The 57,671-nt window shown below is 42.5% G+C and carries 32 protein-coding genes (2 of these 32 cut by a window edge); 19 read left to right on the forward strand and 13 right to left on the reverse strand.

The features are described from left to right. Both NVS78_RS12785 and NVS78_RS12790 read right to left on the reverse strand, forming a co-directional pair. A protein-coding gene (locus NVS78_RS12785; RefSeq protein ID WP_286359522.1) for a GGGtGRT protein crosses the window boundary here: on the reverse strand, positions 1 to 884 show its 5' portion. It extends 112 nt beyond the left edge of the window; only the first 884 of its 996 coding nucleotides appear in the window; the start codon lies at positions 882 to 884; its stop codon lies off the left edge, out of view. A gap of 104 nt (positions 885 to 988) precedes the next feature. After that, positions 989 to 1,681: an iron-sulfur cluster assembly scaffold protein gene (locus NVS78_RS12790; protein WP_286359523.1), complete on the reverse strand. Its 693-nt coding sequence runs from the start codon at positions 1,679 to 1,681 to the stop codon at positions 989 to 991. A gap of 394 nt (positions 1,682 to 2,075) precedes the next feature. Here NVS78_RS12790 and NVS78_RS12795 point away from each other — a divergent pair, with 394 nt between their 5' ends. The 19 genes from NVS78_RS12795 (at position 2,076) to NVS78_RS12885 (ending at position 39,425) form a co-directional block, all read left to right on the forward strand. Continuing rightward, positions 2,076 to 2,624, forward strand: a complete 549-nt coding sequence (locus NVS78_RS12795; protein WP_286359524.1) for an RNA polymerase sigma-70 factor — start codon at positions 2,076 to 2,078, stop codon at positions 2,622 to 2,624. Between the two features lie 75 nt (positions 2,625 to 2,699). Next, the gene (locus NVS78_RS12800; protein ID WP_286359525.1) at positions 2,700 to 3,887 is read left to right on the forward strand and encodes a FecR domain-containing protein; all 1,188 of its coding nucleotides are present in this window, start codon (positions 2,700 to 2,702) and stop codon (positions 3,885 to 3,887) included. 80 nt (positions 3,888 to 3,967) lie between these two features. Next, a complete protein-coding gene (locus NVS78_RS12805; RefSeq protein WP_286359526.1) occupies positions 3,968 to 7,213 on the forward strand; it encodes a SusC/RagA family TonB-linked outer membrane protein in 3,246 nt (1,081 codons plus the stop codon). A 12-nt stretch (positions 7,214 to 7,225) separates the two neighbouring features. Beyond that, the gene (locus NVS78_RS12810) at positions 7,226 to 8,731 is read left to right on the forward strand and encodes a RagB/SusD family nutrient uptake outer membrane protein (protein WP_286359527.1); all 1,506 of its coding nucleotides are present in this window, start codon (positions 7,226 to 7,228) and stop codon (positions 8,729 to 8,731) included. A 137-nt stretch (positions 8,732 to 8,868) separates the two neighbouring features. Further along, positions 8,869 to 12,267, forward strand: coding sequence for a SusC/RagA family TonB-linked outer membrane protein (locus tag NVS78_RS12815; protein WP_286359528.1), 3,399 nt, complete (start codon positions 8,869 to 8,871; stop codon positions 12,265 to 12,267). Positions 12,268 to 12,304: 37 nt separating this feature from the next. Next, entirely contained in the window at positions 12,305 to 13,432 is a 1,128-nt protein-coding gene (locus NVS78_RS12820) for a metallophosphoesterase (RefSeq protein WP_286359529.1), read from the forward strand. Positions 13,433 to 13,696: 264 nt separating this feature from the next. After that, positions 13,697 to 14,281: an RNA polymerase sigma-70 factor gene (locus NVS78_RS12825; protein WP_286359530.1), complete on the forward strand. Its 585-nt coding sequence runs from the start codon at positions 13,697 to 13,699 to the stop codon at positions 14,279 to 14,281. Between the two features lie 142 nt (positions 14,282 to 14,423). Next, positions 14,424 to 15,605: a FecR family protein gene (locus NVS78_RS12830; RefSeq protein WP_286359531.1), complete on the forward strand. Its 1,182-nt coding sequence runs from the start codon at positions 14,424 to 14,426 to the stop codon at positions 15,603 to 15,605. A 280-nt stretch (positions 15,606 to 15,885) separates the two neighbouring features. Further along, positions 15,886 to 19,308 (forward strand): SusC/RagA family TonB-linked outer membrane protein, encoded by a 3,423-nt coding sequence (locus tag NVS78_RS12835; protein WP_286359532.1) that lies wholly within the window; start codon positions 15,886 to 15,888, stop codon positions 19,306 to 19,308. Positions 19,309 to 19,322: 14 nt separating this feature from the next. Next, positions 19,323 to 20,831, forward strand: coding sequence for a RagB/SusD family nutrient uptake outer membrane protein (locus NVS78_RS12840; RefSeq protein ID WP_286359533.1), 1,509 nt, complete (start codon positions 19,323 to 19,325; stop codon positions 20,829 to 20,831). Positions 20,832 to 20,840: 9 nt separating this feature from the next. Beyond that, a complete protein-coding gene (locus NVS78_RS12845; RefSeq protein ID WP_286359534.1) occupies positions 20,841 to 21,602 on the forward strand; it encodes a DUF4843 domain-containing protein in 762 nt (253 codons plus the stop codon). Between the two features lie 18 nt (positions 21,603 to 21,620). Beyond that, the gene (locus NVS78_RS12850; protein WP_286359535.1) at positions 21,621 to 23,246 is read left to right on the forward strand and encodes a PKD-like family lipoprotein; all 1,626 of its coding nucleotides are present in this window, start codon (positions 21,621 to 21,623) and stop codon (positions 23,244 to 23,246) included. 113 nt (positions 23,247 to 23,359) lie between these two features. Next, positions 23,360 to 25,696 carry a S9 family peptidase gene (locus NVS78_RS12855; protein WP_286359536.1) on the forward strand — a complete coding sequence of 779 codons (2,337 nt, stop codon included), beginning with the start codon at positions 23,360 to 23,362 and terminating at the stop codon, positions 25,694 to 25,696. Positions 25,697 to 25,701: 5 nt separating this feature from the next. Beyond that, on the forward strand, positions 25,702 to 28,023 hold the full coding sequence (locus NVS78_RS12860) for a S9 family peptidase (protein WP_286359537.1): 2,322 nt from the start codon (positions 25,702 to 25,704) through the stop codon (positions 28,021 to 28,023). A 94-nt stretch (positions 28,024 to 28,117) separates the two neighbouring features. After that, positions 28,118 to 30,442, forward strand: coding sequence for a S9 family peptidase (locus NVS78_RS12865; protein ID WP_286359555.1), 2,325 nt, complete (start codon positions 28,118 to 28,120; stop codon positions 30,440 to 30,442). Positions 30,443 to 30,724: 282 nt separating this feature from the next. Continuing rightward, a complete protein-coding gene (locus tag NVS78_RS12870; RefSeq protein WP_286359538.1) occupies positions 30,725 to 33,355 on the forward strand; it encodes a zinc-dependent metalloprotease in 2,631 nt (876 codons plus the stop codon). Positions 33,356 to 33,429: 74 nt separating this feature from the next. Further along, the gene (locus tag NVS78_RS12875; RefSeq protein WP_286359539.1) at positions 33,430 to 36,057 is read left to right on the forward strand and encodes a zinc-dependent metalloprotease; all 2,628 of its coding nucleotides are present in this window, start codon (positions 33,430 to 33,432) and stop codon (positions 36,055 to 36,057) included. A gap of 92 nt (positions 36,058 to 36,149) precedes the next feature. Beyond that, entirely contained in the window at positions 36,150 to 38,870 is a 2,721-nt protein-coding gene (locus NVS78_RS12880; protein ID WP_286359540.1) for a S9 family peptidase, read from the forward strand. Positions 38,871 to 39,080: 210 nt separating this feature from the next. Beyond that, the gene (locus NVS78_RS12885) at positions 39,081 to 39,425 is read left to right on the forward strand and encodes an immunoglobulin domain-containing protein (protein WP_286359541.1); all 345 of its coding nucleotides are present in this window, start codon (positions 39,081 to 39,083) and stop codon (positions 39,423 to 39,425) included. A gap of 138 nt (positions 39,426 to 39,563) precedes the next feature. Here NVS78_RS12885 and NVS78_RS12890 read toward each other — a convergent pair whose 3' ends face one another. The 11 genes from NVS78_RS12890 to hutH all read right to left on the reverse strand — a co-directional run. Continuing rightward, a complete protein-coding gene (locus NVS78_RS12890; RefSeq protein ID WP_286359542.1) occupies positions 39,564 to 41,219 on the reverse strand; it encodes a PKD-like family lipoprotein in 1,656 nt (551 codons plus the stop codon). A 19-nt stretch (positions 41,220 to 41,238) separates the two neighbouring features. Continuing rightward, complete coding sequence (locus NVS78_RS12895) at positions 41,239 to 41,934, reverse strand: DUF4843 domain-containing protein (RefSeq protein ID WP_286359543.1); 696 nt, start codon at positions 41,932 to 41,934, stop codon at positions 41,239 to 41,241. 19 nt (positions 41,935 to 41,953) lie between these two features. Continuing rightward, positions 41,954 to 43,441, reverse strand: coding sequence for a RagB/SusD family nutrient uptake outer membrane protein (locus NVS78_RS12900; RefSeq protein ID WP_286359544.1), 1,488 nt, complete (start codon positions 43,439 to 43,441; stop codon positions 41,954 to 41,956). A 13-nt stretch (positions 43,442 to 43,454) separates the two neighbouring features. Then, positions 43,455 to 46,898, reverse strand: coding sequence for a SusC/RagA family TonB-linked outer membrane protein (locus NVS78_RS12905; RefSeq protein ID WP_286359545.1), 3,444 nt, complete (start codon positions 46,896 to 46,898; stop codon positions 43,455 to 43,457). Positions 46,899 to 46,975: 77 nt separating this feature from the next. Then, a complete protein-coding gene (locus tag NVS78_RS12910; protein WP_286359546.1) occupies positions 46,976 to 48,163 on the reverse strand; it encodes a FecR family protein in 1,188 nt (395 codons plus the stop codon). A gap of 200 nt (positions 48,164 to 48,363) precedes the next feature. Next, entirely contained in the window at positions 48,364 to 50,664 is a 2,301-nt protein-coding gene (locus NVS78_RS12915) for a Gldg family protein (protein ID WP_286359547.1), read from the reverse strand. A gap of 17 nt (positions 50,665 to 50,681) precedes the next feature. After that, positions 50,682 to 51,614: an ABC transporter ATP-binding protein gene (locus NVS78_RS12920; protein ID WP_286359548.1), complete on the reverse strand. Its 933-nt coding sequence runs from the start codon at positions 51,612 to 51,614 to the stop codon at positions 50,682 to 50,684. A gap of 53 nt (positions 51,615 to 51,667) precedes the next feature. Further along, on the reverse strand, positions 51,668 to 53,968 hold the full coding sequence (locus NVS78_RS12925) for a Gldg family protein (protein WP_286359549.1): 2,301 nt from the start codon (positions 53,966 to 53,968) through the stop codon (positions 51,668 to 51,670). A gap of 20 nt (positions 53,969 to 53,988) precedes the next feature. Continuing rightward, complete coding sequence (locus tag NVS78_RS12930) at positions 53,989 to 54,915, reverse strand: ABC transporter ATP-binding protein (protein WP_286359550.1); 927 nt, start codon at positions 54,913 to 54,915, stop codon at positions 53,989 to 53,991. A gap of 211 nt (positions 54,916 to 55,126) precedes the next feature. After that, positions 55,127 to 55,681 carry an RNA polymerase sigma factor gene (locus NVS78_RS12935; RefSeq protein WP_286359551.1) on the reverse strand — a complete coding sequence of 185 codons (555 nt, stop codon included), beginning with the start codon at positions 55,679 to 55,681 and terminating at the stop codon, positions 55,127 to 55,129. Between the two features lie 497 nt (positions 55,682 to 56,178). Next, a protein-coding gene (gene hutH / locus NVS78_RS12940) for a histidine ammonia-lyase (protein WP_286359552.1) crosses the window boundary here: on the reverse strand, positions 56,179 to 57,671 show its 3' portion. The gene runs 7 nt beyond the window's last position; 1,493 of the gene's 1,500 nt are visible here — the last part of the coding sequence; its start codon lies beyond the right edge, outside the window — the gene reads right to left on this strand; its stop codon occupies positions 56,179 to 56,181.

Genomic DNA, 57,671 nt, shown 5'->3' on the forward strand with positions numbered 1-57,671 from the left:
CCGGCAAATTGGGCATCTCCGTGCATACGGCCAAGCGTATCGGTAAAACCGTAACTGGCAGGGCCTGCTGCCATATTATCGGGATGGAGGGTACGTCCGGTGCCGCCTCCGGAGGCTACTGAAAAATATTTTTTCCCGGTTTCCATACACTCTTTTTTGTAGGTTCCGGCTACCGGGTGTTGGAATCGTGTCGGATTGGTCGAGTTGCCTGTAATGGAAACGTCCACTTCCTCGTGACGCATAATGGCTACTCCTTCTCGGACGTCGTCTGCCCCGTAACACCTTACCTGGGCTCGTTCACCTTTGGAATAGGCTTTTTCTTTCACGATTTTCAATGTTCCGGAATAGTAATCGAATTCCGTTTGAACATAGGTGAATCCATTGATACGGGAGATGATCATAGCGGCGTCTTTTCCCAAGCCATTGAGGATGACTTTCAACGGTTGCTTACGCACCTTATTGGCCGATTTTGCAATCCCGATGGCTCCTTCTGCGGCAGCAAAAGATTCGTGTCCGGCCAAGAAAGCAAAACATTTTGTCTCTTCCCGAAGTAGCATGGCGGCCAGATTTCCGTGTCCTAATCCTACTTTTCTGTCGGCGGCGACGGAACCGGGAATACAGAAGGCCTGCAGGCCTTCTCCGATGGCTTCCGCCGCTTCTGCCGCCTTTGTGCAACCTTTCTCAATGGCAATGGCTGCTCCTACCACATAGGCCCACGCTGCATTTTCGAAAGCGATAGGTTGAATTTCTTTACACATTTTGTAAGGATCGATTCCTCTCGCATCGCATATCGCTTTCGCTTCTTCGATGTTTTTTATGTTATAATGGTTTAAAACCGCGTTAATCTGATTAATCCGGCGGTCGTAACTTTCAAATAAAGCCATGTAATTTTTGTATTTAGTGATTCAGTGATTTTATGATTCGGTGATTCAGCGTTTTTTTAATCACTTAATCTCCTAATCACTATAATCGGTTAATCATTGATTTGTTATTCGTGTCTCGGATCGATGTATTTAGCGGCTTCGGCGAAACGACCGTACGATCCTTTTGCTTTATCGAGCGCCTCTTGAGGCTCGATGCCTTTTTTCAACATATCGGTGAATTTTCCGAGGTGGATGAATTCGTAACCGATGACCTCACCTTCTTCGTCTAACCCCATTCGGGTAACATAGCCTTCTGCCATTTCTAAATAACGGGTTCCTTTGGCTCGCGTACCGAACATGGTTCCTACCTGGCTGCGAAGTCCTTTCCCTAAATCTTCCAAGCTGGCGCCGATGGGAAGACCTCCTTCGGAGAAAGCGCTTTGACTGCGTCCATAGACGATTTGCAGGAAAAGTTCCCGCATGGCCGTATTGATTGCATCACAAACTAAATCCGTGTTTAAGGCTTCCAACAAAGTTTTTCCCGGAAGAATCTCCGAAGCCATGGCAGCAGAATGAGTCATGCCGGAGCAACCGATAGTCTCTACCAATGCTTCTTCGATAATTCCTTCCTTTATGTTCAGAGTCAGCTTACAAGCTCCTTGCTGCGGGGCACACCAACCGATTCCGTGTGTTAAACCGGAAATGTCTTTGATCTCTTTTGAACGTACCCATTTTCCTTCTTCCGGAATGGGAGCCGGACCATGATCCGGTCCTTTTTTTACAACACACATGTGTTGCACCTCTTGTGAATAAATCATCTTTCGTTTGATTAAGATATAATTATTATATTCCTGTTGTTAAGATTTGCGGGCAAAAATAGTACAATTGTTTATATTAAAAAACATTTGATACAACATATAATTATGCATACGTTTGCGATATAACTTTCTGAAAATATGATAGATATAGGGGAAGAACAGGAGCCCGTCATGTTTCAAAAAACGAACGTTTTTTGAGAGAGAAACATACGTAGGTCATGACCTGTTGTTCAATAATGTAATATTTTGATTGCTAATCATGTAAATATCGTGTGTTAATATTGTATAATGAAAAATTTTGTTTAGTTTTGTATCTTTATAAACGTTCGTTTTAAGAGCCTGATGTTGTGTCGGTTGTCAGGGTATTGTATATGATGAATTAAGAAAATGTTTCATGTATCCGTCTGTATATAAGATAAAAATAGAAGATAAGGCCGTATTTAAAAGCCTATTCAACGATTTTTTCGTGACCTTGTGTCTTTTTGCGGAAAGATACGTGGAAGAGCCTGAAATGGCCGCTGATATTGTGCAAGAAAGTTTTGTCAAATTATGGCAGAATCGGGAAAACTTTAATTATTTACATCAGGTAAAATCTTTTTTATACGTGTCTGTCCGTAATTTGGCCCTTAATGAATTAAAACATAAACGCGTAGAGAAGGCGTATCGGGATTGGACGGAAGAGGGATTCCGGCCTTGGGGAGAAGAAGTTATAGAGGAGGAGAGTTATCGGTTGCTGATGCAAGCGATTCGAAAATTGCCGGCGCAATGTCGACGGGTGATAATGTTAGCCATGGAAGGAAAGGCGAATAAAGAGATCGCCGAAGAGTTAGGCGTATCGGACGGTACGGTACACTCTTTGAAAAAGACGGCTTATAAACGTTTACGGGGAGAATTAAAACATTATTTCTACCTTTTTATTTTATTGATGCACAGTATGCAATAAGGAAATTGCAAAAAAATAAAAATTTTTACTACCCCATTTTTCACTTTCAGTTGTTATAGGTAAAAACTGAAAAAGATGTTACGTCGGGAATTTGATATCGCTTCTTTCATAGCTCAATTATTAGCCGGAACGATGAGCGAGGAGGAACATGCTTTGTTGGAAGCATGGATGGAGGAGGATATTGCTCATCGGCAATTAGTTGAAAGATTATCTTCTCCCGGGAGTTTAGCTCGTAGAAACGAACGGGCCGAACGATATCGAAAATGGGAACGGTGGGGTGATGTAGAGAAGCGGATAGGCGATCGGCGGTTTGTATGGGTGAGGAGGGGGATGGTCTATGCGGCTTTGTTTGTCATTGCATTGGTAACCTCCTATTGGGTTTTCTTTTGGCCAGAACAGCAAGATGAAAAGGTCGAACAAACAGGACTTATTCATCCGGGAGAAGCTAAAGCCGTATTGGTTTTGGCCGACGGGACGAGTGTTGCTTTGGAAACCTGTTCTTCTTTTGTCCTTCGGGAGTCTGACGGGACTGTTATTTGTAAAGATTCGTCCGTGTTGAGCTATCGCGGAGAGAGGGAAGGGAAAACGCCCGAGGGGGAGGTGCTGCATAACACGATAAAAACCCCTCTTGGGGGAGAGTATTTTTTGGTATTGAGTGACGGTAGCCGCGTGCATCTCAATGCCATGAGTTCCTTACGTTTTCCGGTTCGGTTTACGCGGGAGCGACGGGAAGTAGAATTGACCGGTGAGGCCTATTTCGAGGTAGAAAAGGATGATATCCCTTTTGTTGTAATGGCCGGAGAGACGTCGACGGAAGTATTGGGAACGGAATTCAATGTTTCCGCTTACCCGGAGGATGAAGAGATAAAAACGACGCTGGTACGCGGGAGCGTCCGTTTTACGGCAGCATCTCGGAAAGAATCCTATCTGTTAAAACCTTCGGAGCAGGTCCGTTTTAATAAGTTGTCGGGAGAGGCGAGAGTGAAAGAGGTAGATGTGGCTGATTTTATAGCTTGGAGAGAGGGATTATTCCGTTTTAAAGATTGGCGATTGGAAGAGATCATGGAACAGTTGGCCAGGTGGTACGATATGAAGGTTGAATTCCAAGACGAAACCTTAAAAGATATTCGGTTCGGGTGTTGTTTTAATCGTTATCGAGAGATTACCCCGATATTGGAGTTGCTCGAGAAAACCTGTAAAGTGAGGGTGAGTGTGGAAGGAAATATCGTCGTATTGGAAGCAGCAAATGCTAAAACTAAATAAAAAGCTACGGGATGCGGGAACATCGCGTAGCCCCAGCTCTTGTAAAACAAGAACTTATGTTAAACTTAACACACAAAGTTATGGAAAAAAAAGGAGTTTCTTTCACGTGGAAAGAATTAAAAAAGGTTTTTTTTCTGATGAGATTAGCCTTTTGCATGGTTATTTTAGGTCTGACAGAACTGTCTGCAGGAAACCTTTCTTCTGCCGATCCGGTAAATGAGGGAGCACCGGAACTCTGGGTGGTAAAGGGAACGGTCATCGATAGTGTGACCAAAGAGCCGATGCCGGGAGTTTCTGTCCGTCTAAAGGGAACACAAGTCGGTACGGCTACGGCTGTCGATGGTAAATTTGAACTTAAGATCCCGAAATCCGAGGAGATGGTTATCGTGATCTCTTTTATCGGGATGAAAACGAAAGAGATCAAGATCACTAAACCGGAGACGACGTTGAAGATTTTGTTGCAAGAGGACGTGGCAAGAATAAAGGATGTGATCGTGACCGGTTATTCGACTGTCCGGAAGGAGGCTTACACGGGTTCGGCTACCGTGATGACCGCGAGAAAGATTGAAGAACGGCCGGTAGCCTCTTTTCAGGATGTATTGCGGGGAAATTCGCCGGGGACGCTGGTTACCTCTACCGGACAACCGGGAGTGTCCGGAACGGTCCGTTTAAGGGGAATCAGTTCAATGAATGCTTCTAATGCCCCGCTTTATGTCGTGGACGGAATTGTTTGGGATGCTGCCAATATGTCGGGGAGTGCCGAATTTCCTACCAATCCGTTGAATACTCTAAATCCTTCGGACATTGCCAGTATGACGGTATTGAAAGATGCGGCATCGGCCTCTCTGTACGGTTCGCGCGGAGCCAACGGGGTGATTGTAATTACCACGAAACAAGGACAGATGGGAAAGAGACCGCAATATACGGTCGATATGCAATTCGGTTTTTCCAAGATATTTGAAGCTTCGAAACCGGATTTGGTGAACGGAAAAGAGTTTACGGAACTTTGGTTGGAGGGAGAGATGCACCGGATGGTATATGCTGCTTGTGCCAAAACAGACGATTTTTTTGCAATTATCAAGGATTTATACAAAGACAAAGAGGGGTATAAGTTTGACGGGAAAAATTACAACGAATGGTACGCGGATGCCAAGACCGAATTTTGTGATGCCTTTAAAATCAAAAAGGGTGCGAATGGTGACGAGTATTATACCGATCTGTTTGGAGCGGATGCCGATAAAGTGCCCGATGTGAATTGGTATGACGAGGTGACCCGTACGGCTCCTTTCCAGAAGATCAATGTCTCGGCCCGGGGAGGATCACGTGTCGGAAAATTTTATGCATCGTTGGAATATTTCAATCAACAGGGTGTTTTGAAATCGAGTGAATTAAAACGTTACTCACTCCGTATGAATTTGACTTCCGACGATCCGGATAATTTCTTTAACTGGGGGCTGAATACTCAATTGACCTATTCCGCCCAATCGGGACCTCGCCGGGATGCATCGGGATATGCCATGTTGCATTACACGGCTTTGTCACTTGCTCCGGTTGTGCCTGTTTATTTGGAGGACGGATCTTTTAATTTCAATTTTCCCAAGAATGTCAACTCGAATATGAATCCTTTGGCTATTGCGAAATACAACAGCTATGATCGTCCGCAGACAAAAGTGTTGACTTCCGGTTTTTTACAATTCAATCTTACGAAGTGGTTAAAGCTGAAAAGTACTTTCGGTCTTGATTATATACATGCCCGTCGTCGGCAGTATTATGATAAGGATTTCGGAGACGGGGCAAAAAGTAATGGTTATCTGTACGAACGGGATGCCCGTCGCCGAAAGATTTCCAATACTAATTTGGCTTACCTTGAAAAGACCTTTAACGACGTACACGAGGTGTTAGTCTATGGGGGAGTCGAGTGGGAGGATATGAAATATGAATATATCAGGGCAGAAGCAACTAATTTCCTTTCGGATGATTTTCCATACCTGAGTGCGGCTGCCGTTCCGGGTGCGGTTGCCGGAGACGGAGACCGTTATTCCATGCTTTCCTGGTTATTGAAAGGAGATTACAGTTATGATAATAAATATTTCTTTTCTGCTTCTTTCCGAAGTGACCGTTCTTCCCGTTTCCACAAGGATTACCGGGTGGGTAATTTTTGGTCCGTATCGGGGGCCTGGCGTATTAAGGAAGAGACGTTCTTGCAAGATGCAAATTGGTTGAATAACCTGAAAATCAAAGCCAGTTACGGAATAAACGGAACTTTGCCGAGCTCGTATTATAGCTGGCGTTCCCGTTACTCTTTCGGTTATAATTACAACGGACATTTAGGATTGAAACCGACGGCGATCGCTTCTAAAGATTTGTCATGGGAAGAGAACAAAATCTTTAATATCGGTTTGGAGATCGGTTTTTTCAACCGGATCGATTTGAGTATAGAGTATTATAACCGGAGGACTGAGAATTTATTGCAAGATTTGCCTATCTCTTACGTGACGGGGCATAAAGAACGATTGGTGAATTCTTCCGCCGGACTGAAGAACAGGGGATGGGAGATGGAGTTGCACGCGTCGATTATTCAGGATCGTCAGATCAATTGGGATTTTAACATTAATGTGGCCACGTTGAGAAACGAGTTTTTCGGTTTGGATAACGATGATATCGGCACTCAAATCAAACGTAACGGGGAGAGTTATTATTCCTGGTATCTGAGAGAGTGGGCCGGTATCGATCCGCAAACCGGAGAGCAACAATGGTATAAAAAGGACGATCGGGGAAATAAAGTAGTCACCAAGGATTATGACGAAGCGGAACGGGATATCCGGGGAACGGCACTGCCGAAGGTGAACGGAGGGTTTTCCAGTACCGTTTCGTATCGGGGCTTGGAGTTGAGTTTCCTGTTTACCTATGCTATGGGACATAAAGTATTGGACTATACCGGTCGTTCGGCTACTAAAAATGACGGAGCCCGGGATATCCGTGCGATAGAAAAAGATCAGTTGGACCGTTGGACCCCTGATCATCCTACCGGAAAAAATCCGTTACGGATCAATTCCAAAAAATGGAGTCGCTGGACCTCTACCCGTTATTTGTATAAAGGAGATTATTTGAAATTGAAAAATATCAAATTGCAATACGATCTGCCCAAACCTTGGATGGATAAATTGACCTTGAGAAATGCCAAAGTGTTTATACAGGCGGAGAACCTGTTTGCACTTTCCGAATTGAAAGGGTATGATCCCGAAATGACCTTAAACGGTTATCGCAATCCGGATGACTATCCTTCGGCTATGACGTTTACGGCAGGTTTACAGATTAACTTCTAAAATGATACGGTTATGAAAAAGATATATATATTAGGCATATTGGTGGTCATGTTATCCGGTTGTGATCACTTTTTAGATCGGACGCCCTACGATAATATGGATGAAGATATCGTGTTCGAGAATTTGGAGCATGTACAGGGAGCTTTGTATGGGGTTTATGATGCGATATCGGATGAAACTTATTACGGACGTCAGGTGTATGCTTATGAGGCGGCGAAAGGCCCTGATTTTTATGTAAACAGCGGAACGGGAAACCGCTTCGAACGGGAGAACGGTTATCAGGAGTCTTCTTCCTCAGGCGGTTATGCTGTTGATACTTGGGAGCAACTTTATGGAGTAGTGAAGGCTACAACCAATATTATCGGGCGTATCGATCGTGTTCCCGGCAACGAGAAAGAGAAAAAGCGGATAAAAGGAGAGGCTCATGCCTTACGCGGATTGACCTATTTCGATTTGATGCGAATGTTCGCTTATCCTCCGGTTTTCTCCTGTCCGGGAGGGGCCAAGTACGAGGATAGGTATAAAATGGGTGTGCCTTTGGTATTGACTATCGAGGAGCTGAGCAGTGTAATTGCCAAACCTATCGGTCGCACGGACGCAGCTACTTGTTACGAGAGGATCCTCGATGAATTGAATCAGGCAAAAGTTTGTTTGGAGGGAATGCCGGTAAAACAAGGAGAGATCTCCTATTATGCCGTATGTGCTTTACTTTCCCGGGTATACCTTTATTTAGGCAAATGGGAAGAGGCTATCACGGAAGGAGAGTTGGCTTTAGGGGGGAAGAGTAAGATGATGGATTATAATGAATACAAGACGAATTATTACAAACCTTTCTGTAAGGAGAATATATGGGAATTGGCTTACACGACAACGGACAATTTGAGTACGGCGGCTTTGAATTATATTGTACGCTACCCGACGATCGATAATCCCGACGATCCGAAAGACGGAAAAATTTCGGCAAAACAGGGATACGCTGCTTATAGCATCAATTCGTTTTGGATGAATATCGTAAAAAAGGATGCGAAGGACGTGCGGAGTTATATGATTTGCGATAACAGAAAAGGTAAGGGGTGTCGAAGGTATATAGGAGATCCTACCCATTATCAACATAATATTCCTATGGTTTGTTTGGCCGAGGTCTATCTGAATCTGGCCGAAGCTTACGCGGAGAGTAGCCGTCCCGACGGGTTGAAGACTGCTTTGGATTACATGAATAAGGTACATGAGGCTCGGACGGACGAAACATTTGAAGGAGGATTGTTGACCAAGCAGGAGTTAATCGATGCCGTGTTATTGGAACGTCGGAAAGAATTGGTTTTATTGGGACATACCTATTGGGACCATTTCCGCCGAGCCATTCCTTTTAAGCGGGAAAGGAAAGGATGTGTGACGGCTGCAAACGAAAATATTGATTATACTCTGCCTCAGGTAGTATATCCGATACCGGAGAACGAGATGGATGCGAATCCTACTATCCGGGGGGAGCAAAATCCTGGTTACGCACCTTATCAATAAGTATTGGGTGAATAGATTTGCTTGTTTGTAGAGAGATTGTCCGGAATCGATTTTCGGACAATCTTGTTTGCGTTAGGAGTACCGTTTGATTTGTGTTGGTGGAAACTGTCGGATTAAGTTTGAATGAAAATGTACATATGAGAAGATTTATTAAATATCTATTGCTTTGGGCGTGTCTGATCGAGGGGAAAACTCTTCAGGCACAAGAACAACGGGTTAATTTGAATCTGAAGAATGTCATGTTACGGGATTTAATCTGGGAGTTGCAACGTAAAACCGATTTGATTTTTATTTATAGCACGTCTGATGTGGAATCGGTACGACTGTCCCGGGTAAAAGAGAGAAACAAGGGGGTTCGGGCGATTCTGGATAAATACCTCGGGGGTACCGGGTTGTGTTATGATGTCCGTCACGAGGTTTTTGTACTTCGACGATGCGACAAACAGCCTGAGGAGATGAAAATGAGAACAATACGAGGGTGTGTACGAGACGTGGAGGGGGAGGTGTTGCCGGGAGCTACCATACGTTTGAAAGGAAGTTCGGTAGGGGTGGCCACAGATATAAATGGTCGGTATGCTTTGCGAATACCGGAGAGAGGTAGATCGATACTTGTTTATTCCTTTATCGGAATGGAGAGTTATGAAGTAGAGATTATGGGAGAGAGGACCGTTGACGTGGTGTTGCGTCCGGATTGTAAACGTTTGAGGGAGGTGATCATTACGGGATACGGTCAATATGCGCGAACCGGTTACACTGGATCGGCAACGGTCATCGGATTGGAAAATATCGGGGAACGATCCGTCAGCTCTTTTCAAGATGTCATTCGTGGACACTCTTCCGGTACATTGGTAGGTGGATCGGGACAACCCGGGGTGGCTTATTCTGTTTTAATCCGGGGAGTGGGGTCCATGCATGCCTCCAAAGATCCCCTGTATGTCGTGGACGGGATGGTTTGGGATTTGATTAATCTTTCCGGAGACGACGAATATCCGATCAACCCTTTGAACACGATTAACCCGCAGGATATTGCCAATATCACGGTTTTGAAAGATGCGGCTTCTGCTTCCATGTATGGTTCCCGGGGCGCAAACGGCGTTATTGTGATTACGACGAAGCGGGGGAGCGGGGACGGGAATACCCGTTATACTCTGGATACCCAGTTGGGATTCGCCTCGTTGTTCTCCGGTTCAAAGCCCGATCTTGTAAATGCCGAAGAGTTTACCGACTTGTGGGTAGAGGGTGAGATGCATCGTTTGGTATACCAGCAAATTTCTAAAAATAATTTTTTTGAAGAGATAAAGCGGTTGTACACGGATAAAGAAAACTACTTGCTCGAGGGAAAGAACTATTATGATTGGTATCATACCGCACAACAAAGATTTAATGAGGTTTTTAAGATAAAGAGGGGAGACGGAGGATATTATGAGGACTTATTTGGAGTGGATATGAGAAAAGTGCCGGATGTCAATTGGTATGAGAGGGTAACCCGTCCGGCTCCGTTTCAAAAAATCAATTTCTCAATGGATGGGGGAAATACTGCCGGGAACTACTATATCTCTTTAGAATATTTGAATCAGCAGGGAGTTATTCGGGGAAGTCAATTGAAACGGTATTCTATACGGGTGAACTTTGCTTCGGAATCTGCGGGTGAATCGTTTCATTGGGGAATAAAGACCATGCTTTCTCATTCCGATCAGAAAGGACCGCGGCAAGATGCCATGGGGTATGCCATGCCTCAGTATACGGCTCTCTCTTTGGCTCCGGTCGTTCCGGTCCGTTTGGAGGACGGATCTTTGAACCTGGAATTTCCGTACGGACAGAATAGTAATATGAATCCGTTGGCTGTTAATGAATATAACATTTATGCCCGTCCGCAAACGATCGTTTGTACTTCGGGATGGATACGTTATTGGTTGTTAAAGTCTCTTTTTTTTCGGGGTTCTGTCTCTTTGTCGGCTTTAATGGCACGTCGTCGTCAATATTACGATAAGGATTTCGGAGATGGACAAAAAGACGGAGGTGCTCTTTATGAACGAGATGCCCGTCGCCGAAAAATCGTGGGCACGGGAATGCTTTATTATCGTCCTGTTCTGGGAAAAGGACACGAGTGGAGTGTTTATACCGGATTCGAGTTGGAAGATGTGAAGGAGGAGTACATATCGGCCCGGGGTGTGCGTTTTCTTTCGGATGACTTCCCTTATTTATCGGCATCCGCTAAGGTATCGAGGGTAGGAGGTGCTGGAGAAGGTTATGCCATGTTTTCTTGGTTGTTCAATTCAAATTACACGTATAAGCAGAAATATTATTTGTCGGTTTCTTTGCGGGGGGATCGTTCTTCTTGTTTTCATCCCGACTATCGTTTCGGACTTTTTGGTTCCGTCTCGGCAGCTTGGAGGATTTCCCGGGAGCGATTCATGCAACGGCAGGATAAGATCCAAGAGTTAAAATTGAAGATTAGTTACGGGAGTAACGGTTGTTTGCCTCGGAAACTTTACGGTTGGCGTCCTCTTTATTCTTTTGGTTACGAGTATAACGGTAAACCGGGATTGCATGCTGAAACCATTGCCAATAAACATTTGACTTGGGAGAATAACCGAATCTTGAATATAGGAGTGGAAGCCGTTCTTCTTAACCGGATGCACCTGAATATAGAGTATTATTATCGGGTGACTGCAAATTTATTGCAGGATGTCCCTCTTTCTTACGTGAGTGGTTATTCCAGTCGTTTGGAGAACACGGGAGCAGGGTTGCGTAATGTCGGAATAGAGTTAAACGTGGAATCGGATCTCCTGAAAAAGGGATGTTGGGACTGGGGGATCGACTTTAACCTGGCGACCTTGAAAAATCGATTCTTCGGGTTGAAAGGAGACTATCTCGGTTTACAGATACAGCGGAACGGAGAGAGCATCTATTCGTGGTATTTAAAGAAGTGGGCCGGAGTTGACCGAGAGACGGGTGAACAGCAATGGGTGCATGTGGGAAAAAATGGAGCAAGGGAGTTAACGACGAAATACTCTAAAGGCTCTCGAGAAGTAAAGGGTAGTGCTTTACCTAAGGTTAGCGGGGGCGTGACAAATGTATTGCGGTATAGGAATTGGGAATGGAGGTGTTTGTTTACTTATGCCTGCGGGTATAAGGTGTTGGATTATACCGGCTCTTATTGTACGAAGAATGACGGTGCCCGAAATTACAGAAATATGGAACGGGATCAATTGGATCGTTGGACACCGGATAATCCCGCCGGAAAAAATCCGATTCGTATTAATAATGGTTGGGATCGCTATCATTCGACACGGTACTTGCATGACGGGGATTATTTGAAGTTGAAGAGCATGAAGATGCAATATAACTTGCCTGAAAGTTGGATTCAAAGATTTGGAATAGAACATGCTCGTTTGTTTTTTCAGGCAGAGAATCTTTTTGTATGGACCGAATTGAAAGGGTTCGATCCGGAAATCACCTTAACCGGTTTTCGAAGGCCGGAGGTTTATCCTTCAGCCACTACTTATACAATGGGGGTACACGTGGAGTTTTAGGAACGTTTTTTTAGATTTTAATAAAAAAGTTATGAAAATGAATAAGATAATATGGGGTTTGCTGTATATCATGATATGGTTCCCTATCGATCGGGTATTTGCACAAGAAATGCAAACGAAAGACACGCTTTTTTTTGTCGACGGGCCGTATATTTTGCATGAGAAAGACGGAGGGGTGAGGTTGTTGGAGGTGGATGAGACCGGAAAATTGACAAATCGTTTGTTTTTTCCGGATGATCATTTCTCTTTTCAAGTTCGTTCGGAAGATGGGGCACATCGTTTCTCCGTTCGATTACACCGATTTAGCCGGGAGGAGTATCGAATTCCCGAAGTTGCGGATCAGATTTTTGTAATTTCCGATCCTCACGGAAATATGGATTGTTTTGTTTCCATACTACAGGCCGGAAAAGTTATTGACGAGGCCTATCGGTGGGTTTTCGGCCGAAATCGCGTGGTTATTATCGGGGATGTTTTCGATAGGGGAGAAGATGTGCTACCGATTTTTTGGTTGATTTATAAATTGGAGCAGGAGGCCCGGGAGGCGGGAGGAGCTGTCACCTTTTTATTGGGAAATCACGAAGAGATGGTATTGCGGGGAGATTTGCGTTATACCCGGGAAAAATATTTGAATATGGCAAAGCGTTTAGGGCTTTCTTATCAAGAACTCTGGCATGGAAATAGCGAGTTGGGGCGTTGGCTGCAGACTAAAAATACGGTTGCTATTGTCGGAGATGATGTTTTTGTACATGCCGGTTTTAGCCGTGAATTTGCCGCTTTGAAGGAAAGTTTAGAGGAGGTGAACCGAACCGTAAGTGCTTCTTTGTTTTTATCAAAACCGGAACGTAAAGCCGTATCCGGATTGTCAGCCTTTCTATTTTCGGGAAAAGGACCTTTATGGTACCGGGGGATGGTGCTGAATAAGAAAAAATACGATCCGATGACACTGAAGGAGGTAAAATCCGTTATGCAAAAGTTGAAGGTAGAAAAGGTGTGGGTCGGACATACGATCTTTAAAGATATATCCCGGTTTTACGGGAAGCGGGTGATTGCGGTAAATGTAAATAACGTAAGGAACCGGAATGCCCGTCGGGGACGCGGGGTAATGATGAAAAAGGGGAAGTTGTATCGCGTTTATGATTCCGGCAAGTGGAAGGAGATGAGGTGATGGACCGGAAAGATCCGATGTGATTATCATCGTTTACGAATTCCTTTTTTGATAAACAAAAAGGAATCTATGTTTAATCGCGAATGTACAGTTATTTTGGCAAATGTGAAAAAGAGGACCTTTTTAGCTTACTTGGGGTTCTCTTTTTGTATTTATTGAGCTATTTTTGTATTGTTTTTATTAGTATTTTTTCTTAATTTTTCTATTTTGTTCATATCGTTTTCACGTGAGAAATTGGTTACTTTATCACCATTTTTGTTGTGTATGAAAGACGTGTACGAGATGACTGATAGGAATTTGAAAAAGGTAAACGGATATGCATATAATGTGGAGACTGTATTTAAAGAATATTATAGTCCCTTATGTTATTTTGCATCTCAGTATATCCAGGATGACAGTATTACGGAGGACATAGTGCAGGATGTTTTTATCAGTTTGTTGGAGAAGAAAGTTACTTTTCAGACAGAACTTCATTTGAAAAACTTCCTGTATTTATCTGTGCGGAATGCTTGTTTAAATGCTTTGAGGAATAAGGTTTCCAGGGAAAAGTATATAGAGTTTATCACCCGGGAGGAGTCTTCTGAGAATTTTGAAGATAACCTGATTCTTACCGAGGTTCATAAGGAGTTGGCCGAAGCGGTGGAGAAGCTGCCGCCCGAGTGCCGTAAAGTGTTCGATCTTTCTTATTTTCAGGGAAAGGACAATGAAACCGTGGCGGAAGAGTTAGGACTAAGCGTGAATACGGTGAAGGCTCAAAAAGCGCGCGGGAAAAAAATTTTGAGAGAGGGGTTAAAAGACATTTTTCCTTTCGTGGTGTTTTTTTTGAATATTTTGGAAAAATATGGATGATGTAATTATTAACTTGTATACAAGGATTTTATGATGTATTTGTTTTTAGGATAATTGTTCCTGAAACGGAGACAAAAATTTTTTTCGAAAAAAACGAAGATTCATTTAATCCTTTTGAATACCCTTCGTGTAATAAATGATGATGAAAAGAGAAAACCGTACATATCAGTATGACATTGCCGCCATAATAGTTTCCTATTTGCGGAATGAAATCAGTGAGGCCGACCGACGGAAATTAGACGCGTGGGTGGCTTCTTCGGTTCGTCATAAGGAGCTCTTTTCACGGATTTGTGACGAGGCGATGCAGTTGGGGGAGATTCGGAAAATTCTGTCTCGTGATGCCGACAGCGCATGGGCAGTGTTAAAAATAAAGGCCGAAAGGCGCCGTAAACAGCGCTTATTCAGGATATACAAGGTTGCAGCTTCTGTCGTGGTCTTGTTCGGTGTGTCGATGGTTCTGTGGTTGAAATCTTCGAATAAGCCTGCGGAAGAAGAGAAACTGGCCGTTCGCGAAGAAATCGTGCCGGGACGTCCGATGGCGAGGTTGACGGTTGCTTCAGGAATTACGTATCAATTGGATACTTTGGGAGATTTGATGCTGGCAAGTTCTGCGGCAGAGAATAACGGACGTGAGGTGGTGTTCAAGGATTTAGATGAAGCACAGCAAGATTCGTTACCCCAATATGGAAAAATGGAGATTCCTCGCGGAGGAGAATATAGAATGGTTTTAAGCGACGGTACCAAAGTTTATTTGAATTCGGCGACGGAGTTGCGTTTCCCGGAAAGTTTTGCGGGATGTAAGGAACGGGTGGTGTATCTTTCGGGAGAGGCTTTTTTTGAGGTAGCTAAAGATGCCGACCGGCCTTTTGTTGTTGTGTGTTCTGCTTACGATGTCCGGGTTTTGGGAACCTCTTTCAATGTTTCCGCTTACGAGGACGATGAAGATTCGAGGACAACATTGGCTTCTGGAAAGGTCGAAATAAATACGCGTAATAACAAGCAAATCGTGTTGAAGCCGGGGGAGCAGGCCATAGTGACGGATAAAGGCGTGGATGTAAAAGGAATAGATGTGGAGCTTTACACCACGTGGATGTACGAGAGTTTCCGCTTTAAAGGCGGTAGTATAGAGGAGATCATGAAAAAATTGGCTCGATGGTATGTGGTGGATGTGTTTTATGCCAATCAAACGGTAAAAGATTTTCATTTTACCGGTTTTTTGCCTCGTTATGCAAAAATCGAAGATGTGTTGGAATTGTTAAGTTTGACGACAAAAAATATAGCGTTTGAAGTGAAAGGTAAAAGTGTATGGGTTAGGGAAAAATAAAAGAAAGGGTATAAGAAAAGGGCCAGAGCTGCAACCCTGACCCTTAAATGTGTACTAAAAATAAACCAAAAGGGACTACAAATATACTCTTTTTTTTCCCATAAACAAATATTAAGCAAATTTTCTCACGATAATTTTGAAAAAAAATTATGCGGGAGAAGGTAGGTTTGTGGTGTATTGAATTTTTATAAAACATCAATTACTTGACTCAGAGATCACTATGGTGGCTTTCTGACTCGGGTGATATGTACTAAAAATGACCTAAATAAATTAAAAATCAATGAGAAGTAAAATGAAAAACTGGTTGTTTGGTCATAGTCGATTTTCGTTAGGTTCGAAGCTGACGTTAATGCTATTGCTAATCACGCACATTGCTTTTTCAAGCGAAAAAGCTTTCAGTCAACAGAACATTACAGTTCAGTTTGAAAAACAGTCCTTGAGTGAGGTGTTGAATGTACTGAAAACGAAGACTACGTATGAGTTTTTGTACAATGACGAAGAGGTGAAGAATATCACGAACATTACCCGTTCCTTTACGGATGCAACGATTTCTGAAATATTGAAGTCCTGTTTATCCGGAACGAAGTATGATTTTAAGATCGTGAATAACATCATCATCATCACTCCGGACGATCAAAAGAAAGAAGAGGTAAAGGCTGTTACGGTAAAAGGTAAGGTTTTCGATGAAAAGGGCGAACCTCTACCCGGTGTTGCGGTTATTTTGAAAAAGACAACTTTGGGTGTTGTTTCGGACATTGATGGTAAATTTGAAATTAAGTTTCCCAAAAGGGATACGATGATTCTGGTCTTCTCTTTCCTTGGAATGAAATCCCATGAAGTGGATGTTAACAAGATCAAGGATCTGAGCAAAGATGTTATCGTAAGATTGCAACCGGATGTAACGGAAGTGGACGAGGTTGTGGTTACCGGTTACGGACAAATCAAAAAACAAAGTTTTACCGGTAGTGCGCAAACGATTGAGGGAAAGGAGTTGCTGAAGGCTTCTAAAAGTAATGTGATAAAAGCCTTGCAGGCTTTTGATCCTTCTTTTAGAATACAGACGAATAATCAATGGGGATCCGACCCGAATGCTTTGCCTGAAATGTATATCCGGGGACGTTCCGGTATCGGTGTGAAAGAGTTGAATAAAGATCCGCTATCTAAATCGGCCTTGCAGAATAACCCGAACCTGCCGACCTTTATTTTGGATGGTTTTGAGGTAGATGTACAGAAGGTATACGACTTGGATATGAACCGGGTTGCCAATATTACGATTTTGAAAGATGCTGCTGCAACGGCTATGTACGGTTCTCGTGCTGCTAACGGTGTGATCGTTATCGAGTTGATCGCTCCGAAACCGGGAGAAGTGACGGTTTCTTATACCGGAAAAGCCACGGTAACCATGCCTGATTTGTCCGATTATAATTTGGCAAATGCAAAGGAGAAGTTAGATATCGAGGTGCTTTCCGGCTTATACGATCCGGCTAATTACAATGGTTTGGACGATGCCATGAAGGCATACAATAAACGTTACGAAAGGCTTGTAGAGGGTGTGGATACCGATTGGATGTCTATGCCATTGCGTAATGTCGTCGAACACCAACACAGTTTATATGTTGAAGGAGGTAACAACGATTTGCGTTACGGTTTGGATGCCCAATTCAACAACAGAGGCGGTGTAATGAAAGACTCTTATCGTAGAACGATGGGTGTGGGATTCTCCGTGGATTATCGTTTGAACAAGAAGTTCCAGGTAAAGAATACAATCTCTTATACCTACACGAAATCGCAAGAGTCTCCTTACGGATCCTTTAGCGATTATACGGAGTTGTTGCCCTACGATCGTCCATACGACAAGAACGGTAAATTGGTAGAGAAGTTGGATTTTTCCGTGGATGCTTCCAATTCAGGTTTGAACAACCCGTTGTATGAAGCTACTTTGAATAATTTCGAGTATAGCAAATACGACGAGTTTATTGATAACCTCAGTATGAACTGGTATGTTAACGATTTCTTGTCTGTCAAAGGACAATTCAGTATTACCAAACAGTATACGAAAGGAGAACGTTTTTACGATCCTCTTTCCAGCAAAGTATCTGCTAAGGATTCTGACGATAGCGACGGTCTTTTGGGAGATTTGTACTGGAATAAAGGAGAAAATACGAACTGGAATGCCAATGTATTCGTTTATTACAACCGTTTGATCGGTGCCCACAGTGTGAACTTTTCTTTGGGTATGAATGCCCGCTCTACGAAAACGACCACGACCTCCATTCACTACAGAGGTTTCCCGTCCGGAGAGTTGCATTCACCGAACTATGCTGCCGAAGTATACGATAAACCTTCCAAGAGCGAGAACCAGACCCGTTTGGTCGGTTTTATCGGAAGTTTGAACTATACTTATAATGATATTTACCTGTTGGATGCTTCCGTACGTTTTGACGGTTCTTCCGAATTCGGACGTAATCAACCTTGGGGTTCTTTCTGGTCCGGCGGTTTGGGTTTGAATATTCATAATTTCGAGTTCATGAAAGACAACGGTATTTTCGATCAGTTGAAAATCCGCGGATCTTACGGACAAACCGGTAAGGTGAATTTCTCTCCGTACAGTGCAATAACTACTTACGAAGCTCAAACGGACGAGTGGTACAAGACCGGATACGGTGTGAAATTGAAAGCTTTAGGAAACAAAGATTTGACCTGGGAAACCACGAATGAATTGAATGTCGGTTTGGATATGACCGTGTTTAACCGATTCACGTTGAATTTCGACTTCTACAATAAGAAAACGGTTGACTTGATCAATGATGTAACGCTTCCGACTTCATCCGGTTTCTCTTACTATGTAGACAATGTGGGAGAGAACCAAAACCGCGGATTTGAAATTCAACTTCGTGCGGATATCATTAAGAAGCGGGATTTGAACATCGCTCTTTGGGGAAATTTAGCCCACAATAAAAATAAGATTTTGAAAATCTCCGAGTCGTTGAAAATGTACAATGATCAGGTAAATGATTATTATAAAGATGCTGAGGATGATCAGGTTAGCGCTTCCTGGATTAGTAAAGATCCCAAGTATTCCAAGCCGATTATGAAATACGAAGAGGGCGGTTCTTTGACCTCTCTATTTGCGATGCAATCTTTGGGTATCGACCCGAGTAACGGAAAGGAGCTTTTCCTGAATCGCGACGGATCCGTTACTCATACCTGGAGTGCAACCCAACAGGTGATCGTTGGAAATACCGAACCGGATGCTCAGGGTTCTTTCGGTTTGAATGCCATTTATAAGAACTTCACCTTGTTTGTTAACTTTATGTATCAATGGGGTGGACAGGCTTATAACCAAACTTTGGTCGACCGGGTTGAGAATGCAAAAGTGGAAAACAGAAACGTGGACAAACGGGTATTGACCGATCGTTGGCAAAATCCGGGAGACGTGACTCCTTTGAAAGATATTAAGAATCGTGACGTGACGACTTTGCCCACCTCTCGTTTCGTGCAGGATGATAATTTCCTCACCTTGTCTTCCATCTCTTTGACGTATGATTTCAACGAATCATTTGTAAAACGTCTTAGAATGAGCCGGATGAGTTTTGAGGTAAGTATGGAGGATATCGTAAGATGGTCCAGTATTCGTCAAGAACGGGGGCTTAGCTATCCGTTTGCACGGGGCGTAAGCTTCTCGTTAATGGTCAACTTTTAATTAATTAGAAAACTATGAAAAGATATAAGTTAATATTACTTTCTGTTTGCGTGTTGCCGTTTGTGTTGGCTTCGTGCAACAAGTGGCTGGATGTCTCTCCGGAGGATCAGATCACGGAGGAAGAACTTTGGAGTAAGGGAGAGGGATTCCGGAATGCCTTGAACGGTGTTTATAAATCGATGGCCGCTTATAACCTTTACGGTCGTAATCTGACCTGGGGATTGGTAGATGCTTTGGGACAATGCTATAATTTGAGTTATGCATCAGATAATGCTACCAAGGATATGAAGAAGGCCGTGGAATACGAGTTCGAAGACGAATATTTGAAACCGGTTATCGAGACGATCTGGGAAGAGGCTTATAATACGGTAGCCAATTGCAACAACATATTGAATAATGTGCCTCAGGCTGATCCTGAAATTTTTGCAGCCGGAGAACGGGAAAAGAATATGATATGGGGAGAAGCCTTGGCTTTACGCGCCTTTATCCAGTTCGATATGTTGCGTTTGTACGCGGCAGCTCCGGTAACGAATCCGACCACGAAATATATTCCTTACGTGGATACTTATCCCTCTTTGATTTCTAACAAGAAAAGCGTAAACGAATGTTTGGATTTGATTATCAGAGATCTGAAGGATGCAAAAGCGTTTTTGTGGAAGAGCGATTCTGCTTACACGTTATCTACTTCCAATCGTTTTGAGGTTGCCGGAAGTTTGACCAATCGATTTATTTCGACCCGGGGATACCGGATGAACTATTATGCCGCTTGTGCCGCCTTGGCCCGGGTATACCTGTATGCAGGTCAGACGACCGACGCGTATAACGAAGCTACTGCTTTGATCGAAATGGAGAAGAAAAATAACTATTTCTCTTTCAAAAATTCGGCCAGCAATGGAGATTTGAAATTCTATAGCGACATCATCATGGGATTGTATGCTCCCAAGTTAGGAGATTGGGATCGGGCGGCCAATGAGGTGATGAGCGGAAGCAGTATGTATTATTTGAGACTGACGAACATTAAAAAAATCTTTGCTCCGGATTTAAAGGGTTCTTATGAAGATATGACGAGTGACGATTATCGCTTTAAGTATCAAATTGAGAACTATTTGGGATACGAGTATTTCCGTCCTTTGAAATACAAAGAACAAACGGCGACCACGACCCAGACAAAGGTTGCTAACTATTTGATTCCGATGTTGCGTATGAGCGAAGTATATTATATCGCCGCAGAGGCTATTTGTGGAACTAATTTGGACGAGGCGAAGGAGTATTTGTTTAAGGTGAAATCCGGAAGAGGAATCAGATCTGCTGCCGTGACGGAACAAAAACAGGCTATTAAGGATAAGGATACCTTTATTGAAGCTTTGCGTAACGATATGCGTAGAGATTTGTGGGGAGAGGGACAATTGTTCTTTATGTTTAAGAGATTGAACGAAGCTATTCCCTCGGATTACGAGACCTTCGGTCCTTCGGATGAGTATTTTGTACTTCCGGTACCCGATAGTGAAATTACTATTAAATAAAATCGAATTATGAAGACAAATATTATATTACTTCTTTTATTGTCCCTATTTTCTCTGTCGGCTTGCGACGAGCAAGGTTTATGGGAAAATTCGAATGATGTGACTTATATCTATTTTTCTAAAGATGCGACGAAAGACAGCACGGCGACTTCTTTTAAATTGTTTGCCGGAGAGAACCGGATTACGATTCCCGTGGAGGTAACGGTTGCCGGTAAATGGCCGGATCAGGATATCGAGTACACCGTATCTGCAGATTTGAACGAAACCACCTTGTATCCAGAGAATTATGTTATTCCGGAAAAATTCGTTTACCGTGCCGACCATAAGGTTGATACGATCTTTATCGAATTTATCAACCATCCCGATTTGGCCACGAAAAATTTGAGATTGGTTTTGAAAATCGATCCGAAAGGGGATGTTTTGGAAGGACCGATTATCAATCAAAGAGCGATTATTTCTATCACGGACAGGATTTTCCAACCGGAATGGTGGACTGTATGGGATTTTATCGGTACGAACGGACAACCCCTCTTTAATATAGCGGAAGCTTATTATATCGGAGAATATTCGGATACGAAATACCTGATGTTCCTGGATATACTGGACGGTGAACCCTTTGACGGAAAAGACCGGAACAAATTGAGAGGTTATTGTTTGCAATTGAAGTACAAGATCGAGGAGTTCAACAATGATCCGGCTAATCAAGCTGCCGGGTTGACACCGTTGAAGGATGAGAAAGGTAGAGTAATAACTGTTCCTATCAAGGGATAATTAAAACGAGAAAATAAGATGAGACATAATTTTTTATGGATTGTAATGCTGCTGTTGGCAGTGAGTTGTTTGGACGATAAAAACAACTACAATTACAAGGATATAAATACGGTTGGAGATTCTAAGATTACAGGATTAAGAACTGTTTATACTTGTTTCCCCGGCGAAGAGGTGCATTTGGTTCCCGAAGTGAAACTTTCCAAAGACACGTTGAACCCGGATGTGAGCTACTCCTGGTATGTCAACGGCGCTTTGACCGAACATACGGAGCCCACGTATACATTCAAATCGGATGTTATCGCCACACATAAAATAGTTTTTTGTGTGACCGATAATCAGACCGGTGTTCAGTTTGTGGCAGGAACTCAGGTTTCCGTTGACTCTCGCTGGTTAAAAGGGTGGATGATCTTGTCCAAGGGTGCCGGAGACGCTTCTCAGGTGTCCATGGTGTTGATGAGAAGAAGCGAGGTCGCTTTACCGGAAAATCAAACCAAAGATACGGTTTTGTATGATGGTCAGGATATCAATATTGTAAAGGATCTGGGAACGGGACCGAAGAAATTGAGAGAATCTTTTATGATTTACGATTATGGTTTTGACGGAGCCATGGATGAAATTGTTGTGTTACAAGATAACAAATGCGCTGAATTACACGGGAGCGACTTGCATAAAGTAATTAATACGGAAGAAGAATTCTCGGGAGCCGTTCCCTCCAATTTCCGTCCTTTGGATGCTATTATGACAACCGGATTAAAATGCGTATTGGATCAAGACGGTTATGTTTACACGAGTACGGGAGCCGTAATCACCGATTTCCATGCCGGAAGATATCCGTCGGAGCCGGCCTTCAACGGAAGAAAATTTAAAGCACTTTATCAATCCAACCGGAATAACGCTAAGTTTTTCTTAGCTCTGGACCAGAATAATACCTTGGTCGGAATCGTAGACGATGCTACTGCCAGATACGGTAGTCAGGATGTTCAAATGGGTGGTAAAGCGGGTGCGTTAGCCGAGATTCGTTTCCCCGAATCGAGTTACGATAAGACTTTGTTCCAGAATATTCCGGAAGAGGTATTGTTTACGACATGGACGGATGGAGAGTACGAAGATCCTTCGTTCGTATCTTTGCTGAAAGGACAGAACGATTATTACATGCATACTTATTCTTTTGAATATAAGAGTAATCCTTCTTCGGAAGAGCCGAATTTGGATGTTACCTCAACCAACGGAAGAACACATAAAATTTCTTCTGCCATGATGGATAATTTCACGGATGCGGCTGCTCTTTACTACTATAAGTGTTTGATCGTGGCTAACGGTAATAAGTTATACAGTTGTTCTTTGACCGATGAGAACGATCCCGGTAAAGAGTTTATGACTTTCGGCGGTAATATCGTTGCCATCGATGCCAAGGATATGGGACGAGATGCGGATAGCCCGAGATATGATTTCGGCGGTGCTCATGTCGGAGTGGCATTGGATAACGGAGAGTTCTATATTTACGAGCTGAAGTACGACGAGGATGCGGCGAAGGTGACCGAGATGCGGGAGTTGTATCATTATGCCGGATTTGGTAGTATCGTAGATGTCATATATAAGTACGGAGAAAGTACTATGGTAACTTTCCCGTATCAGCCGAATTAACTACAAATTGAATTTTAATAAATATGGAAGGGAGCTTAGGCTCCCTTCTATGTTCTAACAGGTGGTGAAGAAAGCAGAAGAAAGTGTGTTAATTGTATGTAAATAAATATTGTATGAAAAAGTATTTGATTTTATTTCTGTCTCTTTTTGTTTTCGGAAGCGGGAATGCTCAGCAGAAAGCAAATTATAAATTGGCGGAAAAGTTTACTCGAATGGGATTAAGCGGGGTCGTGTCGCAGAATAGCATGCGGATCGTTCCCCGGTATATCCATAACGGAGAAAAATTTTGGTTTGAATTCAGAACGGACGAGGGAAAAAAATTTTATTTCGTAGATCCGGAAAAAGGAGAAAAGCGTTTGCTTTTCAATAACACGGATATAGCCCAGGGTGTGAGCAAATACACTCGTAGGGCCTATAACGAGAAGAATCTGGTGCTGTCGGATATCGATTTCTCAAAGGATTTGTCGAAGATGACTTTTTCGATGGATGATGGAGAGTACGAATATGATATGAAGACGAAGGTCGTGAAACAATTGCCGAAGCCGGAGCAGAAGGAAGAGCCTATCAGGTATTCCTGGATGTCGTTGTCTCCGGATAGCACTTATATTTTATACGCGAAAAATCACAACCTCTATGTCAGAGGGAGTATATATAAAGGTCAGGATACGACCGAAATACAATTGACAACGGACGGGGAACAATATTTCTCCTATGCCCGGGATAACCAAAGTATGGACTCCACGGAGACGGAAATGGAGGGACGTTGGTTTAAGTTCGCCAATAAAGCTTACGTTTTACGCCGGGATCAACGGAAGGTGGAAGAGATGGCCGTGATCGACGTATTGGCTCAACCGAGACCCAGGGCAATAAGTTATAAATACGATATGGCCGGGGCGAAAGAGTTATCTAAATGGGAATTGTCCGTTATCGATGTCGAAAAACGCAAAGTATTGAAAATCGATGCGAGTAAATGGCAGGATCAGGATATGGAAGTGTTATACACGACCAAGAAGGGAGATAAAATTTTCTTTGAGCGTTACAAGAGAAAGCGGGATGAGGTGGAGCTTTGTGTTGCCGATACGGAGACCGGAGAAGTGAAAGTATTGATCCACGAGGAGGACAGGCCCTATATCGATTACCATATGCGGAATATCGTTTTCTTAAATGAAGGGAAGGATATTCTTTACCGATCGGAACGTACCGGATGGGCCCATTACTATCATTACGACGGGGAGGGAAACCTGAAAAATACGATTACTTCCGGAGATTGGGTGGCCGGACAGATTGCGGCCATAGATACTGCCGGTCGGACCGTCTATCTATACGCACACGGGTATGATAAAAAGATAAATCCGTACTACTATCAGGTAGTGAAAGCTCATATCGATCGGGAAGGAGTTGTTTTGTTATCTCCCGAAGACGGTCAGCATAAAGCTACCTTTTCCGAATCCAGAAAGTATTTTGTAGATACTTATTCCCGGGTGGATTTGGAGCCTAAGTTCGTGTTGAAAGACAATAAGGGACGAGTGATTATTTCGGAGTTGGCTAAGCCTGATTTCCGTCGGGCCTACGAGATGGGGTGGAAAGCTCCGGAACGTTTCACCGTGAAAGCGGCAGACGGTTTGACGGATCTTCATGGGATCATGTGGAAGCCGGCCGATTTTGATCCGAACAAGAAATATCCGATCATCTCTTCCGTTTATCCAGGCCCCTTCTTCGAATATGTCTCTACCGGATTCAGTTTGGACGACAGCTACAATATGAAGTTAGCGCAGCTTGGATTTATCGTGGTGTCTATGGGACATCGCGGAGGAAGCCCGATGCGGGGTAAGTTTTACCACCGTTACGGATACGGTAACTTAAGGGATTATCCTTTGGCAGACGATAAATACGCTATCGAACAATTAGCCGATCGTTATTCGTTTATAGATATCACAAAAGTCGGTATATTCGGGCATTCCGGTGGCGGTTTCATGTCCACGGCTGCCATCTGTACCTATCCTGATTTTTACAAAGCAGCGGTTTCTTCTTCGGGAAATCACGATAATAATATCTATAATAACGGTTGGGTCGAGATTCATCATGGAGTGAGGGAGACGAAAAAGGTGATCAAAGACAGCATCAACGGAGACCGGGAAGTGTCGGAATTCAGCGTGAAGGTTGCTACGAATATGGAGCTTGCGAAAAATCTGAAGGGACATCTTTTGTTGGTCACGGGAGATATGGATAAAAACGTTAATCCGGCTCATACCTTACGGATGGCTCATGCACTGATAGAAGCGGGGAAAAATTTTGATATGTTGGTATTGCCCGGAAAAGGTCACGGATACGGAAATGACGACTATTTCTTTGAACGTAAACTGTGGTATCACTTTGCCAAATACCTATTAGGCGATACGACGGCCGATCATTTTGGAACTATAGATCAATATAAAGAAACAGAAAATTGAAAGCGATGATAAAGAATATAGTGTTAGGGATGCTGCTATTGGCAGGTTTTAGTCTTTCTGCCCAACAGAAAGCGAATTATAAATTGGCCGATCGTTTTACTTTTAAAAATTTCCGGTATGCCGACCGGAACAGTTTATCTATTTACCCGGAATTTATCAACGACGGGGATTGCTTTTGGTTTTCCTTTACGACGGAAGAGGGTAAAAAGTATTATTACGTGGATCCGGCTAAACGGGAAAAAAGGTTGTTATTCGACACGGGGAAGTTATTGGGACAATTGAGTGAGGAGACCCGTAAGGCATACGATACAAAGGATTTTACTCTTCAGGGGGTCGAGTTCGATAAGAAAAGGTCCTCTTTCACTTTCGTTTTTGAAAAAAACAGGTATCGTTACGATATGAAAACGGGGCTCGTTCAAAAGGTGGATACCGTGATCAGCAAGGGATGGGGGGAATCTTGGAAAAAGTATTCTCCGGATAGTTCTTATATCGTTTATGCCAAAAATCATAATCTGTTCCTAATGGGGAATAAGGAGAAAGGAAAAGATACGACCGTTGTACAATTGACGACGGATGGGGAGAAATATTATACTTACGCGAAAGAGGAGGCGGATACGTTTCCGACGGCCCCTGTTGCCGTATGGTTGAAAGATTCAAAGAGAATCTTCGCCGTTCGCGAGGATATGAGAAATATGAAAGAGATGGGTGTCGTGGATGTATTGGCAGAGCCTCGTCCCAAACTGAAAACCTATAAATATTCCATGCCGGGGGATCAGGAAGCCGGCCGTACGGAAATGGTGATTATCGATGTAGAGACGAAAGAGATCAAAAATATCGATATACAAAAATGGAACGGAGAATATTTTTCAGTTTTACATACTTCGAGGAACGGCGATAAAATCTTTTTCGAACGTCGTCCCCGGACATTTGACGAACAGGAAGTTGGCGTTGTGGATACGAAAACGGGAGAAGTGAAAGTGTTGATTCATGAGGTCGATAAGCCTTTTATGGACTATAAGATGGCTAATATCATGTTTTTGAATGACGGGAAAGATATTATTTATCGTTCGGAGCGTACCGGTTGGGGACATTATTATCTTTATGACGGGGAGGGTAATTTTAAACATGCCATTACCTCGGGAGCTTGGGTGGCCGGTCCGGTATCGGATATAGATACAGTCGGACGTACGCTCTATTTTTATGGTTTGGGGATAGATAAAAATATCGATCCTTATTACTATACCTTGTGTAAAGCGGATATCGACAAACCGGGTAGCGTAAAGCAACTGACTTTTGAAAATGCCACCCATATGGTTCATTTCCCCAAATCCTATAACTATTTTGTGGATATTTACAACCGGGTAGATATGGTTCCCCGGATTGTACTAAAAAATAAGAAAGGTAAAGAGTTAATGGAGTTAGCCAGACCGGATATCCGGAGAGCGGTGGAGATGGGATGGAAAGCCCCCGAAAGATTTAAGGTAAAAGCCGCCGATGGCGTGACCGATTTGTACGGTGTAATGTGGAAACCTTTCGATTTTGATTCCACGAAACAATATCCGATTATCTCTTCGGTTTATCCCGGACCGTTTTACGAGTATGTTCCGACGCAGTTCGCATTGCTGCATGACGATAATACCCGATTGGCTCAACTCGGTTTTATCGTGATTGCCGTGGGACATCGCGGGGGAACTCCTATGCGGGGTAAGTTCTATCATACTTATAGCCACGGTCGTTTACGGGATTATCCCTTAGCGGACGACAAATATGCCATCGAACAGTTGGCGGACCGTTATTCTTTCATTGACGGTACGAAGGTCGGTATATACGGTCATTCGGGAGGTGGTTTTATGTCCACGGCAGCTATTTGTACCTATCCTGATTTTTATAGTGCTGCCGTGTCTTCTGCCGGAAATCACGACAATAACATCTATAATTCCTGGTGGGGAGAGGTTCATCATGGGGTAAAAGAGGAGAAAAAAGTAATTAAAGACAGTATTAACGGCGATCGGACGGAAAGCACCTTTAAATTTAGTGTCCCCACGAATATGCAATTGGCCAAGAATTACAAAGGCGGCTTGTTGCTGATTCACGGTTGGGTGGACGATAATGTGCATCCGGCACATACCTTGCGGATGGCGGATGCCTTGATTCGTGCGAATAAAAACTTTGATATGATCATTTTACCTGCAGAAAATCACGGTTTTGGAGGTGCTGCCAATACCTTCTATGAGCGGAAAATGTGGTTTCATTTTGCCAAACATCTGTTGGGTGACGAAACGGGTGATTTTTATTACGAGATAGAGCAATATAAAGATCGAAACTAAAAGATTCGAAGAGAATGTAGTTAAGAGATTCTGTGATTACTTCATTCGATCACAGAATCTCTTAATCGTTAAATCATAAATAATGTTATATGTGATGCGGAGTATTTTAATATGTATTTTATTATCAGGGATCGTATTTTGCAGTACGGCACAACAAAAGGCGAACTACGAGTTGGCGGAACGTTTCCGGAGTCTTACTCGGGTGCCTATCGTGAAAAACTCGTTGGAGATACGTCCCCGTTATATCAATAATACCGACCGTTTCTGGTATGATTTCCGGACGGAGGAAGGGAATAGGTATTATTTGGTCGATCCGTCGAAAAAAAGTAAACGTTTGCTCTTTGACAACGCGGAGTTGTTGATGAAAATCAGTGAGATTACCCGTAAGGCTTATAGCGATAAAGAGTTGGATATAAATTTTGAATTTGCTCCCGACGGGAAGACCATTTATTTCAACTTTGACCGGAATAATTTTGCCTATAACACGGAAACCAAAGTACTGAAAACGGAAGAGAAAGCGAGAGGTTATTACTCTTCCTCTCCTTATTGGATGTACTATTGTGCGGATAGTTCTTATATGCTTTTTGCTAAAAGACATAATCTCTACGTGGTCGGGAATGCTGAAAAAGGAAAGGATACGACGGAGGTACAGTTGACAAAGGATGGAGAACGTTATTATACTTTTAACCGGGAGGATGAAGGAGAAATCGACGATCGTTTCGGTTGTTCCGCCAAATGGTTTAAGCAGGGGCATAAGTTTTATGCCATAAGGGAGGATTCCCGTTTAGTAAAGGAACTGTGGTTGGTCGATGCGTTAGCGGAGCCTCGTCCGAAATTGAAAACCTACAAAGCTGAGTTAGCGGGAGACGAACATGTGATCCAATATGAACTTCTGATCGGGGATGCAGATAAAGGGGAAGTGAAGAAAATAGATATAAGCCGGTGGAAAGATCAGTATATTGACGTGTTGTATACCAGTAATGATGGGAAAAGACTTTATTTCCAACGTTACAAGAGAACCTGGGATGAATGTGAAATCTGCTGTGTGGACACGGAAAACGGAGAGGTGAAAGTTTTAATTCATGAGGTTGATAAGCCTTATTTGGATTATCAGATGAGAAGTATCTCTTTTCTGAATGACGGGAAGGAGATTTTATTCCGTTCGGAACGTAGCGGGTGGGGACACTATTATTTGTATGACGAAAACGGAAACCTGAAGAATCAGGTGACTTCCGGGGCCTGGGTCGCCGGACCGATTATGAAAATCGATACGGTAAAGAGACAAATCTATTTTATCGGTTTGGGTAAAGAGGCAAACGTGGATCCTTATTACTACGTGTTGTACCGGGCCGATATAGATAAAACGAACGCGATAACCTTGCTGACTCCCGAGAACGCGACGCATGATATCAGTCTGTCTCCTTCGTGCAACTATTTTACCGATAGTTATTCGAGGGTAGACATGGAGCCTGTAAATGTGGTTCGCGACCGGAAAGGGAGAGTTATTATGGAGTTGGAAAAACCGGATTTACGCCGTCTTTATGAATTGGGATGGAAAAAACCGGAACGCTTTAAAGTGAAAGCGGCTGACGGGGTTACCGATTTATACGGGACGATGTGGAAACCGGCGGATTTTGATTCGACCAAGTGCTACCCGATTATCTCTTCCGTGTACCCGGGACCTTTTTTCGAGTATGTCCAGACTCGTTTTACCTTAAATGACGATTTGAATACCCGTTTGGCACAAGTCGGTTTTATCGTAATCTCTGTCGGACATCGGGGGGGAACGCCTATGCGGGGTAAATTTTATCATACCTACGGCTATGGCAATCAACGGGATTACCCTTTGGCAGATGATAAATACGTTATCGAACAGTTAGCAGACCGTCATGCTTATATCAACGGGAAGAAAGTCGGAATATTCGGCCATTCCGGGGGCGGTTTTATGTCTACGGCGGCTTTATTGACTTATCCCGACTTTTACAGTGCGGCTGTATCTTCTGCGGGAAATCACGATAATAATATTTATAATAAGGGATTCGTGGAGATCCATTATGGCGTGAAAGAGAACAAGAAAATCGTTAAGGATAGCGTTAACGGAGACCGGGAGGAGATTACATTTACGACTAAAAGTAAGAGCAATGCGGAGTTGGCCAAAAATTACAAAGGGGGGTTGTTGATCGTTACCGGAGATATGGATAAGACGGTTCATCCGTCACATACGTTACGGGTCGTGGATGCTTTGATAAAGGCGGGGAAAAATTTCGATATGTTGGTATTGCCGGGTAATACGCACGGTTTTAGCGGAGAAGCGGAAGATTTCTTCGAACGGAAATTGTGGTTTCATTTTGCAAAGCATCTTTTAGAAGATGATTCCGCTGATTACGAAGGCGATATCAATTATTTTATGAAGCGTTAATGTTTGTGGGGAGGGATATAGCTATGGGGTTAACCGGGAATAACGCCCGGTTAACCGCTGTCCCGGAACTCCATTTTGTTATAAGTTTAACGGAACGGGGCACTTTTGTTAAACTTATGTTATATATGTTATAATGCAAGTTTGTCTAAATTAAAATTATTTCATTTGTATAATGAGTTGTGATGCCGGATGTGCACGTGGGAAAGGGGTCTGACAAGGACATGCGGCATAACAGATCGAACAATTAATGTGTACTATATTTTAAACCAAAATTGATTTATTATGAGACTGAAAACTATCGTTTTTGTTGTTATCGGTCTTTTCTTGTTGCAAAGCAGTGTGACTTTTGCAGGAGAAAGGAAGAAAAAGAAATCGAAGGAAGAGAAAGTTGAAGTAAAGAAAGAGTCTGCCTATGACAAATTATTTAAAGGCCAGAAGTGCGAGACTGTAAAGGGAATGATTACCATTCACAAAATGGACGGGAAAGTTTATTTCGAATTTCCATTGAATTTATTGAATAAGGATATGTTATTGGGATCAACGATTACCCGGATTACCAATAATGGTTTTGGTAGCGTCGGTGAAAAACCGTATGATCCTTTGCACATTACCTTTGTAAAAAGAGATTCTTCCATGAATCTTTGTGCCGTTAATACCAATTATACGACCAAAGATGAAAACATTGGCAAGCGGATTGAGGAGAGTACGATTCCCGCCGTTATGCAGACCTTTAAGATTATGGCTTACAATGCGGACAGTACGGCTGTCGTATTCGATGTGACGGATTATTTCCTTTCTAACGAAGATAACATCGGACCGTTCTCTCCGTATGCTCCTATTTTATACCGTCGTCGTTTGGAGAAAGAGTTTAAAAAACAGGATTCTCAGATTACCGGTATTAAAGCCTATGCTGATAATGTTAGCGTGGAGTCTTCATTGAGTTATGTTGTCAGCGTAAGCGATCAACGTTACTATTATATTTATAAAGCTCCTTTCAATGCGGTAATGACCCGGAGTATTATCTTGTTGCCGGAAGAGCCGATGCGTCCCCGTTACGCCGATCCTCGTATCGGAATCTTCGTGGGAGGTCGTTCTGAATTTACGAGTGACGGTTCCGGTATACAGCCTCGTTATTTTGCTAACCGTTGGAGATTGGAGCCTTCTGACGTGGAAGCGTATAAGAGGGGAGAATTGGTAGAGCCGGTAAAACCGATCGTGTTCTACGTGGATAATACTTTCCCGGAAGCTTGGCGTAAATACATCAAAGAAGGTGTAGAGCAATGGCAGGCTGCTTTTGAAGCTATCGGCTTTAAAAATGCGATTGTCGCTAAGGATTTCCCCACGGATGATCCTGAATTCGATCCGGATAATTTGAAATATTCTTGTGTGCGCTATTCTCCCTCTTGGACGGCTAACGCTATGGGACCCTCTTGGACGGACCCTCGTACCGGAGAGATTCTGAATGCTTCCGTATACCTGTATCATAACTTGATCGAGTTAGTACAGAACTGGCGTTTCATCCAAGGAGGACCTGCAGATCCTTCCGTTCGTAAAATGGTATTGGATGAAGAGACTTTGGGAGATTGCATCCATTATGTGGTAGCTCACGAGATCGGTCACTGTTTGGCTTTGATGCATAACATGGGATCTTCTTCCGCTATTCCGGTGGACTCTTTGCGTTCTCCGTCGTTTACTCAAAAATACGGAACGACATACTCTATTATGGATTATGCCCGTAACAATTATGTAGCGCAACCGGGAGATGCCGAGCGGGGTGTGAAAATGACCCCTCCTGATCTGGGCGTTTACGATATGTATGCTATCCACTGGTTGTATACTCCGATATTCGAAGCTAAAACATCCGAAGAGGAGGTACCTGTATTGGATAAATGGATTACGGAGAAATCCCATGACCCGATTTATCGTTACGGAAAACAACAGATCAATTATCGGATCGACCCGAGTGCCATGGAAGAAGATTTGGGTGACGATGCGATAAAAGCTGCTACTTACGGTGTGAAGAACTTGAAATATCTGATGAAAAACCTGAATAACTGGATCGGTGATGAAGATAAGGATTTCCGTTTCCGCGAGAATATTTATAATGAGGTGGTTTATCAATATTTCCGCTATATCAATCATGTGATTTTCAATATCGGCGGTATCTATTTGAACGAGCGTTATGCACAGGATGCACGTCCGAGCTATAAATCCGTGGAGACGGAGAAACAAAAACGGGCAACTCAATTTATGTTGGCTCAATTGAAAGATCTCGCTTGGTTGAATGACCAGTCTTTATTGAAGAATTTCGAAATCCGCAGCAATATCATTTCCGATATGGAAGATGCTATTTGGGAAGGTTTGACCAAACGTTTCGGTGCTGTTGCCACGAGTGCGGACAAAGCGGAGAAGAATCCTTACACGCAAAAAGATTATATGAAAGATTTGATGGACTTTGTATGGGCTCCTACCAAGCAAGGTAAATCATTGAGTAATATCGAGAAAAAACTGCAATTGAATTTTGTTTCTTTCACTATCGGAAATACCGGAATGAATATGATGAGAGGCAATTCTTTGAGTTTCCATGCCGAAGACCTGATGATTCAGGTTCCCGAATACATAAAAGAGAAGAGCCGTGAAATGTATGGTGAGGTATCCGAGCATTGGATGGGTATGTTCACGAACAAGAAAGAGATAAGTCATGACGACGTACAATGCGGTGGTATCGAAAAACAAGGATTTGGTTGGTATGTGAGCGTTACTCCTCCCTATGAACCGTTGGAACACCTTTACTTCAATGCGTTGCAAAATACGTTGACTTTATTGAAGAGTAAAGCGAATACCGGGAATGCAGATACGCGTCAACATTACAAATTGTTGATCTACAAAATAGAACAAGCGCTAAAAAAATAATTTGCGATAGAAGATCCGGGGCGGTATGTCGCCGAATTTCCCGGATCTGAAATCATGAATCTAAAGTTTGATATATGAAAAAAGGAATATATTTATTGTTTCTTTCGTTTTTCTTGTTCGGTATCTGTACTCAAGTAGATGCCAAGCGGAAAAAAGAGACAACTAAGGAAACCAAAAAAGCGACCGAGACAGCTTATGATAAGTTGTTCAGGGGAAAGAAATATACTACGGCAGAGGGATTGATGAAGATTCATAACATGCAGGGAAAGATTTGGGTCGAATTCCCGGTTGCCTTATTGGATCGGGATATGGCATTGACCTCCTCTATCAGAACGATTAGCGATAACGGAGAGGGTGTTGTCGGACAGTTTGCCGGCCGTCCTATGCATTTGCGTTTTACCCGTCAGGATTCATTATTACAAGCTCGATTCCTTTTATTCAACATCCCTGTAAATACGGGAAAAGAGGTGAAAGCAAATCAAGCCTTGGCCGAATCCAATCTACCGGGTATTTTCAAATCTTTTAAGATTAAGGCTTATACTCCGGACAGTACGGCGATTGTTGTCGATATGACGGATTTGTTCTTGGAGCATTCCTATTATACCAATCCGTTTGCCGGTTATGCCGGAAACTCTTTATTCGGTTTTGTGGCACGGACGCATAAATTTCAGGGAGACCGTTCTTCCGTTTCCGGTATTAAAGCTTATGACGATAATGTCGTAGTGATGTGTAATATGGGGTACGATGTGGATCATTTGGTATTCGGGGCTTTTTTAATGAAAAAAGATGTTCCGGTAAGTGTAAACGTGGATAAAATGTTATCTCTTTTACCGGAAGAGCCGATGCGTCCCCGTATGGCCGATTCCCGTATCGGAGTCGCTTATACCGGAAAAACCGATTATACCGGAGGGAGCGAAGGTTTCAAACCGATGTATTACACGAAACGCTGGAGAATAGAGCCTTCCGATGAGATAAAATACCGAAACGGAGAGTTGGTCGAACCGAAGAAACCGATTGTATTTTATATCGATACGTTAATGCCTGCATTCTGGAAACCCTATATTAAGGCCGGAGTTGAAGAGTGGAATAAGGCTTTCGAGAAAATCGGATTTAAAAATGTATTGCGGGTAAAAGACTTTCCGGCTGATGATCCCACGTTTGATGCTAATAACATCAACTATAATACTATTCGTTACGCTCCCTTGTGGATGTATTTTATTCAAAACTCCCTGTTTACGGATCCTCGTACGGGAGAAATTTTACAGGCATCCATGTATATTCATGATAATGTGGTTACCGGTTTGCATGAGGAGCGTTTGATTGCGACGATGGCTGCTGATCCTTCCGTTCGCACGTTGGATCCGACCCCCGAGTTGGATGGAGAGGCTCTTCGTTTGAAAGTGATACAAATCGTTGGTAAATGTCTTGGTTTAACGGAAAATATGGGAGCTACGGCTGCCTATCCGACCGACTCTTTACGTTCCGCTTCTTTTACTCAGAAATACGGCTTGAGTCCTTCTATCATGGATTACTTCATGTTTAATTACGTGGCGCAACCGGAAGACGTGGAGAAGGGCGTCCGTTTAACGACTACCGGGATCGGGGCTTATGATTATTATGCCATTCAATGGTTGTATAAACCCATATATGAAGCTGCTACCCCGAAGGATGAAGAGCCCGTGCTGGATCAGTGGATTCGTGAACACCAGGATGATCCGATGTATCGATTCGGAATCAGACAAGCCTCTTATGCTTCTTATGATCCGACTTCGCTTTATGCCGATTTGGGGGATGATCCCGTGAAAGGATTGACTTATACCGTGAACAACCTGAAAACGTCTCTTCAAAATATGTTTACCTGGTATGGAGGAGACAAGGACAGAAGCATGGCGAAAAGAAACTCTATGTATATTGGACTGACGTCAGCCTTCAGATCAAAATTAGAGTATGTTTTTGCCTATGTCGGCGGTATGTACTTAACGGATAAGCGTGCGGGAGATACCAAGCCTTCCTATCAGCCGGTACCGAAGGCAAAGCAAAAGGAGATTGTGAAGTATTTGGTCGGCCTTTCCCGTGATCTCTCTTGGTTGGATAATGAGGCGGTTTTGAAGGAGTTTGAAATCGGAGATAGAATAGCGTCTAAAAACGAGGAAGAGATCATTTACGGGTTGTTGGATCGGATTCGGTTTGTCGCCCTTTCGGCGGAACGGGGAGGAGACTATACTCCGGAAGAGTATATAAATGATATTTATAATATCATCTGGGCTCCGACGATGAAGAATCAGAAATTGACCAATAAGGATATGAAATTACAGAGTGCTTTTTTGATGGGAATCATTACGACTTCTACGGTTAATATGTCTCCGGCCGTATTCGATGTTCCGAGAGAAGCATTCCGTTTGGCCGATTTCGAGGATTTGGGTATTCGGAGCATGTATCAGCATAATTTTACTTTGCTGGAAAATGCCAAATTCCCGGTAGAACCGATGAAAGAGGGTATGATGATTGCCGGAGAAAAAGAGGGATTCGGTATGGTGAATTATATCGAGGCGAAACCGTATTCTACCACTCATCTATTCTATAACATGCTTTTGAAGACAAAAGATATGCTGGCTCAGGCCGTGAACAGAAGTACAGGCGAGGCCAAATCTTATTATCAATTGTTATTGTTTAAGGTAGAGAAAGCTCTTGACCCGAAATAACTTTAATACAGTATAAGATTACGGGCTGGCGGGTATATTTTTTGTACTTGGTCAGCCTGTATTCGTTTAAAGGTAAATCTAAATTGTATATTATGTGTTTAAAACGAATTTTCGGTGTATTGATCCTGTTACTTGTCGTATGGGAAGCCGGAGCCCAAAAGAGGCCTTTGGATTTGGAGTCTTATAAACTATGGCGACGGGTGGAAGCTCAAAAGATGTCCGAGGACGGGAAATGGGTTACTTACCGTTTCGCGTATATTGACAGCGAAGGACATGATAAGGATGAGCCGGTAACCTATTTACGTCATGTGGCGACCGGTAAAGAGTATGAATTGCGGAATGTTAATTACGTGAATTTCTTTAACGGGGGTAAGGGGTTGAAATATACCGTGAGTAAATCTCCGTTGGATACGGCTAATCTGACATCCGACTCTACGATATTACTCTCCTTAAAAGACATGAAAAAAACGTATTGGAATAGAGAGTATTCATTTAATGAATCGCCCCGTTCACCACTCATTACGTATACTTATTCTATCGGAGAAACTGACGGGAAACCTGTTAACAGATTGGTGGTATGGAATTTTGAGACAGGAGATTCCACGGTGCTCGACAGTATTGAAAATCCCGTTTCTTATGACCAATACAAGACGATCGCGTACCTGAAGAATAACGGAACGTACAAGAGTCTTTACGTCGGACCGTTAAAAGGAAAGCATCGGTTGATATACGGGGATCAGAAGGCTCCTATAAAGAATTTCTCTTTGAAAATGGGAGGAAGAGAGGGTGTGTTTACGGTCGCTTCCGATACTTCTTATTCGAAAAATCCGGATTTACTGTATACGTTTTCTGTTGCGGATGGAAAATATAAATTGGTGATGGATTTGAAAGAGGTGGAATTACCGGGTGAATACAAGATCACTCCCAGTACTTATACTGTTTTTAATCACGGTAAGTATATTTTAGTTGATGTAGAACCTAAGGTGAGAGAACCGCGTAAGCCTAAAGCGAAGCCGGATACCAGTTTTGAATTGGAGTTGTGGAAATGGGATGATGAAGTTTCGCAAAGCCGTCAAAGACAGGGATGGACTCGTATCAGGAGAGAAATGCCGAAATATGTTTATCATGTGGCAGATAAAAAATGCATCGAGATCGCTCCGGCTGATATAGAGCGGATCTCTTCTCCCATTTGTGAAGATTATGAATATGTTATCCTTGTGGATGAAGCTCCCTATCGTAGGTTCTCCGATTGGAAAGACGGAGTGAACGCCGATTTATATTTGGTCAGCTTAGAAACGGGAGAGCGTAAACCGTTATTTAAGGATTTCGAAGGGCGTCCTGTCTGGAGTCCGAACGGACGATATGCCTTGCTGTATCATGGAGTGGAAAAAGTATGGTATAAATTGGATGTACGGACGGGAGAGTTGAGCGACATCTCTTCGGCCATCGGTTACCCGGTATACGATGAAGACCATGATAAGCCGAAACCTGCGGATGCTTACGGTATAGCGGGATGGTCGGAAGACGGGAATACCGTTTATCTTTACGATCGTTATGATATCTGGACCATTGATCTGACGGGGAAAAATAAAACCGTTTCCTTAACACAAGGGTACGGACGCAAGCATAATATTATTTTGCGCTGGTTGAAAGCGGATTACGACACCAAAACGTTGGACGCAAGCCAGAGTCTGTTATTGCGTACGGTGAAAGTAAGTAATTTGGATATGGGAATATATCGTTTCTCTCCTAACGGAAAATTTAAGAAATTGATCGAAGGACCTTTTTCCATTTATGTCAATCAATTTTCTACAGATGGAAAATCCTGTATCTTTACGCGACAGAGTTACACGGAATTTCGTGATTTATGGTGGAGTAAGTCCGATTTTGCACACCCGAAACGTTTGACGTATGCCAATCCGCAACAGGAAAACTATAAGTGGGGTTCCGTTCGGTTGGTGGAATGGACCAATTACGAAGGAAAACCTAACCGGGGTTTACTCTATTTGCCGGAGGGGTACGATTCGACCAAAACTTATCCTACCATCGTGAATTTTTACGAGACTCACACGGGAGATATTCACATGTACCATGTCCCCGCTTTAAGTAGTGCCATGATCAACACGGTGACCTATGTAAGTAATGGTTATGTCGTCTTTATGCCTGATGTCCATTTTACGATCGGGGCTCCCGGGGAGAGCAGTTATAGCGCGGTAGTCAGTGGAACCCAGATGTTGATAGACAAGGGGATCGCCGATAAAGACCGGATAGGTATACAGGGGCATAGTTGGTCCGGATATCAGGTAGCTTATCTGGTGACGCGTACGAATATGTTTAAATGCGCTAATCCCGGAGCTGCCGTGTCCAGCATGGTTTCGGCTTATACGGGTATTCGTTCCGGCAGCGGGATGCCTCGTATGTTTATGTACGAAGAGACTCAGAGTCGTATGGGTAAGCCGTTGTGGGGAAAAGGAAATACGGAGATGTATATTAAAAATTCCCCGATCTTTTTTGCCGATAAGATTGAAACCCCCTTGTTGATTTTCCATTGCGATGCCGATGAAGCCGTGCCCTATTCGGAAGGATTAAACCTTTTCTTAGCCATGCGTCGTTTGCAGAAACCGGCTTGGTTATTGAATTACAAGGGAGATCGTCATTTTATCTATAATCATGCTGCAGAGGTGGATTGGACTATTCGTTTGCAACAGTTCTTCGATTACTATTTGAAGGATGCGCCTATGCCTCGTTGGATGGATGAAGGAATTGACGTTAACGAGAGGGGAATCGATCAGAAATACGATTACGTGAAGTAACGGGAGGATCGATTCTGCTGAACGGAGGTCGGATTCAAAAGTTTTCAAAGCTTTTGAATCCGACTTTTTTATCTGGTTTTGTATAAAGAGCTCCGGATAAAAATGTTTATGTTGAACTTTTGATATGTATATTTTTATGAAATTTAATCATATTTATCAAGTAGGACGATAAAAGTTGGTCTTAATTGTTAAATTTTAAAATCTAATGCTATGAAAAGTGTACTAAAGATGGTCATAATGACCTTGGTTCTATGGGTGGGCAGCGTATCTATGATAGCCAACCATAGTGTTGTTAAAGTTCGGGTTGGAGAGAGTGTGATATTGGATTTTTCTCCCCTTTTTCCGGATCGCGATAAAGGTTCGTACGATATCCGTTATTATAAAGATGGACAGGAGATTAAATCCTCGAGCGGAATTGTGATAAAAGATTTTGTCTTGTACATCCCGAACGTACATTTCTCGGATATGGGAAGGTATGTGTGTAATAACGAATCAAAAGGGGAGTTATACGGCGGCAATCGATTTAATCGTGGAGGATTGGCCTCAATAATGTAACTTATGACTTTTATTGAAAAATGGAAAAGGCAGCCCCATACCGGGGCTGCCTTTTTGCGCTATGTTAGAGAAGGGATTATCGGAGATTTCTGTCTCTGACTTTGTTATCCATCCGATTTTTAAATTTCCGCTATGGAATTAAGGAAGATATCTTCCTTTTTTCATGTGCAGATCTACGATATTACCGATATTCATGGTATTCAGTACGGACATGTTCTGAGGCCATAATACCTTGAAGGTCGTGTTCCGGGCATTGTGAGTGCTAAGCAACATGAATTTTCCTCCCTCCATGCCGACCATCAGTTCTTTACCATCCCAGATTTGACCGTCCAAGGTTACGATATTGGCCGGACAGGTATAATATAGTTTTACGTTCTCCCGCGGATTTCCTTGTCCGTCTGTTAGGGCCGGATTTTTCCGGTCGATCATATAGAGTTGGGAACCGTTAGCAATAAACAGGTACGGATTTGTTGAAGTCGGAAGAGTATAGATGGTACTATTCCCGTAGGGAATGCTTTGATTGCTTAACTCGTAATTGTATAGGACCTCTTTATCTGACACTTTGTTGTAAGAGAAATTGTCTTTGTCATAAGCTTGCTTAAATTGGAAATATTGATAATAGTATTTTCCGTCCGGACGTTTGATAATCATATCGTATTGGATTCTATAGTCGGCATTGTCATATGAAAAACCACCGATATAAATCAGTTCATTATCCCCCATATTGTCGAGTGGAACAAAATCGTCCGGCCATCCTTTTTCCGGTGTCGGCATTTCCATCACCCGCCCGACGATGTTTATATCCTCGAGGAAGTTTCTCTTTAATCCCGTAACCAATAATAAGCGATTATACGTTTTGTCGTGAACCAGGCAATATTTAGGTTCAATCATCTGCTGTCCGACGAGAGAACCGTTGATCTCTTTTTTGTCGAACATTAAGGGAGTGGAAATATAATAACCGCTATGGAATAAACTTTCTGAATCCTTTATTCTCGTGTAAATTTTTCCATCCTTGTTTTCGATCAGGTGTATCCAGCGCATATTTATGGCGTTTACCGGATGGAAATTAACCGGATAGGTTTTTCCGATAAAGGCCTCATTTAAGAAAATGTCTTTGATCATCGTTCGTCCGTCCAAATCTACGCAACCGATTCCTCCCTCTTGAAATATAGTCGCATGGGCAACGGTATTGAATTCATCTATTCGATGTTCCGCCCAGAATAGGGGTTTTCCTCCCAATTCTACCCCTCCATTCTCTTTTGTATAGACGTCTTCGATAATGGTAAAATCCGGAAGGTAGGTGCTGGCTTCCGGACTATAAATCTCTTCCCCGTTTTCGTCCAGCACGTATCCCCGTCTCAGGTAGACGATATTCGCTTTCCCATTTTTCTCGGTTAAAGCCATATAAGAGTCATACCTGTCATAACGTCCGGAGGGATGTAACGATTCGTCTTTAATATAGATAATTCCACTGTTTTCTTCTTTTACGCGTAAGACCAATTCCGTTAATGTTGTCGTGTTTACGGTCCATTCCAGATCCCGGTCGGTGCCGATGACCTTACCGTCGTAACTCCACTCGTAACTTAAACTTAGGCCGGTACTATCTCCTGAGGCATAGGTAAAGGTGGGATGAATTTTTAATACATCTCCTACAACGGGGTATGTATCCAGGTCTTTGGGAAAATCGATAGTGATATTGTTCAAGGTTTTGTAATCATAATTCCCTTTATCGTCGTAACATCCGGTAATTCCCCATGTCATGCATAAAAGCAGAATAAAATATATTGTTTTCATAAGCTAAACATTTTAATAATTAATAAACCGGAATACCGTCCACCATCGGTGTTTTGTTATCTTCTTCCATGATGTTGTTATCGATACAGTATTGCTTCAGTTTCATGGCGTATTCCCGGGCTTCGGACAAGCTCATGCCGGTCAGGTCGTTAAGTCCCTCGTTTGCCAGAATAAAACATTCGAATTTTTTAGGCGAGTATTCTCCCAGTACATAACGCTCCAACTCTCCGCTCCACCAAAGGGGAGCACTGGAAATGTTATCGAAAATAATTCGAATCTTTTGTTGATTATATAAACTGGGTTTAAAGTTTTCATTGGGTTCCAATACGAATGTGACATATACCTTTTGGGTCTTTAATTCTTCCCGCGTATTTTTGCAAGTGATCTTCAGTACGTCTATCGTCTTTCCGGCGGCGAATGTAAGTCGAGTCGGTAATACGTAATCCTGTGGCAGGGCCGTGGTCAATGTATCTACTACTCTTAATTTATATTCCAGCGGTTCGGCCAAGGTATCTCCCGTCAAGGCCACGTAAAAAGTGACCTCTTTTTCCGTTTTACCGGGATAGTGAGAGAAGGAAAAATAACAGGAATCCAATCCTTTGGCAGAATCCGGAAAGAAAAGGTAACGTTGTGTTTCGTAAAGGGGGACCTCTTCTGTGTTACAGGCCCATAGAATTGCTGTTAAAATAAGGCATATAGAAATATATTTTTTCATAACTTGCTATACTTAAAGGTTAAAATATAGTTTGACTATCCGGTTTGTCCAGAACAAATCCTTTTTGAACCATGCTGCTGCTCGGGAATTTGTTATAGCGCTTATAAAAATAGAACGCCTGTCCTTCCTGCATAAAATCACGTTGAGCTTCTTTGATCAATTCCGTTTTAAAAGATGGTAAATCTTTGATATTTTTCTCCATTTCTCCCTCCGGCCCGATCGTACAGGCCCGGGCATCGCGGACCTGATCCATTCTTGCGATAGCATCCTTGGTTGCTCCTTTTCGGTAGAGATATTCCGCTTCGATATAGTACATTTCACTTAACCGGATCATCGGGATCAGGGTTTCGTTATCCTCTTTGTCGCCGGTTTCCGGCAGGTATTTGTTGCTGACCCGGTATCGGCTTCCGGACGGGATGGTCAGATCTTCGTAGCGGATATCGCTATTGTCCGTATAGATCGATTTATCGATATAAAATTTGAGATCTGTGTTATCGTGTACTTTTTCATAGTCGTTCCCCAACTCTTTATTGTATAACCCGAAGATGATACCATCGTATAGTTTCCGGTTCGTAGAGGCATAATAATATTCCGTGAATCCTAATGTGCCTTTTGAGGAGCTATTGGTGTCAACTTTGAACGTGCTCACGTGATGGGCCATCTCGTATGCTTTGGCATAGTAAGTTAGCCTTTCTTCGTCGTAGAATCCCATATAGTTATATATGCGGGCCAAAAGAGCGCAAATGGCTAAGTAGTTCATCCGGTAGCCTCGTCTTTGAAAAAACGGTTCCGGATTGATTCTATAATCTCCCTTTCCGTATTCGATCCGGAATTTGGTTTGGAGCATATTACGCCAAGTCAAGGTGTCGTAGGGAGCAAGCAAATCTTTGGCTTGCAGCAGGTCGGCAACACAATGCTCCAGTATCTCCTTGGTCGGTTTGTCCGGCGAGAAGGTAGAGGGATACATGTCGTAGTAAGGGATGTAGTTGGCATTGTCATTTACGACCGGGGCCGGGGCGAATAGCCGGGCCATATCGAAGTGCAGAAAAGCCCGCAGGGCTAATGCTTCTCCTTTGATCAAATCTTTTTCTGCCTGTGCATCCTGGAATTTGTTGGCTTCAATCTTTTCAATTTTTCCAATAATATTGTTGCAATTGGCAATGGCTGTATAGGTTTTTTCCCATATGGGGCCGATTAATTCTTTGACTACAGCATCGGTATACGCGTAGCTATTGTATACTTTATAATAAGCCGTGTGACTTCTGAAACCGTTGCGCAGGTATACTTTCCCGAGAACATCCAGGAAACCCCAGGTCATCTCTTTGCCGTACAGGGCTGGATCGGCCATTTGTTTATATACTCCGTTTAATGCCGTACGAAATCCGTCTCCCTCCTGGAATAACTCTTTTTCGGTGACGGTGTCTTGGGCGTCTACATTCAGCCAGTCGTTACAGGAACTGAAACTGATAATCATGCCGGTTAATATGATTAAAACATGTACTTTCATGGTATTCAGGTATTTAGAAGGTTAGGTTTAAAGAAAGATTCATGGTTCTGGCAAAAGGGTAATTTAATCCTCGTTCTGCTTTGATAGAGCTCCAGTTAAACAACTCTTCTGCTCCGATTTCGAAACGCAGCATGCTGACTCCGGCACGCTTCAGCCATTTGTATTGTTCGGCATGGGCGTCGTAGCCTAAGGTGACGGAGTTCAGGGAGAGTACGTTGTTGTTTTGCACGAAACGTTCTGTCGGTTTGGTGGTCGGAATACTAAGATGGTCTGCATTATTGGGATCGCGTAAAGCTAATTTGCGGAATTTTGTCTTGTCTCCCGGTTTTTGCCAGCGTTCTGTCAATACCCGTTTGTCTACGTTATCGTTGTATATGTCAGCATTTTCTACTTTGTCGACTAAGGTTTGATTGTAGCGTTGTCCACCGAATTCATACAGGAAGGTAACGTAAAGATTAAAGTTTTTATAGGTAACGTTAAGCCCGAACGAACCGGAGGCATCCGGTTCCGTGTTACCCAATACGACTTGCTCGCCAGAACGCCAGATATCGGTAAGTGTTCCGTTTTGCCTGACGAGGATCTCATTTCCTGTTGCCGGATCTATTCCTAAGGAACGCATCCCGAAAATAGAGGTCGTGGATCCGCCTTCCACGTATTTGGTGAAAGGTTTTGAATTATCGCTTCCCTCGTTTTTGAAATACTCATCTACCATATTGTTGTAAGTTCTTAAACTTTCGGCTATTTTTACGATTTTATTTTTATTATGGGATAGGTTGGCAAAAACAGCTAAATACCAGTCATTTTTGCGGAGTAAATTACTGCGCAGGGTCAATTCAAAGCCCTTGTTTTCGATTTCTCCGACGTTATCTACATAACTGGTAAATCCGGTCGCGCTCGGTAAAGTAACATCATTGATCAGATCCACTGTTTTTTTCACGTAATATTCGGCTTGTAAATAGATTAAGTCTTGTTTTAAACCGATCTCGAAGCTCAGGTTTGTGGATTTGGTGGTTTCCCATTTCAATTTTTTATTTCCGAAGGCTTTTAAACCGGCTCCCAATCCGGTGATGTACCAGCTATCTGTCAGGATGTCGTAAGTGGTTTGTGCCTGGTAAGCGGTGAAATTCACTTTACCTGTCTCTCCGTAGGTCGCTTTTAATTTTAGTTTGTCGATAACGGATTCCTTCATAAAATTGTAGTTATGAATATTGATACCGACTCCGGTCGACCAAAAGGAACCCCAACGTTTATCGTCACCGAATTCGGATGAGCCGTCGAAACGTACGGAAGCGTCAAACAGATAAATATCGTTATAACTATAATTGATTAATCCTACAAATCCGATCAAACGGGTTGTATTCTCGTTAGAAGTAGGTTTTTTGTCAATCCGTTCCGCGTAATTCGGAGAGTTTAGGTTACCGTTGGGAAAGCCCGTGTAGAGAGCGGAAATGGATTCTGTTTTGTTTGCCCGCTGGTTAGCGGTTAAGGCAAAGTTTATGTTGTGTTTATTTATGCTCTGATTATAGGATATACTGGCTTGTAAGTCCCATGAAAAACTATTCCCGTCATTGGTATATAATTCTCCCGAGATAAAATTATGGGAAGACAAGGGGGTACTGTTCTTTTTAGATTTCGGATCTAAAAATCTTCTGCTTTCGTTGATGTTTTTGGTAATGCTGATCTGCCCTTGCAATAACCAATGGGGTGTGATATTCCATTTGGCGGATAAATTATTGATAATCTCTTCCGATTGGGATTTGTTAAAACTTTTCAATCCGGCTTCATACATCGGATTCGGAACCGTTCCTATTGCTCCCCATTTTTTTTGTTCTTCTAAATATTTACCGTCTTCATCTTTATAGAGATTGTAAGGTAAAGCCTGGGTGTATTCGGAAAAATTACCGTAGGGAGATTCTTTGGATTTGGTGATGTTGTAACTGATCTGGTTTTTTATTTGTAACGTTTGAGTACGGTAGTCTATGGTTAAGGCTGCATCCATACGATCCCGGAAAGACTTTTTCATAATACCGTCCTCGTTATAATAGGAGATGTCGACACCGAAACGTATATTTTCAGATCCTCCTTCTACCCATAAACTGTGTTTGTGGTTAAAGGCCGTTTGCAGGGGCAGGGATAGCCAGTAGGTATCTACTCCTTTTTTTACGAGCATTAATTTTTCATTGTATTGTTTGTCGTATTCGATTTGTGTTCTGGGGTCGGGGTGTTCATAAACACCGGCTAAACGTTCGAGTTCCAATTTTTCTTCCGCATTACAAAGGTTGTAAGAGGTCAAATCGGGAAATGTAATCTCACCGGTCATAGCGTATTGTACGTTGATTTGACCGGGTTTGGGGGCAACCGTGGTAATCACGACCACTCCGTTGGCAGCCCGGGAGCCGTACATGGCCGTAGCGGCAGCGTCTTTTAATATGGTAATACTTTCGATGCGGGAAGGGTCCATATCGTATAATTTCTGTACGCTGATCTGGAAGCCGTCAAGGATAAACGTGGGGAGGTTGGGATTATCCTTCAAATTGGATTTGGATGTGAATCCTTGTGCCTGATCTGCTTTTAATTTGTCCAGTTCTTTTACTCCGATTCCGGAACGGCCTCGGATGTACATTTCCGGTAAGGCATTGGGGTCGGACCCCCATTCGTTATTGGTTTGGATACGAAAAGAGGGATCGAAAACCTGTAAGGCCTTGATCACATTTGTTTTAGATACTTTTAGCAGCTCATCCCGTTTGACGGTAACGGAAGATCCGGTGAAACTCTCTTTCCGAATATTGGCATATCCGGTGATAATTACTTCTTCAACCTGTTTTACATCTTCTTTCAATGTGATAACCAACTCTTCCGGATCATCTTTACGGTCTTTCTTTAATCGGTATTCAACCGTTTTCATCCCGATAAAGGAGAAGACCAAAATGGTACTGTCCTGTTTCGGTATTTCTAACTTGAAGTCTCCGTCTATTCCGGTAGCAACCCCTAATGTCGTACCTTTAATGGTAACGGTAACTCCCGGCAGAGGCAATCCTTTTTCATCTATAACTTTTCCTTTAATGATCCGGGGCGGCTCTTTGGTTTTGTCCTCTTTTACCGGACGAATGATGATGACTCCGTTCTGGATCTTATATGATAATGGAGTGTTCGCTAAAATCTTTTGCAGGAACTCTTCAATGGTTGCGTCTTTAATATCAACGTCCTGTTTCCCGTATTTTTTTACTTCTTCAACACGGTAAAGAAATTTGTACTCTGTTTTTGTCCGGACATTTTGGATCAACTCGTCGATGGTTGCATTTTGCATTTTTAAGGTTACTCTTCCGGCCTGGGCAAAGCTACTGGCCTGAAGCGAGAATGCGGAGGCAAGAAGGAGCAAGAGCGTTGTCCTGAAGAGAGTTAACATCTTTTTCAATCTTTGATGAGGATCAAAGAAATAGATTCGTTTTTTTTCCATAACTTTGAGAATTAATTAATAGTCGATTAATTGATAAATGGGAATACAGGAGATACTGGTACTATCTTCTGTATTTTTTATTTATTGGTTTCACTGATGATTACATTTTTTCCGTTGATGTTGAAATGTATGTTCGTTGATAGCTCTAACATTCTTAAGGTTTCGCTAAAGTCGTCGTATCGCTCCAGATCTCCCGTGAAATGGAAGTTTTTGACAGATTCGTTAGCGTAGAACACATGGATGTCGTACCATCGGCTTAACTTGTTCATGATGGACTCGAGCGAGGTGTTTTCAAAAATAAATTTTCCTTCTCTCCAGGCTGAAATATGACCGGCTTTCACTTTTCTGGAATTAAGTGTTTGATCGTTTATGTGATAGATGGCTTGTTGATCCGGTTTTAGCTGGATACTTTGCTTACCATCACTTACCAATACGGAGCCTTCGCTTAAAGTCGTTTCGATGGTATTTTCATCGCTGTAAGCCTGAATATTGAATTTCGTTCCTAGTACTTTGATTGTCAGGTTATTTATGGTTTGAACGATAAAGGGGGCGGAAGTATCTTTTGTTACCGAGAAAAATGCTTCTCCTTTTAGGGTTACGACCCGTTCTCCTTGTGAGAATTTCGAAGGGAAAGAGATTTCCGATTCGGAATTTAGCCATACACAGGTTTTATCCGGTAAGATCAAGGTGAATTCTCCTCCCCGGGGAATCCGAATCGTGTCGATTTTGATAGGAGCCAAAGAGTCTGTCGTTTGATAGTAGGTTATTTTTTTCCCGTCGTTGATTATTTTCGTGCCGTTTTTCAACAGGATGGCTTGTTCTTTTTCGTCGACGGAAGATAACGCTATTTTTTGCCCGTAAGAGGTAATTAATATGGCTTTGGGACTTCCCGGTACAATTTGAGAAAAGGATGTTTCCTCTTTTTTTGTTTCCGGAGTTTGGAAAAGGATCGAAAAACTGATGAGTAGGGCGATCGTTGCCGCAATACTGCCATAAATGAATAGATTCCTCTCTTTTTTTGTCCGTACGGACAAACGTTTTCGGGTTTGTTCCCAAGCATAGGTAACATCAATTTGTTGGATAAATTGGTCCCTCTCTTTTTTTGTCTCTGCTGTACAAATCTCTTCGAATAAAAAGTGGTTATTCTCATTTCTGGTTCTCCATCCGTTTAGCTCGGCTTCTTCTTCCGGGGTAATGGTTTTAGCCAGAAATTTGGCCAAAAGTTGCGAAATTCTATATTCTTCGGAGTACTGGGATTTGTTCATCGTTTTTGTTTTTATGAAACGTTCTTGTTGAGAGAACACACTAAAAGTTGAAAAGGATGAATGGATTTCTTTCTTTTTTTTAATTTCAGGAAAATGTTAACATAACGATACGAGAAAAGAGCTGACGGGCTTGGAAAAGCTGTCCGGAATTTATTTCCGGACAGCTTTTGAGTTGATACGAATAAACCAAACGATCGATTTTATCTACTTTTTCTAAGCCACCACATCCTGATGCTGATAAATAACAATATGCCGGGTAGAAGTCCCATGAACAGCAGTTTCAGCCAGATTTCGGATCCTTCTTGCAGGTAAACTTCGTCGTCGGTGGGACGGGGACGATTAGTATCTACCGGAAATTCACCGTAACTCAGCTCTTTGAATGATTCTGTGATCAGGGTAAAATTAGAGGCCTTTATGCCGTCCCGGGATGTCGTTAATTCTCCGTTTCCGATACAGTCTGCATCTCCCCAAACAAGGATACGTTGTTCTTTTGCGCCGACCTTTCGGGTTAATTGGACCATGGTCGGGATTGCCCACTCTTCCTCTCCGTTTTCGACGTTGCAAGTCGGTAGATGGTCGATAAAATCGGTCGTCTCTACTTCGTTCCAGGCTCCTTTTGCATTTGTTGTTACTAAAGGAGTGACCTTAAATCCTTTTTCTTCAGAGTATTTGATCCCGACAGCTCCGGGAGTTACGATTTTGTAGTCTCCTTTCCGTAGTCTTTGATATTTCTGGGACAGTTGTGCTGCTTCCCCGGTTAGATTTCCGAAAATTAAGTCAGCCGTAAAATCTTTGGAGGGTTGAACTAAAATCCCCGACATGAATTCCGCTCCTAAAAAGCTAAGAAGGGGATTCATTATGTGTTGGCGATACGGCTCTCCCGCAATGATCATGTTTCCGCCTCTGTCTATATACTCTTTGATCTGGCTTAACTCTTCCGGTTTTAAAGCTATTCTCGGTTCTGCAATGATGAGGATATCGATATCTTCCGGAATCGTTTTGTGTTCGTTTAATTTTAAGGTTGTAACGTCGAAACCTTGATTGGGTAATGAATAACGGAAGGTAAGATCGTGAGCAAAAGCTCCGTAATCTCTTTCTCCTATTCCGTTGGCACTTCGTTCCCCGTGCCCGGTGAGGAAGGCGACCTTGGGAGGTTTTGTAACGAGACGTTTTAGGGCGGCTGTAAACTCGCTTTCTGTAGGGCTTTTTCGATTATCTTCATAAAATCGTAAGAATGATCGATCTCCGTTTTCCCGTTCGATAACCCGAACCAATCGGTATCCTTCCCCGGAGAGATCGATTCGTTGATTGATTTGTTCCGGGGTGAGGAACATGGCGGTGTCCCATTCCGTGACTTTACATATCTCGTCTACCCGTTGTTTGGGAGTTAATCCGGGGTAACGCCGATCCATATGCGGATTATGGCAAGGATGGTAGTAATACACGTATTTGATTTTGGTCTCCGGTTTAAAACGTACGTATTGAACGAACTCTTGAAAGTCGTATTTTCTACGGCTGGGCATTGCTCTCCAGTAGTCTTCATCTAAAATATTGACATAAGTTGTGATGGTTAACCCTCCTGTCAATTTTTTCATCACTTCCTGACTCTTGGGCGTTAACGTGTTTATTTTAGTTTCTGTGGTGTCGTAGAAACTCATAAACTGGGGTCGGGAAGATATAAAACCGAGTAAAAGAGCTATGATAATGACTGAAGCGTACCGGAAGAGGACAACGTATGGCTTGTGCCGTTTCCGTTCCGAACCTAATTTTAGAATGGAAAGCGTTAAAAATAGAGCGATAACGATGACGAAATAGAGTACGTCCTCGCTGCAAATCAAACCGTCCAATAGGGTGGAAGATCGGCCGGAGATCGATAGCCAGTAGGTTATTTCCCTTATAAAATCGATATCTTGACCGATATCTTTGATAAAGTTCAATATGGTTAGAATGGCTAACGTTCCGATTGCGGCTACCACCTGATAAGAGGTTAGGCAAGACATAAAGAGACCGATCGCCGCGTAAGTACACGTGACTAAAAATACTCCCAGCAATCCGGACAAAAGTTGGGGAAGATCGATGTTTTTTATGGCAAATGCGGCAAATAGAACATAGATGGAAAGAATGGCGATGAGTATCAACGCGTAGATGATCATCGACAAGTATTTTCCGAATATGATTTGCTTGTTGGTCACGGGAGAGGAAAAAAGCAATTTGATGGACCCACTGTAAAGTTCCCGGCTCATCAATCCCATGGTTAATAAAGGAACATATAAATATAGATTGTCGAGCATTTGGGAAAATGTCCCCGCGTAGCTGGTAAAAAGTTTGGATGTTACGTTGTAAGGAGAATATCCTAAAGCCTGATAACGAATAGCATCCGCGTAGGTGTCGGTAAAGGTCATGCCGGCTTGAAAGGTGAAAATGATTAGAATCAGCCACGCGATCGGAGAGAAAAAAAGCGTGCTTAGTTCTGTTCTGGTGATTCTGAATAATGTTCTCATGATATATCTTTACTATTTTATTTGTGTGTTCTTTTCCCTGACAATTGGGCGAAAATGTCATCTAAAGATTCTCTTTCCAAATGGATTTCACGGAGTTCCCAACCGTTGGAAATACTCTTTTCCACCATCTTTTCCGTGATGGTTTTAAGGGCATTGAATTGAATCCGGTAGGTCGAATTTTCAAGGGATTCGACTTGTCGTATGCCTTCTATGGCTTCCAACTCCTCTATCGCGGGAGGATTATCTAATGTGACTAAGAAAGTGGTAGGTTCAATATAGTTGTCGAACTCGTCCATACTTCCTGAAAAGACAACCTGTCCCTGTTCGATCATTTTAATATTATCACAGGTGGCTTGTACTTCCGAAAGAATATGGGTGGAGAGCATGACGGTACGATCCGTGGCAATCTCTTTGATCAGGTTCCGAATCTCTACAATCTGATTGGGATCCAACCCGTTGGTCGGTTCGTCCAAAACGACGAATTTCGGATTATGGACAATGGCTTGTGCTATGCCGACCCGTTGTTGGTAGCCTCCCGATAAATTGCGGATTAATCTTTTACTGAAATGGGTGATATTGCATTTTTCTTTGGCTGTATCCACCGCTTTTTTAATATCACTTTTATTTACTAAATGTAGATGTGCACATAAGGTAAGATACTCATCTACGGTTAAATCGGGGTATAGCGGGGGTTTTTGAGGTAGAAATCCGATATGTTTTTTGGCCTCTACCGGATTTTCACGTAGGTTGATCCCGTTTAGATATACCTCTCCTTCGGTTTGATTCAATACACCGCATATGATATTCATGGTGGTGGACTTTCCTGCGCCGTTGGAGCCTAATAATCCGAGGATCCCTTTTTCTTTGATTTCAAAGTTGATATTCCGGATGGCCCATTGAACGCTGTATTTATGGGAAAGATGTTCTATTTTTACGACTGATTCTTCCATGTGTTTATTGATATATGAATAATGGACTATAGATTTGCAGGATAGGATTCGCGTTATTTTCTTTTTCTTCTAATCCAAGTCATGATGCTTAATAGGAATAAACAACCCGGTATAACACCCATGGCAGCTGTTTTAATCCATGTTGAAGCTTGAATGGTCAACTTTATTTTTTTATCCGGGAGATTCGGACGATCCGTGTCGATGGGATATTCATCGTAAGAGAGCCATTTGAATGTGTTGGTCACGAGCCTGTGATTGGCTGCATAAATTCCATTTCGTTGCTTGTTTAATTCCCCGTTGCTGATACAGTCGGCATCGCCGACAAGCATGATTCTTTGTTCTTTATTGTGGAGTTTACGGCTTAAAGCGAGGGCTACCGTGTTGGCCTGTTCCACTTCCCCGACTTGGGTATTGACCGTGAGTACGGCATCCTGAAAGTTGGTCGTTTCTAATTCGTTCCAGCTTTTTTGTTGCGGGCTCCGAACGATAGGACAGACCTTGAAACCCTTGTCCGTCGTAAAGTTTAAACCTACTGCAGTGGGGAAAGCAAAAGAGTAGCCGTAATTACGGGTTTGTCTGAATGATGGAAACTGTTCCGCTGCTTCGTCGGTAATTTCTCCGATAACCAAAGTCGGTGAAAAATTGCCATTGTGATCCTGAACTAAGATACCCGGTGTTAGTTGAACTCCGAAATTAGCTAAGATGGGGTTCATGGATTCCTGACGTTGGGGTTCTCCCAAGATAAACAGGTTACCCCCTTTATCAATATAGCGCTTCAAACGCTCTTGCTCTAACGGATCCAGGGGCGTTTTCATGTCGGCAATAATCAGTATGTCGATGTCTTGAGGAACTTCCTCCTCTTTTAGAGAAAGGGTTGTTACATCGAATCCTTGATTGATCAATGAATGTCTGAAATAAACATCGGTGGCAAAACGTTTGTAATAACGATCTCCGCCGCTCGTGATGTTCCGTTCTTCGTGTCCGATGAGGAAGGCCAACCGGGGACTCTTTACTAAAAAGCGTTTAAGGGCAGCCGTGATCTCTGTCTCGGAAGGATGTTTTAACATATCATCGTAAACACGTAAAAATGCCTTTTGACCGTTCTCCCTTTCGATAAGGCGGACAAAACGATTCTCTTCAGGAGTCAAATCAATTATTTTTTTGATCTTGTCGGGAGACAGAAACAGGCTGAAATTCAACTTATCTACCCGGCAAAGTTTTTTTGCTTTTTCCAGATCACTTAATCCTGGGTAACGTTTTTCGAGAGATTCGTTTTTGGCATGATCGTAATAGTAGACATATTCCATTTTTATTTCCGGTTTAAAACGGATGTATTTCTCGAATTTTTCGATGTCTTTTTTCCTGTTCCGGGGTAGACCGGTATATCGATTTTCTTCCAATAGGTTGACAAACGTGGTGATCTTGAGTCCGCCCTTCAATTGTTTTACAATTTCCTGACTATTGGGTGTAAGAGTATTGCTCTTGGTTGCCGTGGCATCATAATAATATTTTAGGCGGGGAAGGGTACTTAAATAGCCTACTGATAAAGTAAGAGTAATGACAAAACTGTAACGGAAAAACGTTTTTATAAAGGTTCTTTTTTTCCGTTCGGCCTGTAGTTTTAAGATGGAAAGGGCAAGGAAAAGGAAAATGACGACAATGAAATAAATAACGTCTTCACTACAGATCATACCTTCCAAAAACTCGTATACTCTTCCGGAAATGGAGAGCCAGTAAGTGATATCCCGAATGAAATCAACGCCTTGCCCCATTTCTCCGACAAAATTCAAAAAACCGAGTACGGCAAGGGTACCCATAGCGGCGACAACCTGATAAGAGGTTAAAGTGGACATGAAAAGTCCGATGGCAGAATAAGCGCAGATTAATAAATATAAACCGAATACGGATGTCAACGTCAAGGGGATATCCATATGGTCGATGGTGCATGCTCCGAATAGGATGTAAAGTAACCAAATGCAGATGAGAATAAAACCGTAAGCCATCATGGAAAAATATTTACCTAAAATGATCTGTAAGTTCGTGACGGGAGCGGAATAGAAAAGTTTAATGGAACCGCTGCTAAATTCTCTACTCATTAATCCCATGGTTAAAAGAGGGATGTAAAGATAAAGATTACGTACCATTTTGGTGAAGATACCCACGTATCCCATGTAAACCTGATTGGTAACGCCATGAAGAGAGTATCCTAAAGATTGGGAGCGCAGTTGTCCCCCGAAGACATCGGAAAATATCATCCCTGTCTGGAAGGCAAAAATGATGAGCACCAACCACGCGACAGGAGAGAAAAATAATTGACTTAGTTCTGATTTAGCTATTCTATATATTGTGTTCATACGATGTTTGATTTTATGTTTTAAATCTTTTTCCCGGATAATTGGGCAAAAATGGCATCTAAGGATTCGCGTTCCAGTATGATTTCGCTTAACCGCCATCCGTTGGATACGCTTAAGGCTGTCATTTTTTTTGTTATGTCGGGAGAGTCATTGAAATGGACCCTGAACCGCGTTTTTGTTAGGGATTCCACATGGGTGACTTCTGCTATTTCATTTAAAATCGAGAGTGTAGGAGGGTTTTCCAATGTCATTATAAAGGTGCTGGGAGCCATATAGTTATTAAAGTTTTCAATAGAGCCTGAGAAAACGACGTGGCCGTGTTCAATCATTTTAATCTCGTCGCAAGTGGCTTGTACTTCGGGCAGAATGTGAGTGGAAAGCAATACGGATCGATCTTTGGCAATTTCTTTTATCAGGTTACGAATCTCCACTATTTGATTGGGATCCAGTCCGTTGGTCGGTTCGTCCAACACAACGAAACGGGGATGATGTACAATGGCTTGTGCTATACCAACCCGTTGCTGATAGCCTCCGGATAGATTTCGAATCAATCGATTACTGACTTGGGTGATGCGACACCTTTCCATTGCTTCATCGACAGCTTGTTTTACTTTTGCTTTTTCGACAAGTCTTAAAATGGCACAATGTCGAAGGTATTCTTCAACTGTCAAATCCGGGTGTAAAGGAGGTTTTTGCGGTAAAAAACCGATATGCTTTTTAGCTTCCACCGGATTTTCGTTTAAATTAATACCATTGATATATACCTCTCCTTCTGTTTGATTCAGTACTCCACAAATAATATTCATAGTCGTGGATTTACCTGCCCCGTTAGAACCTAACAGACCGAGAATACCTTTTTCTTTTATTTCGAAATTGATATTCCTTATGGCCCATTGTACACTGTAACGGTGAGAAAGGTGTTCAACTTTTACAACTGATTCTTCCATACATTCAATTTGTTTTACAGATTTACATACAATCAATCTTTATTTGCCATTGATTTGGCTGGGAGACGGAAAAACTCCGTGTTCCTTTTAGAGAACACGACAAGTATTAAAAAGGATGAATGGAGGATAATTTTTATCTGATAAATCGAAATAGTATGTTCCTATTCTTTTGAATAATAAATAGTTTAAAGAGAGTGAAATGGATAAAATTTTATTTATAGCTTAATATAATCAATAAAATATAGAAATAGTCTTTGAGATTATTCTTTAAACTATCTAATGCATTGTATTTTAATGTCTTTACGGTGTTGACCGAAATGTCTAACAGGGTGGAGATCTCTTTATTTTGTTTACCCTCTAAAGTTAGTTTCATGATCTTTGCGCTTTGAGGAGGTAATGCTTCGATCGCTTGTGTGAGGATACGGTAAGTTTCTTCCTCGATAAGTCGGTTATGAAAAAGGATCTCCTGCCTTTCTACCTCGGGAGAGGTGTATTCGATGGTCTCCTTTTTGTCTCTCAGATGATTAAAACATAAATTTTTTACTGAAACATATAAGAAAGTTTTTAAGTTAGGAATACTATCGTAAGCCGTTCTTTTTTCCCATAATCGGACAAACGCCTCCTGGGCGATATCTTCCGCGATAGTTTTATTTGCAACAAATTTCATCGCGATCCTGCACATGGACGGATAAAGTTCTTCAAATAATTTCCCGAATGCGTCTATATCACCACCTCTGATAGCTTCGTATAAGATGCTTTCTGTCATTTCTAAGCTAAAAATGTTCGTTTAATGCGTTCAAATGTAGCAAAAAAAAATGGTTTGCTGTTTTTTTTGAAATAATTGATAATTAGTTTATTTAAAGATGATTTAAAAAAAACATTTTGCAATAATATTGGATATCATTAAACGAACATTTTATTATTACTCTTTTATACTTGTTTACTTGTTAGGAACGGTAGTTTGAACGTTTGAATGCATAGGTTTTACTCATTCTGCAAGATGTAAAAAGGGGGCAAACGATGTCAAGATATTGAACGAAATCGGACGATCCTGTCCCCGCGTGAGGAGAGTCATTATTATGTACCCGATTGAAAGAGAATGATCATTTAATCAAGTACGTGAAAATACAGAATTTTCAATTTGGGAATTGTATTTTAAGCTTGTGCGGGCGATAGGAAGAATATCGTTTGAATTTTAAATAGAAGAGTATAGGTTTGCGTGAAAACGACCAAGAGGCTTTATCCCCTCGGTCGTTATATTTATTATTTAAAATTAGCGAATTCGCCTTGATTTAAAAACTCGATGGCATTTTCAATGTCTTTGTACATCACCCGATCTTCTGCATTGAAAGGAACGATGCTACGGAATTCTGCCATGAAATCTTCCAAATAGGGAGAAGTTTTAGTGGGACGTTGCAAGTCGATGGCTTGTGCGGCATTCATAAGTTCTATGGCCAAGATCCTCTCCACGTTTTCCATCACTTTTACACTCTTCGTGGCGGCATTGCCTCCCATGCTGACATGATCTTCCTGTTCGTTGGATGAGGGAATAGAATCGACGGAACACGGGGTACACAGTTGTTTATTTTTACTTACGATAGCTGCTGCTGCATATTGCGGGATCATAAATCCGGAGTTCAGTCCTGAATTGGCGACTAAAAATTCGGGTGTTTTACGATCGCCGGCAATAAGCCGGTATGTTCTTCTTTCCGATATACTGCCTAATTCGGCTACGGCGATGCTTAAGAAATCCAGTGCTAAGGCTAAGGGTTCTCCGTGGAAATTTCCTCCGGACAGGATCAGGTCATCTTCCAAAAAGATTGTCGGATTGTCCGTAACGGAATTGATCTCTCTTTCTACGACCGAGGCGACATAATTGATCGTATCTTTGACGGCTCCGTGAACTTGCGGTATGCAACGGAACGAATAAGGATCCTGCACGTGTGTTTTCTCTATTTGCTGGAATTCGGAACCTTCTAACAGGGAGCGTATATTACGGGCCGTTTCGATTTGTCCGGGATGAGGACGGGCTTCGTGAATTTGTGGTAAAAACGGATCGATGCGGCCATCGTAAGCCTCTAAAGAGAGAGCTCCGATAATATCGGCATATTTAGCTAATTTAAAAGCCTTTAATAAGGCGTATACAGCATGAGAACTCATGAATTGGGTTCCGTTCAATAAGGCTAAACCTTCTTTCGCTCCTAAAGCAATAGGCTCCCAACCGAATTTTTTATTGATCTCTTGCGCCGGGTAGATTTTATCTTTATAAAAGACTTCTCCTTCACCGATAATCGGCAAAAAGAGATTGGCTAACGGAGCTAAATCTCCGGAAGCACCTAACGAGCCTAATTCCCGAACGACGGGGAGCACGTCGCGATTGAACATATCGATGATTCGTTCCACTGTTTGAAGTTGTACCCCGGATTTGCCTAACGAGAGTGCGTGGGCTTTTAATAATAACATCAGACGGATGATCTCTTTATGAATGGGAGTTCCGATGCTGCATGCATGGGACATGACCAGGTTGGCTTGCAGTTGGCTTAAGTCTTCTGTCGAGATACTTATTTTGCAAAGAGAGCCGAATCCGGTCGTGATACCGTATAAGGGTTTGTCTGATGTTGCAATTTTGTTGTCCAAATAGGCTTTACAATCGTTGATTCGTTTTTTGCTTTCTTCCGATAGGGCTAATTTATATTTTTGAGTTAAGATAGCCTCGATTGTTTCAAAGGTTAAAATATCAGGTGATATATAATGAG

Origin of the sequence: Gabonibacter chumensis (assembly GCF_024741215.1) — a bacterium.
In the GTDB taxonomy this organism is placed as follows: Bacteria; Bacteroidota; Bacteroidia; order Bacteroidales; family Marinifilaceae; genus Gabonibacter; species Gabonibacter massiliensis.

Bases quoted from the DNA above. Each gene is read 5' to 3' on its own strand.
- NVS78_RS12865 (WP_286359555.1), top strand. From the start codon at position 28,118: ATGCGGAGTATTTTAATATGTATTTTATTATCAGGGATCGTATTTTGC.
- NVS78_RS12915 (WP_286359547.1), bottom strand. From the start codon at position 50,664: ATGAGAACATTATTCAGAATCACCAGAACAGAACTAAGCACGCTTTTT.
- NVS78_RS12825 (WP_286359530.1), top strand. From the start codon at position 13,697: ATGAAAGACGTGTACGAGATGACTGATAGGAATTTGAAAAAGGTAAAC.
- NVS78_RS12820 (WP_286359529.1), top strand. From the start codon at position 12,305: ATGAATAAGATAATATGGGGTTTGCTGTATATCATGATATGGTTCCCT.
- NVS78_RS12885 (WP_286359541.1), top strand. From the start codon at position 39,081: ATGAAAAGTGTACTAAAGATGGTCATAATGACCTTGGTTCTATGGGTG.
- NVS78_RS12905 (WP_286359545.1), bottom strand. From the start codon at position 46,898: ATGGAAAAAAAACGAATCTATTTCTTTGATCCTCATCAAAGATTGAAA.
- NVS78_RS12895 (WP_286359543.1), bottom strand. From the start codon at position 41,934: ATGAAAAAATATATTTCTATATGCCTTATTTTAACAGCAATTCTATGG.
- NVS78_RS12910 (WP_286359546.1), bottom strand. From the start codon at position 48,163: ATGAACAAATCCCAGTACTCCGAAGAATATAGAATTTCGCAACTTTTG.
- NVS78_RS12810 (WP_286359527.1), top strand. From the start codon at position 7,226: ATGAAAAAGATATATATATTAGGCATATTGGTGGTCATGTTATCCGGT.
- NVS78_RS12890 (WP_286359542.1), bottom strand. From the start codon at position 41,219: ATGAAAACAATATATTTTATTCTGCTTTTATGCATGACATGGGGAATT.
- NVS78_RS12900 (WP_286359544.1), bottom strand. From the start codon at position 43,441: ATGAAAGTACATGTTTTAATCATATTAACCGGCATGATTATCAGTTTC.
- NVS78_RS12920 (WP_286359548.1), bottom strand. From the start codon at position 51,614: ATGGAAGAATCAGTCGTAAAAATAGAACATCTTTCCCATAAATACAGC.
- NVS78_RS12930 (WP_286359550.1), bottom strand. From the start codon at position 54,915: ATGGAAGAATCAGTTGTAAAAGTTGAACACCTTTCTCACCGTTACAGT.
- NVS78_RS12790 (WP_286359523.1), bottom strand. From the start codon at position 1,681: ATGATTTATTCACAAGAGGTGCAACACATGTGTGTTGTAAAAAAAGGA.
- NVS78_RS12870 (WP_286359538.1), top strand. From the start codon at position 30,725: ATGAGACTGAAAACTATCGTTTTTGTTGTTATCGGTCTTTTCTTGTTG.
- NVS78_RS12855 (WP_286359536.1), top strand. From the start codon at position 23,360: ATGAAAAAGTATTTGATTTTATTTCTGTCTCTTTTTGTTTTCGGAAGC.
- NVS78_RS12925 (WP_286359549.1), bottom strand. From the start codon at position 53,968: ATGAACACAATATATAGAATAGCTAAATCAGAACTAAGTCAATTATTT.
- NVS78_RS12830 (WP_286359531.1), top strand. From the start codon at position 14,424: ATGAAAAGAGAAAACCGTACATATCAGTATGACATTGCCGCCATAATA.
- NVS78_RS12935 (WP_286359551.1), bottom strand. From the start codon at position 55,681: ATGACAGAAAGCATCTTATACGAAGCTATCAGAGGTGGTGATATAGAC.
- NVS78_RS12815 (WP_286359528.1), top strand. From the start codon at position 8,869: ATGAGAAGATTTATTAAATATCTATTGCTTTGGGCGTGTCTGATCGAG.
- NVS78_RS12805 (WP_286359526.1), top strand. From the start codon at position 3,968: ATGGAAAAAAAAGGAGTTTCTTTCACGTGGAAAGAATTAAAAAAGGTT.
- NVS78_RS12795 (WP_286359524.1), top strand. From the start codon at position 2,076: ATGTATCCGTCTGTATATAAGATAAAAATAGAAGATAAGGCCGTATTT.
- NVS78_RS12800 (WP_286359525.1), top strand. From the start codon at position 2,700: ATGTTACGTCGGGAATTTGATATCGCTTCTTTCATAGCTCAATTATTA.
- NVS78_RS12850 (WP_286359535.1), top strand. From the start codon at position 21,621: ATGAGACATAATTTTTTATGGATTGTAATGCTGCTGTTGGCAGTGAGT.
- NVS78_RS12840 (WP_286359533.1), top strand. From the start codon at position 19,323: ATGAAAAGATATAAGTTAATATTACTTTCTGTTTGCGTGTTGCCGTTT.
- NVS78_RS12880 (WP_286359540.1), top strand. From the start codon at position 36,150: ATGTGTTTAAAACGAATTTTCGGTGTATTGATCCTGTTACTTGTCGTA.
- NVS78_RS12875 (WP_286359539.1), top strand. From the start codon at position 33,430: ATGAAAAAAGGAATATATTTATTGTTTCTTTCGTTTTTCTTGTTCGGT.
- NVS78_RS12845 (WP_286359534.1), top strand. From the start codon at position 20,841: ATGAAGACAAATATTATATTACTTCTTTTATTGTCCCTATTTTCTCTG.
- NVS78_RS12860 (WP_286359537.1), top strand. From the start codon at position 25,702: ATGATAAAGAATATAGTGTTAGGGATGCTGCTATTGGCAGGTTTTAGT.
- NVS78_RS12835 (WP_286359532.1), top strand. From the start codon at position 15,886: ATGAGAAGTAAAATGAAAAACTGGTTGTTTGGTCATAGTCGATTTTCG.